Genomic DNA, 50,193 nt, shown 5'->3' with positions numbered 1-50,193 from the left:
CGCCTCGGACGGCGCGTCGGGCGCGACGTGGACGAGCGTCGCGGCCTCGCGGGCAAGGTCGCCCGCGGTCGCGACGACGGCGAGACGCGCCGTCGTGCCGCCCGCGCCCGCGGGAACGGTCGCGAGCGCCTGGACGGTCGCGGCGACGCCCGGGTCGAGGGCGAGGGCGGCCGCGTCGAGCGCGGGCCGCCAGCCGTCGGGCGCGACGGCGTCGAGAAGGACGTGGAGCGGGGTTCCGCCCGTGTTGCGCACCACGAAGGCGGCGACCACGGTCTCCCCGGAGGCCGCGTCGAGCGCGCGCTCGACGGCCTCGATCGCGAGGTCGGGCCGCGGCGCGGGCGCGGGTTGGGAGGGCGACATCGGGGCGACGAGCGCGAGGTCGACCGGCGGCGCGCTGCCGAGCGAGGGGTCGCGCGCGCGGAGCGTCGCGACGTGCCGCGCGCCGGGCGCCGCGCCGTCGGGGAGCGCGAGGCGGACAGCGAAGGCGTCGGACCCGCCGGCGGGGACGCGCAGCGTGGGCGGGTCGATCGAGACCGTCAGGTTGCCCGCGTTGCGGAGGACGTCGAGACGGAGGTCGGCGTCGAGGCGGTGGTGGTTGCGGACGACCACGAGGAATCGCCCCTCGTCGCCCACGCGCTCGGCCGGGTCGGCCTCCGCGCCGAACGAGCCGCCCACCACCTGCGCGGAGGCGGTGGAGGCGAGAAGCGCGAGGACGAGGGCGGCCTCGAGCATCGGTCGGCGCGCCACGTCAAGCCTCCCGCGTCGCAAGCGCGCGGCCGTTCGCGGGGCGCGGGTTGACGGTTCGGGTGTCGCCGCGGGGGGCTACGAAAACGGAAAAGGCCCGCGACCCGCGCGCGGCGGGTCCCCGGGCGCTCCCGTCGAGGAGAGGAAGCGGTCGCGCGCGCGGCGCGGCCGCCCCCGCGTCCGGTACGGCACGGGGACGCGGGGTTTGCGGTCGGAGGGAGTGGGCGCCGGCGCTCCGGAAGGCGGAAGGGCCCTTTCCGGCGAGCGCCGCGGAAACGGAGGGAGGCGGCGCGCGAACGGACGCGGAGGCTTGGTTGTGAGCGGTTGATCGTGGACCGATCGCAGGAAGGACCGCCGGGGGGTCCCGCGTCACGCGTGTCGTGGCACACACGGCCCATGCGTGATCGAAAGCCTCCCGGAGCATTCCGGCACCCGGGACGGACAGTCCCCGGGTGGGGTATAACGTCGTTTGAGCGGTTCTTTGACCGCCGTCACGCGAACCCGACGAGGTCGGCGCCCTCGATGAGGTGGCAGCCGCCGTCGTTGTTCGCCTCGTTCGATTCCGCGATCGTGTTGTGGCCGTCCACCTTGAAGCAGTATTGCGGCGCGGGGACGCTCACCACGACGGTCGCCTGGACGCTTTGCCCCGCAAGGACGGTGCCGATGTTCGGATTGGCGCTGAGCGTCACGCCCACGCCGAAGACGATGAGGACGCGCACGTCGGTCGCATTCGCGTTGCCGAGGTTCGTCACGGTGAGGTTCACCTCGACGCGGTTCGTCGCGGGGGCGAGCGTGGCCTGGTTCAGCGGGTCGGGCTCGTAGGGCTCGCGCTTCGTGAGGATCCAGCGGTAGGCGATGTCGGAGATCGTGAGATCGGGCAGCTTCGGCTCGGCGGTCGCGCCCGCGGCGGGGATCATCGCGACGAGAAGGACGGCGGCGGCGAGGACGGCGCGCATGGCCGGCCCCAGCATCCTGCCGGCATAAACACGTTCAGGTGTCGTGTCGGTCAGGGAACGGCCCGTTGGGCCGCGCCCCGCCCAATTCCGAGGCCAGAAGTCCTGGGCCGACCTCCTTGGGTCGAAGACCATGCGCACCCTCATCCTCGCGCTCGTGAGCCTGCTGACGATGGCCCCCCTCGCGGCGGCGGAGTATTACGAAGGCAAGCCCGACTGTCCGCCCGACCGGTTCTGTACGACCTCCGCCGGTTCCGAGGAGCCGCAGCCGTACGGCGACGAAGAGTGCATCGAATGCAGCAAGCCCGTCGACGACTCCTCCTCGGGCGACAACCTCACCCGCGGCGAGGGCTCGTGCATGGACGGAAGCGCGGAGTACGCCTGCCGCGGCGACGTGCAGTACCTCGACGGCTCGGGCCCGAAGAACGATCAGGAGGTCGACACGACGTCGGCCAAGAAGGACGTCCGCAGCCAGGACCTCGCGGTCCCCGGCGTCGCCCTCGCGGCGGTCGCGGCGGCCATCGGCCTTGTCGCGATCCTCGTCTCGCGCCGCCCCTGAGCCTGAACACGACCCGTCGCCCGCGACACACCGGCGGGTCCGGTCACCCCACGGCCCCGCCGATCCGCGTCTCTCCGGCGGATCGGCGGGCCGTCATCTCATCCCTTGACGCAGCCGATCGGCGCCATGCGCGCGACCTTGCGCCCGATGCCCGCGCCGTGGCAGACGTCGACGACGTCGCTCACGTTCTTGTAGGCGTCCGGTGCCTCCTCGGCCGCGACGCGCGCGCTCGCCGCTTTCACGATGATGCCGCGCGCCTCGAGCCCCCGGATCACGTCCTCCCCGCGCCACGCCTTCGCGGCGGCCGTGCGCGACTTCACGCGGCCCGCGCCGTGGCAGGCGCTTCCGAAGCTTTCCCGCATCGCCTGGTCCGTTCCCGCGAGCACGTAGCTCGACGTGCCCATGTCGCCGGGGACGAGCACCGGCTGCCCGACCGCGCGGTAGAGCGGGGGAACGTCGGGATGGCCCGGCGCGAACGCGCGCGTCGCGCCCTTGCGGTGCACGTACACCTTGCGGCGGCGCCCGTCGACCTCGTGCTCCTCGAGCTTCGCGATGTTGTGCGAGACGTCGTACACGAGGCGCATGCCCATCGCCTCGGGGTCGCGCTGGAAAACCGCGTGGAAGCCCTCGCGCACCCAGTGCGTGATGAGCTGGCGGTTCGTCCACGCGAAGTTCGCGCCCGCGCACATGGCCGCGTAGTAGTCCTCGCCTTCACGCGAGTTCGCGGGCGTCGCCGCGAGCTGGCGATCGACGAGCGCGATGCGGTAGCGCTCGGCGGCGCGCTCCATCCTGTCGAGGTAGTCGGTGCAGATCTGGTGGCCCGCGCCGCGCGAGCCGCAGTGGATCATGACGCACACCTGGCCGGGCTCGGTGAGGCCGTACGCGCGCGCGGTCGCCTCGTCGAAGATCTGGTCGACGCGCTGGATCTCGAGGAAATGGTTCCCGCCGCCGAGGCTTCCCACCTGCGGCGCGCCGCGCTCGACGGCCTTGTCGGAGACCTTGTCGGGGTTCGCGCCGGGCATTGTGCCGCGGTGCTCGATGTGCTCGAGGTCGTCCTTCCAGCCGTAGCCCTGGCCGATCGCCCACGCGGCGCCTTCCATGAAGACGTCGCGCGTGTCGCCTTTCGAGAGGCGCACGCGCGCCTTGGAGCCCACGCCCGATGGCACGAGGCGGAAGAGCGTGTCGACGAGCTCGCGGAGGCGCGGGCGGACCTCGCGCTCCGTGAGGTCGGTGCGGATGAGGCGGACGCCGCAGTTGATGTCGAAGCCGACGCCGCCCGGGGAGAGCACGCCCTCCTCGGCGTCGAACGCCGCGACGCCGCCGATCGGAAAGCCGTAGCCCCAGTGGATGTCGGGCATCGCGAGGCTTTCGCCGACGATGCCGGGAAGCGTCGCGACGTTCGCGACCTGCTCGACGGCGTTGTCGGACGCAAGGTCCGAAATCATGGCTTCGCTCGCGAAGATCTTGCCCGGGACGCGCATGCCGGGCTTCTCGCCCACGGGGATCCGCAGGCGCCAGGGGTCGATCCGCTCGAGCTTGCCGGTCCAGGGCATCGAGGCCGAGACGGGGGCTTCGGGATTAAGGATTTGGGCTCAGGTCCGCGCGCCCCGGTCCGCTTCCGCGACCATCCGTTCGGCGCGGGCCAGGATGATGGGGAGGGCCGGGGACGCCGTAAGCTGCTTGTAGCGCGTCGCCGACGCCGAGGAGACGAGGCCCGCGGCGGTGAGCTGCTTCAGGTTGTAGTACACCATCCGCGGGGACGCGCCCGTCCTCAGGAAGATCTCCCCGATCGAGCAGCCGGGGCGGTCGACGATCACGCGGGCGATCCTCCTCGCCGTGGGCGTGCTGAGCAGGACGAGATGCCGCGTGTCCGGCGGGGCCGTCGCGGAGGGAGCCGTAGGATAGATGAGGCGCCGACGGCCGGACGCCATCGTCGTGACGAGGCCCGCGCGCTCAAGGACCTGAAGATGATGATAGACGGTTCCCGAACCATACGGGAGCCGCGTGATGAGCACGCCGAGCGGGATCCCCGGCGAGCGCTCCACGACCTCGAGGATGGCGCGGCGGGGGAGGCTTCTCGTGAGGGACGTCCGCAGGTCCTCGACGGGCACGGGCTGGGGCGCCGCGAAGAGGGCCGACAGATGATCGAAGAGCGTTCCCACGGTCTTCCTCCTCGGTCCACCATGGACGAAGGACCATGAAAAGCTTAGCGCTCGGCGATCCGGCGGGGTCGAGCGCCCATGGGAAAGGGAGGGTCCCCCGCAAGAAGCGCAGCGAGGGCCCCGGGGACGATCGCGGAACGGAGGTCGAAGCGACCGGCCCGCGCGCGGCATGGGCCTCGCGAAATCATATCCGTATTGGCGGGACCGCGTAAAAATCGACCGCGTCGCAGCACCGGTGGGGCCATATAGGGGCAAACGTCTGCCCGCCACGGCACTTTTTCCATGCCCCCGAAACCCACGGGCATCGACGAGGGGCTCCTGCACGATATCCGGGACGCCATCGTCGAGGAGCTCCTCAAGTCCAGCCGTCCCGTCACGCTCAAGGAGATGGAGCGCGCCGCCCTCACGGCGGTCGAGCGCGGGGGCGGCGGCGTCAGCGCGACGAAGGTCCGCGAGGCCACAAAGTGGGTCCAGTCGCACCTCGAGGACGAGGGCGACCTGAACCCGGTCGCGGGCGGCTTCGAGATGAGCCCGCGCGGCCGCGGCCGCTGGCTCCGCTAGATGTCCACGACGACTTCCACGCGCGGCGGCGACGCGACGATGCGCATGTCGTGGTAGGTCACCGCCTTCACCTCGTGGATGGGGCCATGCCGTTCGGCCGCGTAGGCCTCGCCCTCGGCGACGCCCTCGAGGCTCAACCCGTCGGGCGCGACGTCGCAGCGGAACCGCGAGAAGACGAGGAGGTCCCGCTGATGGTGGAAGAGGAGCGTCTCGAGCCAGGCGTGGAGGAGCCGCTCGGGCGTCGTTTCGGCGAGAACGAAGCGGAAGGCGCCGACGGGCCGCGCCGTCTCCATCTCGGTCATGTAGGCGAAGAGGCCGCGCGCGGCCTCCTCGAAGGCCTCGCCCAGGGTCGCGCCCCAGGCGTGGATCGCGAGGTCCGCGGTATGGTCGACGTGCTCGAATCCGCGGGCCATGCGGGGGGAGCGGAGGTCCCGGAGATAAACCGGGCGGCTTCGCTCCGGCGGCCGCTCCGGGCGGCCTCTTGTCCCTCACCGGGGTGACATGGCGGAGGATATACCGCCACAGGGGTCATGCCGTCCCGGGAGGCCCGAGTTGGTGTCGCGCCGCGGAATCATGACTGTCGCCGTGATCGGTCTTGTGATCATGGCCCCTGGGCTCGCGTTCGCACAGGTCTACAGCGAGCTGGGCGTTCAGACCGAGCAGGTCGTCGAAGGCCACAACGTGTACACGGTGATGCAGGCCGTCGTGAACCGGAACATCACCGGTGTCACCGTCCTCGCGCGCGAGATCGTGATGGCGCAGGGCAAGCTCTGGTTCAACGACCAGTACCTGCTCCGCCCGGACCAGGTCCAGGCGACGCTCAACACGACGAACTCCGGTCTCGTCGAATGCGGCTACAAGATGAACAACACGCAGTACGGCTGCGTCCGCTACCCCTGCGGCGGCGCCGTCGCCGCGGTGCAGGCGGGCCACCCGTCGCCCGGGGCGGCCGCGAAGCGCACGGAGTACATCGAGTCCTACTACGTCACGGACCCGAACGACCACACGTTCATCGTCGACAAGTACCGCAAGGTCGCCGAGCGCAACCCCAACTACCAGGGTCGCGGCGAAGACCTCGAGAAGTTCTTCACCGACCGCAACCTGCCCCCGCCGGAGCAGTACACGAACAAGTGGTTCGTGTGGGTCGCGAACCTGCGCGGAAGCCCCGTCTTCGTCGCGGACGACGGCAACTCGAACTGCAACCCGTTCATCGACAACCCGTCCGCGGGCTACTACGAGCCCACCAACCCCGGAAACAACGGCGGCGCCTCGTACTGCTACGACGGCAACCCCGCCCTCTTCGGCGAGACGCCCGGCGGCGGGTGCGCCTACGACGCCTACAACTCGACCTTCGACAAGTCGACGAAGGTCCAGTACCACAACTACCGCCGGTACAACGCCGAGCTGGTCTTCTACATGGAGGACTTCGTGAGCGGCTTCACGCCCAACTACGCGAAGACCACCGTGAAGGGCGGCAAGCTCCACGGCAACGCGTCCGACGACACCAACGGCTGCGAATCGCAGGCCGGCGGCGCGAAGCCCTGGACGGAATGGTACTGTCCGAGCGGCAACGACAACAAGGAGGGCAACTCGCACCCGTTCAATCCGACGGACAACGGCGGCGGGAAGCTCAAGGACCACGCGCACGACACCGCGTTCGTGGACCTCTACTGGTACGGCTCGTCGCGCCCTGCGCCCGAGCCCGCAGTCCGCAACTACCGGATCTTCGACGTGGAAGGCAGCGGCGCGCCGTTCCACCTCCAGTAGGCCAGCGATTCGAACACGCCCCGGAGGGTCGGGAGCCCCCGATCCCGGCCCTCCGCGGTCATCTTCTCGTGATTTTCCGTCCGATCACGCCGCGCGCCGCGTGGCCGCGTACGCCGCCGTCGCGAGCGTGTAGAGGACGAGGGCCGCAAGCGCGATGGCGGCGCCCGCCGCGACGTCGAGCGCGAGGCTCGCCCAGAGCCCGAGCGCGACGGAGGCGAGGCCGAAGGCGATCGAGAGCGCGAGCGCCGCGCGGAAGCTCTTTGCGAGCCGGAGGCCCGTCGCGGCCGGGACGATGATGAGGGCGCCGACGAGGAGGACCCCGACGACGCGCGCGGCGAGGACGACGGAGGCCGCGGTGAGGATGCTGAAGAGGTACCCCATCGATCGGACGGGGAGGCCCGCGACGCGCGCCGCCTCCTCGTCGAAGGCGAGGTAGAGCAGCTCCTTGTAGAGCGCGAGGATCACGAGGATGACGCCCGCGGCAAGCGCGAGGACGACGAGGACGTCCTCCTCGCTCACGGCGAGGATGCTGCCGAAGAGGTACGTCGAGATGCCGCCCGTGATGCCGCGGCCGTGGCTCACGAGCGCGATGCCGAGCGCGAGGCCGCCCGTGAAGAACAGCCCGATCGCGACGTCGCTTTTCGCGAGGCCCCGTTCGCGCAGGAGCTGGATGCCGACGGCGCCGAGGGCCGCCGCGACGAGCGCCATCTCGAGCGGCGCCCAACCGACGAGGAGGGCGAGCGCGATGCCCGCGAAGCTGATGTGCGCGAGACCGTCCGAGAGGAGCGCCTGGCCGCGCAGGAGCATGAAGACGCCGAGCACCGCGCAGGTCACCGCGACGAACGCGCCCGCAAGGAGCGCGCGCTGCATGAATTCGTACGAGAACGCCTCCGCGAGGCCCGCGACCATCAGGCTTCGCCTCCGGGATGCACGCCCGTCCGGGCGTGACGGATGTCGAAGCCGTAGGCGCCCGAGAGCGCGCCCTCCTCGCGGAAGGCCGCGGGCGTCCCGTCGAAAACGATGCGGCGGTTCACGACGACGACGCGGTGCGCCGTCTCGGCGATGGCCTCCGCGTCGTGGCTCACGAGGACGATCGTGATCTCGTGGTCGTGGTTCAGGTGGTCGAGCAGCTCGTAGAACTCCGCGCGCGCGCCGGGATCGACGCCCGTCGTCGGCTCGTCCATGATGAGGAGGTCGGGATCCGAGGCGAGCGCCTTCGCGAGGAGCACGCGCTGCCGCTCGCCCCCCGAAAGCGTCCCGACGAGGCGGCCGGCGAGCTTCTCGACGCCCACCTCGCGCATCGCGCCGAGCGCCTTCGCGCGGTCGCCCGCGGTGAGCGGCCGGAAGAGCCCGCGCTTCGGAACCCTCCCGAGGAGCGCGATCTCGAGCGCGGTCGCGGGAAACTGCGCATCGACCTGGCTCGCGTTCTGCGGCACGAACGCGATGCGGCTCCAGTCCGTGAAGTCGTGGACGGGCGATCCGAAGAGCTTGGACTCGCCGCGCCGGATCGGCGCAAGTCCCAGGAGCGCGCGCAGGAGCGTGCTCTTGCCCGCGCCGTTGGGACCCACCACGCCCACGAACTCCCCCGCGGCGATCGTGAGGCTCGCGTCCTCGAGCGCGCGTTCGCGACCGTACTCCACGGTGACGCCGCGCGCCTCGATCGTCGGGGGCTTGACCGCCATCAGGCGCACTCCATCGCGTGCCGCAGGGCCGCGAGATTCTGCCGCATGATCGAGAAGTAGTCCTCGCCGCGCGCGGCCTCCTCGTCCGTGAGGCCCTCGATCGGATTGAGCACGCGCGCCTCCCCGCCGATCTCGTTCGCGATCACCTGCGCGACCTTCGGCGAGACGAGCGTCTCGAAGAAGATGACGGTGATGTTCTCGCGGCGCGCGAGGTCGGAGGCGGCCCGGACGGCCTCCGCGGATGGCTCGGCCTCGGGCTCGAGGCCGCTCACGCTGTGCTCGGTGAAGTTGTACCGCGCCGCGACGTAGCCGAAGGCCGCGTGCGTCGTGATGATCGCGCGCTTCTTGCACATGGCGAGGCCCGCCTCGTACGCGTCGGCGAGCGTCGCGAGGTCGGCGGCGAGGGTCGCGGCGCGCGCGCGGTGCGCGGTCGCGTTCGCGGGGTCCGCGGCCTCGATCGCCGCGAGCGCGTTCTTCGCCTCCTCGGCGAAAAGCACGGGGTCGAGCCACACGTGCGGGTCGTCGACCTCCTCGCCCTCCTCGATGGCCTTGCGGAGGTCGATGCCCTCCGTCACCGTCGCGACCGGCACCCCGCGCTTCGCCGTCGCCGTCGCGACCTCGCTCGCGAAGCCTTCGAGGTCGGCGCCGTGGAGAAGGACGAGGCGGGCGGCGCCGAGGCGCGCGACGTCGCTCGGCCGGAGGTCGTACTCGTGCGGCTCGACGCCCGCGGAGACGAGCACGCCCACGGCGAGGTCGTCGCCCGCGATGCGCTCGGCGAGGAACTGGACGGGGTAGAACGAGGCGACGATGTCGTCGCGCGGCGCGGGCGCGGGGCCGACGCAACCGGCGGCGACGAGGACGACGGCGACGAGGGCGAGGCGGGAAGGCATGGAGGCCATGAGCGTCCAGCCTGGCGGCGTTTATGAATCTTCCTTGTTGCTCGCAATGGCCACGGCCGTTCTCCGCAACCGTTGTGAAAGGTCGGGGTCGCCGTTCACAGGAGGCTTGATGTTCCTAGGAATCATGAAAGCCTTGTGAGCGTTTTCAGCGTGAGCCTCCCGGACCCCCTCGTCGCCCAGGTGGACGACCTCATCGCGGGCGGCGGCTACGCCGGCCGCAGCGACGTGGTGCGGGCGGCCCTGCGCCACCTCATCGCGACCCTCGCGGCGCAGGGCGGCGGCGGGCGCGGCCCGCGCACGGCGACGGTGACGGCGGTCTACGAGGAGAACTCCCGCCGCGTCCTCGAGCTGCGCCATGCGCATGCGCGCATCATCCGGAGCGCCATCCACAGCCACGGGGGCGGCAACTGCGTCGAGGTGTTCCTCGTCGAGGGCCCGGCCGCGGCCGTGCGGCAGTTCACGGACGAGCTGCGAGGCCTCCGGGACACGCTCATGGTGCACGTGGCGTACACGGACACGATCGGGGCCCACGATCCCGCCCACTGACGTCGCACCGGACGCACACGGGTCTTCCGCGCCGTGCGCGCCGCCGGGGGCGGCGATTTCACAGCGTGCCTCCAATGCGCTTATCGTTTTGCACTCGAACTGTCGCCGACGGAGGCCTCATGTCGACCGCGCCGATCGCAGGATCCCGCCCCCGGTCGGCCGGCCCCGCCGGTCGGGTCGTCCTCCTCGTCCTGCTCCTGCTGCATCCCGCCCTCGCCGCCGCGGGCGGGACCCCGGTCCGGGAGGCGGGTTCTCCGCTCCCGGCCCTCCTGGGGGAGGACCTCGCCCTCGGCGCGACGACGGTCTCCGGGCTGCTCGGCGCGCCCCGTTCGCCCTTCGCGAACGGCGGATGGAGCGCCTGGTTCGAGGCGCTCGGTCGACCGGCGACGGAGGCCGAACGCGCGGCCCTCGCCCGATTCGCGTTCGACCATCCGGCCGTCGCCGCCGAGGTCGAGCGCCTCGCGGGCGGCGTCGCCCGCGCGCGGACGCTTCGCGACCAGGCCTTTGCCGCCGCGACCGCCGAAGACCTCGACCGCGCGCTTAGCGAGGCCGCGACCGGGGAGGGGGACCCGTTCGCGGCGATCGACCTCGACGCGCTGCTGGAGGCCGCCCGCGTCGCGCACGCCGCCGTCGAGGCGGCGCGGCGTGCCCTTCCGGCGGCGCAGGCGGCCGACCGCGCAAGGCTGGCAAGCCCCCCGCTCGACCCTGGCGCGGACGTGGACCTCGTCCTGCGGAAGCTCGCGGGCGGGGCGACCGCCGTCTCCCGCGCCGACCCTGTCGAGGGCGTCCCTCCCGACCTCGCCCATCCCCTCGGGCGCCTCCTCGAGGCCGCCGGCCGCGACGGCGGGGCGCGTCTCGCCGCCACGCTCGCGGCCGAGTGGCCGCGGCTCCTGCGCGCGGGCGCGAACGCCTCGCTCGCCGCGGATGCTCCGAACTTCCACGCGCTGCTCGAAGCGGCCGTCGCGGCGCGGCCGCCCGCGCTCGAGGTCGACCTCGCCGAAGCCCTCGCGCGCCTGCGCCGCGAGCCGGACGCCCCCTCCGCGGCGACCCGCGCCGACGCGTCCGATCTCGAGAGGCTCCTCGGGTCGGATCTCGCGGCGGCGGTCGGGCGTCTCCTCCGCGCCCTCGCCGCCCATCGCGACGCGGCCACGCCCGACGCATCGGAGCGCTTCGCGGCCCTGCTCGCCGCGGACGGCCCCCTCACCCGCGACGAGGCGATCCTCCTGCGCGAAGGCGTCGCCGGGATCGGGGCCCGCCGCGAACGCGTCCTCGAGGCCTCGGCCGGGGTCGTCGCGGAGGCGCGCGCGCTCGCGCTCGTCGGCGCCGCCCGCGTCCCCGCGACCACCCTCGGCGCGCCCGGCGTCCTGTACAACGATGGCCTGATCGTCATCCTCGGCGCCGACGCGACGCACGTGACGCGCGACGTCCTGCCCTTCGCGCCCGCCCTGCTCCTCGACCTCGGCGGCGACGACGTCTACGAAGCCCCGCTTGCGGGGCTCGATCTCGCGGGCCCGACCCTCAGGACGCCCGTCGACGCCGCCATGCTCCGCTCCTCGGTCGCGATCGACCTCGGCGGGAACGATCGCTACCGCGCCGTCGAGCCGTTCACGCTCGGCGCGGCGCGCGGACGCCCCGGGGCGCCCGCGCTCGGCCTCCTCGTGGACGCGGCCGGAAGCGACGTCTACGACGGCGGCGAGCTCGCGCTCGCCCACGGCGTCGACGCGGTGGGGATGACGATCGACCTCCTCGGCGCGGACCGCTACCAATCCTCGGGTCCCCTCGGTCGCGCGCGCACGACCGACGTGGCCTCGTTCGCGACCGGCCTCCTCGTCGACGTCTCGGGAAACGACACGTACCGCGGAAGCGGATTCTCCGCGCTCCACGACGCGTCGCCCGCGAGCGCGACGTTCGCGGGCCTCGCGGACCTCGGCGGGGACGACCGGTACAACGGGACCTGCCCTGCGCCTCCCGCGGCCTGCTTCGGCCTCCCCCGGCCGGAGACGGCCTCGGGGGCGCGCGGCGTCGCGCTCTTCCTCGACGCCGCGGGCGTCGACGCGTTCCCGCGCGCGAACGACCCCGCGCCTGTCGCCGCCCTCTCGCCGGGACGGGAGCGCGCGGTGGTCGTCCACCTCGGCCCGCGCGTCCAGACCGTGGGCGACGGGGACGGCGACCTCGTCCCCGACGGCGTGGACACGTCGCCCGACCCCGACCCCGCCACGTCCGACCGCGACGACGACCGCGTTCCGGACCTGATCGAGGCCCTCCTCGGCTCGGATCCGAACCGGCCGGGCGACGCCGTCGTCGCGACGCCGCTCACGCCGCGCGACGACGGCCTTCTCGTCCACGTGCCGGGGCGGCTCGCCGTCGGCCTCGCCGGCGCGCCGAGCCGGTTCGATCGCCCCGCCCTCCTGACGATCGACCTGGGTCTCGACGACGCCGACGCGTACGGAAACAACACGGCCGTCGGCGGGGTCTCGATCGATCTCGGGGGCAACGATCGCTACGAGGCGGGAGAGCACGGCGTCCTCGCAGCGGGGCGGGGATTCCTCCTCGACCTTGCGGGCGACGACGCTTACCTCGCGCGCGACATCGCCCACGCGTCGGGCGCAAGCTCGTACGGCGTCCTCCTGGACGCGGCGGGCCGCGACCGCTATGTCGTAAGGAACGCCGCGGTCGCGACCGCGGGCTTCGCGGCGCTCCTCGATCTCGACGGCGACGATGATCACGAGGCCCGCCTGCAGGCGCGCGCCGAGGCCTCCGGCCGGAGCGCCTTCATCGACCTCGGAGGAAACGACCGTTACGTGATCGTGGTGGACACCCTGGCGGAGAACGAGGACCTCCGACAATCCTCGGGACCGGGCGTCGCGCTCTTCGCCGATCTCGGCGGATCCGACGTGTACGCGGTGTCGGCCCCGAACGCGTCCCGGGACGCGTCGCCCGCGCGCAACAATCGCGTCCGGACGGCATCGCAGGCCATCTTCATCGACGTCGCGCGGCCGGGGGAGGACGGCGACGGCGACGGCCCGCTCGCGGGCGACGTCCTCGAAGCGCTCGCCGGGACGGACGCGCAGGACCCTTCGGATCGACCCGTGGGCGGAACCGGTTTCGTGCTCCGGCTGCCCGCCGCGGGGCTCGCGGTCGGCGACGCGACGCCGACCCTCTACGAGGCCGACGTGGACTACGCCATGATCGTCGACCTCGGCGGCAACGACGTCTACCGGAACCGGGCGGGGGGCTCGACCCCGACGCACCCCGTGGCGGTGGCGCTCGACCTCGCGGGCGACGACCTCTACCGCTACGAGGGGGCCTCGCCCGTCGGCGGACGGGCCCCCGCCGGGACGAGCGTCGCCGTCGCGGGAACGCAGGGGGCGGGCGTGCTGGGCGTCGGCCTCCTCCATGACGCCGCCGGACGCGACCGTTTCGAGGCGACGGTGAACGCGAGCCGATGCGCCGCGTGCGTCGGCGCCCGCGCCGTGTACGGCGCCGCCCAAGGGGCCGGGGTGCTCGGCATCGGCGTGCTCGTCGTCGCCGGGGACGGCGCCGCCTCCTTCCTCGTGCGGCTCGAGAACGACACGGTGACCGCTCCCCCGGCGCTCGCGCGCGCCCACGCCCAGGGCGCCGCCCTCGGAGGCGTCGGCCTCCTCGAGCGGCGCGGTTCGGCCCCGGACGACTACGCGATCGCGCTCGGGCCCGGCGTCCGCGCGCCGGACGCCGCGGCAAGCGGCCAGGGGTACGGCGCGGCCGGATGGGGCGTCCTCCTCGACCACGGCGGAGAAAACACGCTCACCGCCGGACGGCTCGCGCAGGGGGCCGGCGAGACCCACATCGCGGGCGCGCCCGCTTCGTACGAGAGCGCGGTCGCGGCGCTCGGGCCCTTCTCGCCCGGCGTCACCGTCGGTCTCCTCGCGCTCGCGGGCGCGGGCGCGGACACGCTCCGCGCCGAGAACGAGTCGCAGGGCTTCGCCCGCAACGGAGCCGTCGGCGTCCTCTTCGACGCGGACGGCGACGACGTCCGGGTCCTCGTCCCGCGGGAATTTTCGCCGGGGCACGGTCAGGCCGCGGCGCTCAAGGGCGGCGTCGCGCTCCTCTACGACGGCAGCGGTCGCGACCTCACGAGATCCGCCGCGCGGGGCGCGCCCGATCGCGTCCAGGCCTACGCGCGCGAAGGCATGGCCATCCTCGTCGACGCAAGCGGCGACGACACCTACGAAGCCGGCACGGAGGCGCAGGCGTTCGTCGCCGTGCCCGCCGCCTCGAACGTCGCGACGAGCGCGACGCTCGTCGATCGCGCGGGGCACGACGCGTACCTCCTTTCGCCCGGCGGGCGCGGCCAGGCGTCGCTCTCCGTCCTTCCCGGGGCTTCCGGTCTCGGTTTCGCCTTCTTCGTCGATGGCGCCGGGCTCGATCGCTACCGGGGCGACAATCCCGCGTGGACGAACGCGGTCGCCGCGTCGGCGCGTCCCTCGTCGGGTCGCGAGGGCTGGTTCTGGAAACAGGAGGCGTCGACCGCGCTCGGGAGGTTCGCGGCGTTCGGTCTCGACGCCGCCGCCACGGGGCAGGCCGCGGACGCGCTCGCCTCCGTCCTCTCGCCCGCCATCTCCGTCCGGCTCGACGTGGGCGGCGCGACCGAGGGTCCCCTCTCCGGCGAGAGCCTCCTCGAAGCGAGGATCGAGGGCGCGCTCGCGGCGATGGCGCCGCAGCTCGTGGACCGCGTCGAGTTCGCGATCGATGGCGTGCGCCTCGCGGACGGCGTCCGTTCGGGCTCGCGGTGGGTCGCGGCGTGGCCCACCGACGCGCGGGACGGGGATGGGCGCAGGCGTTTCGACGACGGCGCCCATGGGGTGACGGCTTCGGCCTATCCGCGCGCGCGGATCGCGGCCGGCCCCGCTTCCCTGCCGGCCGCGCCGGACCTCGAACCCTGGCGCGCCTTCCGATCCGTCGTGGTCGACAACGGACCGCGCGCGGTCGCGCCCGTCGTCCCGCGGGCCCTCTCGAGCGCGAACGGCCCCGTCGAGCTCGCGCTCCTCGTGGAGCGCGACGTCGAGGATCACGGGTGCCTGAGATGCGGGGACGAGCCGCTCGCGAGGCCCGGTCCGGACGAATGGATCGCGATGCCGCGCCCCGCCTTCGTCGACCCCCCCGCGGAAGCCTGCGCGTCGTCGGATTGCTCGACCGTCCCGAGCGGCGTCTCGGCCGCGGGAGCCGTCCATCTGACCTGGGCGCCGCCCGCGACGCGAGGCGAGACGGTCGTCGGCTACGACGTCTTGCGGCGCAACGCCACGGGCGCCTTCGAGATCGTGGGGCACGTCGACGCGCGCGCTCCCGCCCTGCGCTTCCGGGACGGCGCGCCCGGGGCCTCCCCGGCGACGCACCGCATCGACGTCGTCCGGATCACCGAGCACGGGCTCGAGACGACGCCGGGCGCCGCCGTCGCGACGGTCGTGAGCGCGACGCTTCCGGGACCCGCGACCGGCCTCGCCTCCGCCTCGGCCGCGACCCGGGTCCGTCTCGCCTGGAACGCGGGCGCGCTCGCGGAATCGTACGATCTCTACCGGACGCGGCTCGACACGCTCGCGCGCGAGAAGATCGCGAACGTCGAAGCCACGTCGCACGTCGACGCGCCGCCCACGGACGTCGACCTCGTCTACGAGGTGGTCGCGCTCGGCCAGGGGGGAACCGCCTCGCCCGTCGCGGCGCCGACCGTGCCCGCCCGCGCGAGCCCGGGACATCGGGTGAACGTCTCGCTCGTGGGCGCGGGCGCGACGATCCCGATCGCCGAGGAACAGCTTGCGCAGGGTTGGGCGCGCGTGACGTGGAACCTTTCCGGCGTGCCCCCCGGAACCTACGCGCTCTCGACGAACCTCACGGACCTGTCGGGTCGCAGCCATCGCGTTCTCGAGCCCCTCCTTGTCGATCCCGTGGCCCCGCGGACCACGATCGACCTCCCGCCGAGCCTTGGGGCCGCGGCCGTCAACGGGTCGACGCTCAACGTTCCCTTCACGGTCGAGGACGCGGGCTCGGGCGTGACCCGCACGGTCGTGTACGCGCGTCTCGCGCCAGCCGAGGCCCCGGGGCAGGGAGCGTGGTCTCGCCTGGCGCTCGTCGAGTGGGCGGCGAACGGAAGCGCGCCCCTGCGCGCGACGGGCAACGTGACCCTCGCGGGCGCGCGGGACGGTTTCGCGCTGAGCGTGTTCGCGGTGAGCGAAGACGCCGCCGGAAACGTGGAAGGCCTCCCTCCGGGGGTCCGCCCGTGGCCCGCGACGGAGAACGAGCTCCGCGACGGCGTGTCCGCGGCCCTCGTCGCCGGTCGTTGGACGACGCGACCCATCGACCTGCGTGCGCCCTCGATCGTCGCATCGCCCGCGCGTCACGACGTCCGACCGGGAACGCCCGTCCCGTTCCAGGTCCTCGCCTTCGATGACGGGCTCGGGCTCGCGAGCGTCACCCTCGCGGTGGGAGGCGACGAGATCGCGATGTCGCCGCGCGGATCGGGCCGCCACGAAGCGATATGGACGGCCGACGCCGAGGGCGTTCACGTGGCCGTCGCGCGGGCGGTCGACGCCGCCGGCAACGTGCGCGAGGCGACCGCGGGAATCGTTGCGGTGGACGGCTCGCCGCCCGTGATCGAGGAGGCCTGGATCGAGTTCGGGTCGGGTCGCGTCAAGGGTCACGCTGGCGAGCGCGCCCGTCTCCTCGCGCGCGTCGCGGACGACGTCGCAGAACCCGCGGCCATCGCCGTGACCGCCGACGTGTCCTCGGTGTCCAGGGCCCGAGCGGCGGTCCTCGTTTGGGACCCGGTCGAGCGCGTCCATCGATCGGAATACTTCACGGTGGATCGCCTCGCAGAAAACGCGTCCGCGCGCGTCGCGGTCACGGCCGTCGACCGGATGGGTCACGCGGCGAGCGCGGTCGTCGCCGTCTCGGTCGATGGGACCCGCGTCGCCGCGACGACGCCCACGGTCGTCGAGCGCGGCCCCACCTGGCTCGTCGTGGAGTGGATCACCGACGTTCCCGCGCGCGGCGCCGTCGAATACGGCGAGACGATCCGCCTCGGAGATCGGACGCCGATCGGCGTCGAGAGCCGCACGCATCGTGTCCGCGTGACCGGTCTCGAGCCCGAGCGCAGCCTTCACCTCAGGACCCTCTCGATCGGGCCCGGGGGCATCGAGACGCTTTCGGACATCCTCGAGACCGCGACGGGCTCCGGGCTCGACGTTTCGCTCGTCGTCGGCCAGGCGGTCTCGCGAGGGCCCTTCGCCGTCCTCGCGAACGTTTCGCGCCACGACGGATCCGACGCCCGGGCCGTGATCGACGTCGTGGCTCGATCGCCGCGCGGCGTCGAGCGCGTTCTCGCCCGCGGCGCGCCGAACGGCGCGCCCGTCGCCGTCGATCTCGGCGACGCGTGGGACGGCGTGCACGCCGTCTTCGCGCGCGCGAGCGACGGGCGGTATCGCGGCGAGAGCGCGGCCGTCGCCGTGGTGCTCGACCGGGAAGCGCCCGTCGTGCGCGCGTCGCGCGCGCTCGTTCTCGCTCCCGGCGCATGGGCCTTGGTCGAAGTCGAGGAGCGCGGAAGCGGCTTCGACCTCGAGGCGATCGACTGGACGTTCGACGGCGCGCGATGCGCGCCCCTTCGTCTGGGCGACCTGCTCCGCTGTCGCGTTCCCCCCCTCGCGGGCGAGGAGGCCCGCATGGAGCTCCGCGTTCCCGACCGCGCCGGCAACGTGGCGACCCTCGATCGCCGCGCTCCGGTCGAGCGCGCGGGCCTCGCGGTCGTTGCGTCCTCGCTTGCGAACGGAGCGGGCGGCGCGGCCCTCGCCCCCGGCGGGCTTGCGCGGCTCGAGGTGGCGCTCGCGCGGGACGTCTCCGACGGCGTCGTCGCGGATCTTTCCGCGCTCGGCGGCTCCGACCGGACCGCGCTTGCCCGGACGGGGCCGGGACGTTACCTCCTCGAGCATCCCGTACCGGCGTCGCTTCCCGACGCCGAGGTCGCGATCCCGTACCGCGTCGTCGACGGGGAGGACGTCGTCGAGGGCATCGCGCGCGCCCGCGTGGACGGAACGCCGCCCCGCATCGTGCTGGCCGAGGTCCACGAGGCGCGCGCCTCCGCGATCGGCATCCTGCTCGTGACGGACGAGCCGACGCACGCGCTTCTGCGCGCGAGCGGCCGCGAAGCGCGCTCGTCTTCGCCGGCCACGCACCACTGGCTCGACCTCGAAGGTCTCGGGGCGGGACGCGAGCATGTCGTCGCCCTGGAGGTCGCGGACGAAGCCGGTCACGCCGCGAGCGCCACGCTGCGCGCCCGCACGACGCCGGACACCGCGCCCCCGTCGTCCGTCGAGCGTCTCATCGCGACCTACCTGGGCGCCGGGCGGGTCGGGCTGCGCTGGGACGCCGCGACGGACGACGTCGGCGTCGTGGCCTACCGCCTCACCACGTCCTCCGGCCCCGTCCTCGTGAACGGGACCTCGACCGTCGCGACGCTTTCGCCGGGACGTCACGTCGTGCGCGTCGAGGCCGTCGACGCCGCGGGTCTCGCGGGCGCGCCCGCGCTCGTGCCGGTGGAGGTGCCGCGCGAACCGCGGCTTGCGGGCGGACGCGTCGAGCCCCGCCTCGCGGGACCGGGTATCTACGCGTTCAGGATCGACGCGAGCGACGCTGCGGACGCCGACATCGTCGTCCTGGTGGACGGCGCGCCCCACCGGATGGAGCGCGAGGACCCCTCGTGCTCCAGCCCCTGTTCGTACGTCGCGCGGGTTTCCGTCGGACCGGAGACGATCGCTTCGGGTTCCCACCGTTTCTCGTTCCTCGCAACGGGTCCCGACTGGACCGTCGGGTACCCTGCGGACGGCCGCGCGCTTGCGGGACCCGTGGTCGTGCTCGGCCTGTCGAGTCCTTCGACGTCGACCCAGAGCTTCGCCGCCCGCCCCACGCCGCTCGGGACGGAAGCGTTGGTCGCCCTGGCGATCGGATGGATTCTCGCGCGACCGCGACGTCGCGATCGATGAGGGCGAAAAGCGCGGCGGGAAACGGACGCCGAACGCGCCCGATCGGCCGCCCGAAGCGATCGTGCGCCCGGGGCCCCCGGGTGGCTCGCATCGGGATTCAGCCCGCGGCAAGGCTCGGCGCGGGCCCTGCGGTCGAGGTCTGGAATAGACTAAAAAAGCCCCCGGAACCGAGCGCGGCGTCGGGGGCGTGGGAACCCCGGCCTTGCGGCCGGGCTATTCGATCGTGTAGGCGCGGCCCACCGCGGTCACGTCGACGCTCGTCCGGGCCGCGCCGGGGAAGGCGGGGTGGGCGGTGTGTCCGATGAACGTGGACGCCTTGAGGTCGGTCAGGACCGTCCCTTCGGGCATCGCGAAATTGCCCGCCGTCGGGCGCGGGGAAACGAGGCGGACCACGTCGTTCGCGGCGTCGAGCTCGATCCGGCTGCCCGTCATGGTCGACGACGCGTACGTGCCGATGCCGTAGGCCGACATCCCGAAGGCGACGCCCGCGGGCGTCCAGGTGTTGGCGTAGGCGACGGTTCCCTCGATGTTGAACGGGAGGTCGCGGATCTTGCCGTCGATGCGCCAGTGGTACCGATATTCGGCCCCCGTGGCGTCGAGAAGCGGTTGCCGGAGCGTGAGGTCCGTGACCTGGATGTGGAAGGTGACGCTGCTCGCTTCGTTCGTCACCCAGACCTTGCGGATGTCGAGATCCAACGACGGCGTGTCGGCCGGGTCGGTGATTTCGGGGTTTTGCGGGGTTCCCGCGAGGACCGCGGGCGCGCTCACCGTGAGCGCGAGGGCAATAGCAAGAATGGCTCGGATGTTCATGACTCAGCCTCCGGGTAGTGAACCCGGATTCTCGGAGGATTTGCGCGCAATTATAGTTTTCGCGCAGAGGTCGGGCGAAGCGCGTTTTCGCGCGAGCGCTTCGCGACGCTCGCCAACGTAGATGGGAGCAAAAAACAGGCTGGAAGGCGTTCTCCTCCCAGCCTGGGAATCGCGGTACGGACCTACTGGAGATAGACGAGGCCCTGGATGGCCGTCGACGCGTCGTAGACGCCCTTCTCCACGTCGATCGTGCCCACGAAGATGGCGTAGGTGGTCTTCACCGCGGCGCCGGGGTCGTTGTAGATGTCGCAGGTGCCGTTCGTGGTGAGCGAGAGGCTGCCCGCGAGCGAGGTGAGGCCCGTCGTGCAGACGTCCACGATGTCGCTGCCGTCGGAGCGGCAGAATCCGTCGCCGTCGAAGTCGACGCAGGCGATCCAGACGGGCGGGGTGGGCGCGCGGAACTCCTGGGCGCGGAGCGTCACAATGTCGCCCGTGTCGTCGCCCGAGGCGGTCTCCCACGGGAAGCACGCGCCTCCGACGCCCGTGGGCGTGTCCTCGGAGAAGGTCACCTGGGGCGGAAGGAGCGGAATCGTGCGGACGAGCACCTGCGCCACGCAGTCGGGTCGGCCGAAGTCCGCCTTCACGTCGAATTTGATCTTCGCGCCGTACTGCTTGTCGTGGAAATGGGCCGCCGCGAGGCCGGGGCCGGCGTAGGCGTGCTGGTCGCTCTGCGGGTGCGCCTCGGACGCGAGGGTCGCGGGCGCGAAGCCGATGAAGATCGCGAGAGCGAGCAGGGTCGTCACGAGCGTTCTCGAGTTGTGGATCACGGTTTTGCCTCCCTGAGGGGTGGAAGGGCATGGTCGTGCCAGGATATGTCGGCATTGGAGGGCATGTGTGAAAAGCGCCGCATCCGCCCCGCAAGGAGCGTCGCGGCCACGACCGCGGCGAGCCCCACGGCGGGAACCGGGCGGGCCGTCCCGCCCGCGGCCACCTCGATGGGAACATCGTGGAACCGCCCGTCGGCGTCGACGCGCAGCCGACCTTCGCCGGGCGCGGCGAGGATCGCGCGCGCCTCGCCACCGGCGGCGATGCGCTGGAGGACGAGGCGATCGACGAGGGTTCCATCCCGCACGAACTCGATCGCGACCGCGTGGGCGTCGGCCGACCCCGAGTTCCGGACGACGACGACGATGGTGGCCCCGTCGGGCTCCGCCTCGACCACCTCGAGCGAGACGGTGCGGACGTCGACCGCGAGCGCGCCCGACCCGGTCCGCGCCGAGAGCGGAAGGGACGCAGGCCCTTCGACGCCCGCGGGGGCCGCGACCAGGATCCGGCCGCGCGCGACGCCGCCGACCGGAAGGATGGACGCCGGCGCGTCCCACGTCACGTTCCAACCGGGCCTCTCCTCGAAGGCGGGAGGGAGCGCGAGCGGAACGTTGCCGGTGTTGTGCACGTCCACCTCGAGCGCGCTCACGCGTCCCGCGAGGACGATCGGCTGACCCAGCGCCTCGAACGCGAGCGCCGGGCGCCGCGGCACGGAAAGATTGACGCTCGCCGCGATGGCGGCCCCCCCGTCGACGGCGAGGTGGACGCCGATCGCGTGGACGCCCGGGTCGGTCGTGGCGGCGAGGGCGACGTCGAGCCCGATGCGCGCGCTCCCGTCGCGGGGCACCGTCGCGGCGCTCTGCACGAGCGCGGTCGCGCCCGCGGGCAGCCGGCGCGGCACGATCCGCAACGATTCGTTCCCGTTGCCGCGGTTTTCAACCTCGAAGACGATCGACGCGCGATTGTCGGCGTCGACGGCGACGAGGGTCGGCGCGTCGACGATCTCGAGGTCCCGTCGAACGCCCGCGAGCGCGAGAAGGTCGATCGCCTCGCTCGACACGGGGTCGCCGACGAAGGTCGGGATCGTCCGCGCCGTGAACCGGAGCTCCGCGCGGTCGGTCCGCGCCGCGGTCTCGGGAACGGCGACCGTCACGTTGAACGTCACCGACTTCTGCGGGGGGATGCCCGACAGCTCGTCGATTTCGTAGGCGCCGAACCGGATCACGGGAGCCCGCCATCCGGGAGGGCGCGCCGCCGTCACGTTGAACGAGGCGCCGATGGCGTCGCCTCCCCGGTTCGTCAAGGTCACGCGGAAATCGGCCGACGCCCCCGGCGGAATCTCGAGCGTCTGGGACGCGACCTCGAGCGCGATGCGGACATCCGGCCGGATCCGCACGATGCCGGCGATCTTCGCCGTCGCGCTTGCGTCCGATCTCGAGACCGCGACGATCTCGAGGACGCTCTGGGTGGCGTTCTCCGCGGGAGCCCGAATGACGAGCGGGATCTCGCGGACCTCTCCCGCTTCGAGATCGAGGGACAACGACGACGTCCCGGATCCGAGGAGGCTCGTCCAGTCGCTCGAGATCGCCCTTGCGACGACCGTGATCGTGTCGCGCACCGTCGCGAGATTGCGGATCGCGACGGTGGCCCGCCGCTCGTCGCCCGCGTCGAACGTGAAGACGCGGCTGCGCGGCCCGTGCTCCCGATCGAACCACAGGTCGACGCCGAAGGTCGCGCGGACGAGCGTCACGAGGGGAACGCGATCCTCGACGAGGCTGTTCGACGCCGAGGTCGCGGCGACCGACAACGCGAGTCGCGCCCCTTCGCGCGCGTCCTCAGGCGGGGTCACGGTCACGACGATCTCCCGCGACTCGCCTCCCGCGAGGGTGACGACGCTCCTCGAAAGCGCGACGCGCCATCCCTCGGGGGCGGGCGGCGTCGCGAGGCGGACGGTATCCTGCACCGGCGCGCCGCGATGGTCGCGGGCGAGATTCGTGACGACGAGCCGGAAGGTTGCGGGTATCCCGGGCCCCGCGAGGCCGACGAGCGGCTCGGCCGCCTCCGCCGCCGGGGCGAGGTTCACGAGATGACCCCGGTACTGCGCCGGGCCGACGATGGCGGTCCGCCCGAGCGAATCGTCGATGCCCGCGAAGTAGTAACCCTGCTCGACCGGCACCACGGCGACGGGCTTCGTGGCCCGGAGGATGGCGGGACGGTCGTGGCTGGCTTCGATGCCGTGGCGGTCGCCCGCGCCGAGGCCGACCTTCGCCGGCGCGGTCCCGGCCCGCTCGATCGTCACGGTCGTCGCGGGATGGAAGGCGAGCACATCCACGGGCCAGCTCGTCTCGAAGGTCATGCCCCCGTCGCCGCCGAGCGGCGTGCGCAACCGTTCCTGCGCGCCGAGCGGACGCGACGGACCGCCGAAGGCGGCGAGCGTTCCGGATGCCACGGCGTCGGCCGTCCGCGAGCCCGTCGCGTGGACGAGCACGGGGCAGCGGGTCGCGCGCACGACAGCGCGGGCCGGTTCGCCGGGCGCGGCCTCCTCGCTGCGGGTCGAGGGCTGGCCCGTCCCATCGGTGGGCAGGACGAGGTTGCCCGACAGGAAATCGCGTCCCCTGAACCACGTGGGCGCGTCCCGCGCCGTCACGAGAACCTCGCCGAAGCCGACGGTCATGCCGTCTGCGTGGCATCGGGGATCGCGCGCGAGCGAGGCCGGCGCCGTCCCGGGCCCCGCGAAGCCCACGAGGCGGCTCCCGACCGGCGCGCCGTCGACGGACGGAAGCTGCGTCTTGCCTTCGTCGGCGGGCCACGCGAAGACGAGGACCGGCGCATCCGCCTCGAGGTTTGCGATGGCCGCCGAGCCGCCCGCCGGGACGACCTGGACCCGTCCGCCGTGCACGGCGTAGCGCGAGCTTCCTTCGACCACGTTCGCCGTTTCCCGCGGCGCGAGCACGAGGTGTCCCGTCGAGCCGGGCTCGAACGCGAACGTCCGGCCGAGGAGGCCGCCCTCGGCGCTCGGGACGGGGCCCATCACGCCCTTGACCGGATCCGCGCCGTAGGCGATGATGGGTTTGTCCGCGTCGATGCGCACGAGGGCCGCTTCGTTTCCGACGTTCACGCTTCGGACCGATCCGGCCTCGACGTCGAAGGTCCCGAGCCCGACGGGGCGCGCTCCGACGTAGGCCGAGACGGTCGCGCGCGTCCCGTCCTCGAGGCCGAGGAGCCGGACGGTCGATGCGGCCCCGAAGAGCGTCGTGCCGCGGCTGATCCAATGCCGCGCCGCAAGCGGCGCCGCGGCGCGCTCGTCGTGCTCGGCGGGCGTCTTGGCGCCGTTCGCGCGCGTATCGAAGTAGACCATGAAGACCCGCGAAGCGCCCGCGGGCGTCGCGCCCGGAAGGACCCATTCGACGTGGATCTCGGGCGAGAGTCGGGGGTCGTGGTGCCCCGATCGCCCCCGGAATCCGGCGGTCGCTCTCGAAGGGACCTCGCGGTCGCCTTCGACCACGCGCACCGACGAAGCCTCGAGGTCGAACGCCTGGAGCCGCGTCCGACCGCCCGACGACGCCGAGGGCCACCCCGCGGTCACGAGGGCCGCGGCGACGTCGAGATCGATCCCGACGGTCGCGTCGTGGACGGCGCGCGTGTGCGGGTTGGTGATCGTGACGGGAATCCGCAGATGCCAGCCCTCGTGGTGCCCCGTCGGGCCCCACCATGGCGACGGCGCCGCCGCGCCCGCCGGCGAGGCCAGGGCGGGAAGGAGGATGGCGAGCGCCCAGAAGACCGTCAGCGACCGCGTGGCGATCGCCTCCCCCGGAACGCGACAAGGGCGGCGACGGCGGCGAAGAGCGCCTCGGGTCCCGGCACGCTCCGCCGCGCGTTCTCGAGATTCCCCTCGATCGTCGCCTGCACGAGCACGGTCGCGGCGACGGCCGGCGCGTCGAGGGCGTGGGGGCCGCGGGGGTCCAGCACGACCGCGAGATTGCGCGCGCCGTCGCGCGGCGTCCACCGCAGGATGGCATCCTTCGCCCGACCGGGAGCGATCGGATCAAGCGCGATCGTCGCCTGCAGGACGCCGTCGACGTAGAGATCGACGGCGACGACGGACGAGGCGCGATCGCCCATGTTCGTGACGCGCACCGGTATCTCGACGTCGCGCCCCGCGTCGGCGGCGCGCGGCAGGGTCGCCTCGAGCGCGAGTCGCGCGCGTCTGAGATCGAGCGGGATCGTGGCGCTTTCGGCCTTGAGCTCGGCGAGGCTCGAGGGCCGCCCGGGATCGATCAGGGCGACGCGAAGCTCGTGGAGGCCCGGCGCCGCCCCCTCGTCGACCTCGAGGGAGGCGTTGAGCAGGAGGGTCGCGCCGGGGTCGAGTCGGATCTCATTGCGATCGAAGGTCGCGCGGACGCCCTCGGGCGCGCCGAAAAGCGCGGGGCGGCGCACGCTCGCCACGTTCCCGTCGTAGACGATCTCCCACGCGAAAAATCCGCGTTCCCCGTTGCCGGAAACGGACGGGGCCCGGAATTCGACCGCGCCCCAGGCCTGGACGTCGAGCAGGGTTTCCGACCGGGACTCGGCCGTTCCCGCGCTCGCGCGGACGATCGCGGGGACGTGGCCCGCCGGCGTGGCGCGCGGGAGCCCGACGACGACGGTCTCGGTTCGCGTCGCGCCGGGATCGAGCGGTTCGAGCGCCCGCGCGGCGAGCCTCGCGCCGTCGGCGTCGAGGACCTCGAGAAGGGGGCTCGTCCGCGTGTTGCCCGGATTCACGACGACCACGTCGACCCGGACGGTCGCGGGGGGCCCGCGCGCGTACATCGGGACGACGTCGACGCGTGTGACCTCGCGGATCGTGATCGGGAGCGTCCGCTCGAAGACGAGGCCCCCCGCGCCTTCCGCGCGCAGCACCGCGGGACGGGGACCCGCGGCGTGGGGCGGGACGGCGAGACGGACGACGACCTCCCGCGATTCGCCGGGCGCGAGCGCGACACGGTCAGGCTCGACCGAACCGCGCCCGCCGCTCACCGAGAGATCGAGCGTCCACGGATGGGCGCCGACGTTGGACAGGGGAACGACGATGGTGGCCTCGACCCCGGGCTCGACGACCTTCGGCGACGCGAGGCGCGCGATCGCGATCTCGGGCGGGAAGATCGGGAGGGCGAGCGTGGCCTCGTTGTTCGACGAGAACAGCTCGACGTCGGCCGTCGACGCCTGGAGCCGGTAGGTCGTCGAGGCGGCGGGCGCGAACTGGGTGACGTGGACGAATCGGGTCTCGCCCGGCGCGAGCGCATCGAACCGCTCCTCCTTGAGGACGGAAGCCCCGTTCAGCATGCGGACGACGACGTCGCGCGCAGGCGCGATGCCGGCGTTCGTGACGCTGCCCAGGATCCGCACGAGCTCGCCGGGCACCGCTTCAGCGACCGGAGTTCCGTCGGGCTTCGCGGCCAAGAGGCCCGTCGGGTCGGCGACGAGATCCGGCCGGACGAGCCGCGTGACCGCGAGGCGGTGGGCGAGGTTGTCGTTGGCCCGGTCGTAGTCGGCGTGGAGGCGATCGGGGTCGACCGCGATCCGCAGGGAATGGTTGCCGCGCGCCCCGTACTCGGGTCGCCACGAACCGGCGACGAGCGCGGCTTCCTCCGAGCCTCCGAAGGGGGCGAGGGCGGGGACCTCGTCCTCGTGCGACCAGACGGGCGCGCCCGTCCGCTCGTCGACGATCGAAAGCTCAACGCGCGTCGCGCGGCTCGGCACCGCCCCCTGGTTGATCACGACGAGGGAGACCTCGTGGGGAACCGCCTCCTCCACCTCGAACCGCGCCGGGCCGACGGGTCGGCCGTCGATGGCCACGGCGACGCTGAGGTCGGGTCGCGCCGCGGGCTCGAATCGCAACGGCAGCACGATGGACCTGCCTGTGCCCGGGGCGAGCGCGTCGACCGCCTGGACGGTCGCGACAAGGGATTGCGAGAAGAGCCCGCGTGCGGCCGGCGTCTCGACCCGCACGTTGACGCGCCCCGACTCGCCGGGGCCGAGGAGCAGGACGTCGGGTTCGGCCGAGAACCAAGCGCGCTGATCGGGGAGGAGCGTCGAGAGGCGCGGTTCGATCCCGACGCGGATCGCCTTCGGGACGCTCCCCGGATTCGCGACACGGACCGGGAATTGCTTCACCGCGCTGTCGCCGACCTCGAAGGATGCGGGCGCGCGGGCGATCGACGGCCGTCCCATCGTCACGCCGACGTCGTCGAGCCTCCAGCCTTGCCCGTCGGCGTTCGCGATCGCGAAGACGAGGGTCGTGTTCCGCCCCAGGCAGGAGGGCGGAAGCGGCACCTCGACGAACTCCCACGCGGGGGCCCGCCCCGCCGCGCGCGCGCCCGCGGGCCACGGAATGGCCGTCGCGTCGCAACGCAGCAAGAGCGATCCCGCGGGACCGAAGGCCGGCTTGTGCCAGAACGTGAGGGTGGTGTCCGGAAGCGCGTGTCGCAGGTCGAGGCGAGGGCTCGCGAGGGTCCCGGAACCCGTCGCCGCTTGGCCGCGCGCGTGCTCCTCGTTCGTCGCGCCGAAGAGGACGCTCCACGCCCCGCCCGCGCGGTCGTCGTCCACGCGCCGGAAGCCGGAGCCCGACCACGGCTCGAGGCTCGACTCGAACGAGGTGACGAGCGCGACGTCGCTCGTCGCGACGCGGTAGACGCGGTCGAGGGGCGCGCCGAGGGGCGTCTGTCCTTCGAGGGGCTGCAGCCGCAGCGTGTGGTTGCCCGACCGCGTGAGATTCACCCTCGGGATCTCGAACGTCCGCCGGTCGCCGGGCGGGATCTCGCCGACGGGGATCTGGACGGACGCGATCGCGTGGCCGTCGGGGTCGCGCCACGTCGCCGCGAGGACGAGGTCGAGCGTGCGCGTTCCGACGTTGTGCGCGCGGCCGGACGCCCGCACCTCGCCCGGGGCCGCGAGGACCGAGGGGGCGAACGCGAGGTCCTCGATCGCGGCCGCCCGCGACTCGACGATCGGCAGATGAACGGCGCGCTTCGCGCGGCCCGGGACCTCGTCGTCGGCCGCCGCATAGGCGGCGCTCCCCTGCGCGAATCCGGCCTCGAGAAGCTCGAAGCCGATCGTGTGGAAGTTCGCCCCCGCCGCCGGCTTGACGAGGAACCCGAATCGCGCCTCGGAGCCGGGCTCGCCGGCGGGCGCGAGATGGAACGGGCCCGCGGCCGCGAGATAGCCCGGGGCCGCGACGACGCCGCCTTCGCGCACCGTCGCGAGCGCGATCGGTTTCGCGGTCCGATCGGCGAGGCCCACGCCGAGGAACGGTCTCGCCTCGGCCCCGTAGTTGCGCAGGTGGCCGGACACGACGAAGGGCTCCGAGGAGACGGGAACCCGGATGGGGTCGAGGTGGACGCCGACGCTGCGGCCGTAGAGGCGGGCCGAGACCTCGAACTGGTCGATCGACCACGACCCGGGAAGGACGCTCGCGTCGGTGCCGAGCCGGAAGCGCAGCGTCGCGTCGGGGGCGCTCAACACGCGACCCGCGATCTCGGCCCGCGCGATGGACCACGAGCCGCTCGCCGTCGTCGGCGTCGACCATGCGTGGAAGGCGATGCGGACCTGCTTGCCCATGAACGCGGAGAGATCGAAGACGCTGCGCTCGAAACCCGACCCGGCCGTTTGGCCCGAGAAGGCATACGACGTCGGGACGCTCAAGAGGCGGTTGTACGTCGTCGACAGCCCCGCGACCTTGAATTTCTGCAAGAATTCGCGGGTAAATCGAGGGAACGGGTCGCCGGCGTCCGAGATCGGGTGCGAATACGGCGCCCCGTTCCCGGCGTCGACGGCTCGACTTCGCGGTTCCTGGGAGGGTCCGGCGGGCTTCCCGAACACTTGACGATAGGGATCCCATCGGCCGCTCGTCGTGTTGAACGCCGACACCTCCACGACGCCGGCCTGATAGTGGCGGTCGAAGCGCCAATCCGTCCCGGACGTGATCGCGGTCGACGTGTCGTCCTTCACATGCATCGACCGGCGATGCACGAGCTCGAGCGTGGCGCTCGTCCCGCCGACGCCGGCGAGGTCGATCGCGGGCGAGACGAGGCGCGCGTCCGCATTGGGCGCGAAGTTGAAGCGCCATATGGATTGGGGCATTCCTTCGGGACCCGCGCCGGCCACGAGCGCCCAGGGGGCGGGTCGCGACGGGATCGCCTCGACGCGGGTCCACCCGTTCGCCGTCCACCCCGAGACCTCCTCGTCGGCGGGCGAGAACACGCTCGAGACGACCCAGCGGCCGTTTTCGACGCGGGATGCGGCCAGGGTCACGTTCTCGATGGCCCAGCCGAGGTTCGCGACGCTCACCGACTTCGATCGGAAGGTCCAGCGCGCGGTGAAATCACGGTTCTTGTCCACCGCCTCCACGGGGATCGAGACGAGGCTCCACCCGTTCCCGATGTCCGCGGCTTCGAGGTCGGCGTGCGTGCTCAACGGGCGAAGGATGCCTTGCGCGTCGCGCTGGAGCAACGCGAACTCGTACGAACCGCCGATGCCTCTCCAATCCGATCCTTGCGTCCCCGAACGCGCGTCGCGCCAGGACAACGTGACGACCTCGTCCGGGCCGGCCGTCGAGACGTTGAAATTCCGTTCCAGGCTACGGACGCTTTCCACGGAGCCCGTCGTCGCGAAGCCGCTCCACCAGAAGGTCCCTTCGACGGCCCGCAGATCCTCGGTCAGATTGTGCAGTTCCCATCGCGCGGAGGGATCGGACGGGGACGTCGTGAGCGCGGGCCACGCATAGGCGCCGCGTCCGATGCGCTCGATCGGCCCCGGGGGGCCCGCGGGCGGCGCGACCCGGAGGAATTCCACGTTCTCGGAAAGGCCCGGCACGTTCGCGAGGTCGAACGAAAGCGGAATCCAACCGTCCAGGTTCCGCGGATCGTCGAAGCTCGATCCTGTGAGGGCCCGCGCCTCGTCCGAAGGGTCGATGCCGGCCGCAAGCGGGTTCGAGCCCACGAGATGCGAGGCGTAGCCGACGCTCGAATCGTCGGCCGACGTCGGGGGAACGGGGAACCAGGTCGATCCGTCCGTCGAGATCTCGAGGAGCCCCCCGTCGTAGCCGCGTTCGAGGTCGTGGCGCGTGAAGAGGTTCACGACGGCGTCCTGCGCGCGCGAGAGCGGCAGCATTGGCGTCTCGACCCACGCGTCGGTCATCGGCCGCAGGAGCCCGCTCGAGCGGTTCGAGGCTTCGAGCCCGGAAGCGCTGCGGAATCCCTCGCCCCGGTCCCAGACGTCGGGCGCGGGGGTGCGCCATGCGAAGCCCCGGTCGAAATCCTCGAACGCGAGCGCGGCCCTCGCCACGAGCTTCGCGGTCTGCTCGTTGTCGTCGGGCCGCTCGTCGCGAAGCCCGGGCGCAAGCGTCACCTCGACGCGCAGGCGGTAGAGACCCGAGGCGCCGGGCGTGAGGTACTCGTCCGCGGCGGTGAGCGGGGGATCCGTCGCGAGCCGGCGGAGGGGAACGCCCGCGGGGTCCGGGTCGAGCGCGCCCCGCACGATCCACGTCCGGTCGGAGACGACGATCGAACCGCCCTGGACGGCGCGCTCCAGCGTGCGTCGAACGATGAGGTCGTCGAGCGGCACGTTGCCGCGGTTCACCAGGGTGATCGGGAGATGGCGCGCGAGATCCTCGCGACCCTCGGACGGGAAGACCCGCGCCTCGACCGCCGCGTCGACGCGCCGACGCGCCACGAGCTCGCCCGCGGATCCGATCGACCGTTCGTCGTTGAAGAAGTTCTCGTCGCTTGCGCCGGTGCCCGCGACGAACACGCGCGCGCGGATCTCGTAGGCGATCGTCTCGTCGAGGTCGGGGACGTCCCACTCGAGGAGGATCGAGCGCGTCTCGTTCGGCAGCAGCCGCCCGACGGGGAACGTCCGCTCCGTGCCGTTTCCGTTGAGGCGCGAAACGTTCAGCGCGACGGCGAAGTCCTCGGGGTAGAGGCCGACGTTTCGTACGGTCGCGTTGATGGGCGCGCGCGTTCCGGGACCGACCCCGAGCGTCCGCCAGTCGTAGGGGATCGCGAGCGCGAGGCCTTCGAGGCTGCCGTCGGACGCGAAGGCGCGGACCGGGTTCAGCCGGACGTTGTCGATCGTCCAGACCGATTTCGACGAACCGCCGGCGCCCTGGGAGCTCGATGCGTGGAAGGCGATGCGGATCACGGCGTCGGACAGGTTCTTGCCGCCGAGCCGCGAGGGATCGAGGAAGAACGTCGAGGTCTCCCGCTTGGGCGTGGGAGGGTACTCCCGCCAACGGAGCTGGCCGGACGCGTCGACGTTCTTGTAGTAACCGCCCCCGTCGCAGCCCGCGAAGACGTCCATGTCGCAGGCCCCTGGATGGTAGAAGCCGAAATAGGGCGTCCACGAGGTGACCGCGCCCTTCGTGCGGGTCTGGCCGGCGTCGTTCTTCTCGAGGGGGTGCGGGTAGCCTCCGACGGGCTCGAGCCGATGGAAGGGAGACCACGTGCCGTCCGGCAGGAGCCATTGGACCTCCACGAAGCCGACCTTGCCGATCCTGAAGCTGTTCACGAGGCCGGGGGTGTCGAGCGGGGCGCTCGTGAAAGCGTACGCGTGGTCGAACGTCAGGACGGGCGAGGTCGCGGCCTCGAGGCGGATGGGCTGCGAGAGCAGGCGCGACGGATCGTTCGACGCCGTCGTGTCCATGACGGCGATCGCGTCGGAGCGGCCGAGACGGGCGGGCACGGGGCCGGCGAGGCGGCTCCAATCGGGGGCGGAAAGCGCCGCGCGCGCGTCCGCCGCGCTCACCCGGCGCCAGCAGTGCTGCTTCACGAGGATCTCGAGAAAGGTTTCGCGCTCCCAGGCGCAGGCGCTCGGAAAGACGGGGCCGACGTCGGTCGGAGGCGCCCCGCGGATGTACGTCTCGTTGCCGGTGATCCGGACGATGTCGAGCCGATCCGCGGGATCGCCGCCGACGGGGACGCCCGAGAGACGAAGGTCGTCGAGGAAAAGGCCCGTCGCGTTTCCCGCCGTCGCGCCATGCGCCGCGCGGACGGCCACTTCGAGCCCGCGCGCCGACCAGGTGTCGAGATACCCCTCCGTCTCGAGCGGATCGACGTAGACCGCGAGGTCCTGCCACGCGAGGCGCTGCTCCTTGATCTCGGGGGATCCCGCCACGTCCACCTCGTGGCGCCAGACGACGGAACGCGCGGCGTCCGTCGAGGCCCCGAAGCCGACGGGGTTGGGGCGGCTGATCTCGACGACCATCGAGACCATCTCGAGGGGGAAGTACCGCGCCGTGAGCTTCAGGTCCTTGAAGCGGACGCCGTCGCCCTCTGCCGTCGCGTCCGGCGTGGCCCGCGCGATCAGCGTGTTGGGGACGGCCGCCCCCGAATGGCGGCTCACCCACATCCAGTCATCCAGGACCGGCACGGCCGTGGCCCGCTCCGCCGTCCACCGCCACGGTCGCGCGGCGTCGCCCGGGTCGAAGAACGCCGGCGGGGGCGAGGCGTGCACATAATAGCGCGCGGTCGCGTTCGCGACGAGAACGCCTGCGTCGACGAGGCGCGCGACGATCGCGTGCTCCCCGCGCGCGACCGGGCGCGCCGCCAGCACGAACGACCGCGCGGCGCCCGGCGCGAGGTCCACGTCGAGGGCGCCCAGCTCGGCCGTGCCGCCGGAGCCCGCAGGCGTCCCGACGCCGGACGGAAGGTGCTCCCGGACGTCGAGGATCGCCCGCAGGTCGCTGTTGCCCGTGTTCGTCACCCGGACCGTCGCGTGGACCGTCCCGCCGTCGTCCACCATGGACGAGGAGGGCGTCACGCGCACGTCGGCGCGCTGCACGCGCGACACGAGGAACGTGCGGCTGTCCGCGTTGTCGGGCGTCGGATCGCCAGGCGCGGGACCGCCGTCGAGGCCGGGATACCACGCTTCCGCCGTGACCGTCACGCGGGCGCCGGGCGTGTCCGGAGCGAGAAACGTGACCGCGGGGCGCCAGACCTCGCCCGGCCGGAGGAAGGCGCGGGCCGTCGCGACCGTGGGCTTCCCGAGTCCGTCCACGGTGAGCCGCGCGACCGCTTCGCGCGCCGATGCCGCGGCGTGAAGGATCTCGGCGCGGACGGTCGCGTTCTCGCCGGGCGGGATCCGCACGAGCGGATCCTTCTCGTCGAGGCGGAACGACGGGCCCGTGACGTCCACGACCTTGAGGTTGAGACCCCACGCCGGCGTCACGACCTCGAGGTCGTCGAGGCGCCATCCGTACGGCGCGGCCCCCTCGAATTGGGACGGCCAGTCGGGGGGCGGCGTCGCGTCGGCCTTCGGCGAGGCGACGAGGCGGAAGCCGAGCCAGAGGGTGCGCCCCGAGAACGGCGTGAGGTCGAAGCCGACCTGGTGCCAGTCGCGGTGGCCCGTGAAGCCGCGCCCGCCGAGCGCGGAGACGCCGTCCGCGTAGGCGCCGAAGCCGGCCATCGGCTCGAGGAGGATCCGGCGCGCGCCCGGCGCCTCGGGGTCCCGCAGGAACAGGTAGACCTGCCCGCCGTCGACGAGGTTCATCAAGGTGTACGCCTGGCGGAAGAGGAGCAGCACCTGGCGGCTCACGTGGTTCGCCGCGTAGGGAACGGCGCCCGCCTGCGCCGGATAGGCGGAAAGATCGATCGCGGGCGAGACGAGGAGGCTCTCGCCCGAGGCGTAGCGGCCGTGGGTGGCGTTCGTCATGGTGTAGGCCGCCGAACCGTCGAGCCCCACCGCCCCGTCCACGCGCCAGGCCCCCGCGAGGACGCGCCAGTCCCCGAGGCCGCCCACGCGATGGCCGGCGTCGAACGCGTCGCGGAACACGGGCGCGAGGCCTGAGGGAAGCACCTCGGCGCTGACGTTGCGCGCCCGCGCCTCCTCGCGGGCGGTCTCGAAGGCGGCGCGCTCGATCGCGAGCAATTGGTCGCGCGCGTGGTCGAGCGTCGGGGTGGTGGAGAGGTTCGCGAGGGCGTTCTCCGCGTCGCGCACGGGATCCGGGGTCTTGGGGAGGCCGTCGCCCGCCGTGTTCGGCGTTTCGTGGTGAGCGACCACGGAGGGCGCAAGGAGCAGGACGAGGACGAGGAGCGCGCTGCGTCGGACGGACCCGTCGGGCGATCGGGCGAGCCTCCGCATCGCCCCGGCAGTGGGACTCAGTGTTGAAGACGGTATTGGAGGACGTTTGTGAATCCGGGTCGAGGGCGAGGTCGGCCCGTTCATGTCAGGGAAAAAAGGGGGGCGGACCGTTGCGGTCCGCCCGGGGGGAGGCGCTACTGCGTGAAGATGTGGCCCCAGGTCGGGACGCTCATGCCCGAGCCGAAGAAGCCGTTGATCCAGTCGACGCAGCGGCCGGGGTTCGGAGGCGTCCCCGCGGGCGGGGACGTGAAGACCCCGTGCTCGTTGCCGCGGCACTCGAAGAGCGCGACGTTGTCGTACGCGACGATCGGGCCGAAGTCGATGAAGACCCAGGCGCCCTCGATCGCGTCGTAGGAGGCGCCCGTCGCGTCGAAGAACGTGACGCAGCCGTTCGCGCCCGCGCCCATGCCGTCGTTGCAGCCCGGGCCGTCGCCGCCCGTCATGATCGAGCCGGTGTTGCCGTCGCTGCGGCGCGTGCCGTCGCTGCAGCCCGTGCCGCCCGTTGTCGCGTAGGACCCGTCGATGACGTCGGGGCTCGCGCCGGGAGGCGTGGTGTCGGGCGTGACGCCGTTCACGCCGTCGCGGTCCGAGCCGACGCTGAAGACGACGTCGGTCGCGGGCGTCGAGGTGACCGAGACGCACGGGTACTCGTTCGCGCCGCCGTGGTTGTGCCAGGCGGGGACGTGGCCTCCCGAGAAGCCCCATTCGTAGTCGTTGTCGCCCGCGCTCGTGCCGGTCGGGTCCGTCGGAACGGGCGTCTGCGCGAAGTACATGCAGCTGTCGTCGACGATGGTGATGCCGCCGCCGCTCGTGGCCGAGTCGCCGGAGCTGAACTCGATGTGCACGCTGAAGCCGGAAACGGCCGACCACTCGTGCGTCGCCTGACCGACCCCGACGTTGCATCCGATGCCGTGGAACGTGCTCGGCTCATACGGGTTGGCCTGCGTCGGGCCCGGGTGGGCCGCCACGAGGGGTGCCGCGTACATGCTCACCATGGCCGCCGCGAAGGCAGCCACGACCATCTTCCTGTTCATGGTTTTCTTGTCTCCTGTTGTCGCCCCGCGCGAAGCGCAAGGCAACCAGGAAAGGCTTCGGAAGGCGTCGTCTTTTGTGGAGGAGCGTTGTGAATTCACGCGGTTGCGCGAAGCGAGCTTGAACGTGCGCGACGCCACCCGGCGAGGGCGGCGAGCACCGCGACGAGGGCGAGCGCGCCGGGGCCGGGGAGGCTCGCGGGCGAAGCCGCAGGCGCGAGCTCGACCACGGCGCGTCCCTCGCGGTCGAGCGCAGCTTCGCCCGCGAGGCCGGACGCTTCGACGCGCACGACGTACGCGGGTCGCACGTAAAGGCCCGCGGCGTCGACGCGGTCGGTCACGACGGGAAAGGTCACGCTCGCGGCGGCGGAGCGGATCGGCGCGCGCACCGGCGTGCGGTTTCCCGCGTCGAGGACGTGGACGATCGCCTCGTCGATGCCGAGGGCGGCGGGCGCCTCGATGCGGACGGTCGCGAGGGCCGTCGCGACGAGGCGACCGAGGCCCGCGGTCTCGCCGAGCGCGGCCGCGGACGGGTCGACGACGTCGGGCGGCGCGTCGAGGCGGACGTTCCATTCGCCGAGGCCCCTGAACGTGACGTTCGAGATCGCGGGCACGACGGCGTCCCCGTAGACCCCGACCTTCGCGCCGGGTCCGAGCGCGGCATCCGCGAGGCGGAGGGCGCCGTGCTGCGTCCGAACGATCCAGCTCGCCCCGTGCGAGCGCGAGGATGCGACGAGCCCCGCGACGTCGACGCGCGGCACGCCCTTGACCGCCGGCACGGCCTCGAGGGCGGCCTGCGTGAAGTCGACGCACCGCGCCGCGCGGAGCGCGAGCGTCGAGGCGCCCTCGACGAACACGCAGCGTTCCGCGATCTCGACCTCGACGTTTTGCGCCTCGACCTGCGCTTTCGAGACGCGGAGCGCCTCGCGCACGGCGAAGGCGGAGACGTTCGCGAGCGTCGCGGGTTTCGCGCTCCCGGTGATGACGGCCGAGGCGCCCGGCCCGACGAGGCGCAGCCCATCGACGAACACGTGCGAGCCCGCGGTGACGAGGCCGAGCCCGCGCCCGCTCTCGAAGGTCACGTTGCGCAGCGTCGCGTCGGCGACCTGCAGCAGAAGGCCCGACGTGTAGTTGCGGAAGACCGCGTGGTCGGCCTCGAAGGGCGCCGAGGAGACGGCGAAGCCGCGCGTGAAGGCGAAGCTTCCGGAGGTCACGCTCGCGAGGCCTCCCAACCCTTCGACGATGGCCGGCGCGTCGGGGCGTCCCGCGAGGGTCGTCGGGCCGTAGGCGACCACGAAGCTTCCGTCGCCCTCGCCCGTGATCTTCGCGGATCGCCCCGGGAGCGATTCGAGGCGGAGCGCCCCGCCGGGCTCGATGCGGAGCGCCGCGTTCGCGAGCGTGACGCTCGCGCCGCGCACGACGAGCGTCGTTCCCGCGGGAACGACGACGTCGTCGCGGACGATGCGGTCCTCGTCCCACACCTGCGATTCCGAGGCCGCGGCCGAGGGCGGGGCGAGCAGGAAGGCGAGGACGAGGAGCGCGGTCGAAGCGGCGCGGCGCATGGGGTCCGTGAACGTCCCGCGCGGTTATCGCGGTGTTGGAGAAACAGTGTGAAACCCGTCCGTGGCGCGCCCAAGAATTGGAGGAATCATGTAAAATTGCGGCCGGTTCCACGTATGAATCCCGCGAAAGGCTTTTGGCGCGAAATCCGCACTAACGGCCCCGTGAGGCGCAGCGTCGATGCCCCGCCCGCCGCCCGCCGCGCGCTCGCGGCGCTCGCGCGACGCCGGCGCGCGCTCCGACGAAGCCTCCCGGTCGTGGCCGCGGGCCTCGTCATCGCCTCCGCGGCGGCCTGGGCGTGGCCCGCGGCCGCGTGGGAGCTGCGGGCCGCGAGCGTCCCCGACGCGGACGGCGACCGCGTGCCGGACGTCGTCGAGAACGCGGTCCTCGGGCGCGACCCCTTCCGCCCCTCGGCCCCGGAGCGGCTTCCCGACGCCTGGATCGAGCGCTTCGGGCTCGACCCGGGCGACCCCGGCCTCGCCGAGCGGGTCGCGCCCTACCCGCGGCCCCCGGAAAGCCCCGCGGTCTACGGGCCCGGAGGCCTTCCAGTCGCGTGGCGCATGAGCCTGGGCGAGGTGTATGCGCACGGGCGGCCGGCCGGTCACGACGAGACCGAGGACGGGCCGTGGTGGTCCGGCCTCGATCCCACGCGGTGGGACGTCGACGGCCGCGGCGTGCCCTACGCCTGGCTCATCGCCCACGGGTTCGATCCCCTCGACCCGACGGTGATCGACCGGCGCGCGGGCGAGGTCCCGTGGACGGTCGGCGAAGCCTGGACGCGCGGACTCGACCCGCGACGCGCGGACGGGGACGCCGACGGCCTCGACGACCTTCTCGAGATCGCGCTCGGGACGGACCCGCGCGCGTTCTCGACCTCCGGGTCGGGTCTCGCGGACGGGTGGCTCGCGGCGCACGGCTTCGATCTCTTCGACGCCGCGGTCGCCTTCGAGGACACCGATCTCGACGGCCTCACGAACCTCCAGGAATTCGAGGCGTCGCGGCGGCTTTACGGCGACGTCGTCCTCGCGGGCGGGGGACTCGATCCGCGCCGCGCCGCCTCCGGCGGCGCGAGCGTGCCCGACGGGTGGCTCGTCGCCCACGGCTTCGACCCGCTCGCGGAAAACCTCGGCGCGTTCGTCACGGAGCGCGGCGTGGACCCCGTCGACGGATCGGCGGTCGCGCTCACGCTGCTCGACGAGTATGCCGCCGGGCGGCCGCTCGGGTGGAACGAGTCGAGCGTCGGGCCGTGGTGGGGCGGCTCGGATCCCCGCTCGAACGACACCGACGGCGACGGCCTCACGGACCTCGCCGAAATCGTCGGATGGAAGGTGGGCCACGGTTCGGACGCCCGCCGCGTGCGATCGGACCCGACGCGGCGCGACACCGACGCCGACGGGCTCGACGACGCGGTCGAGTTCGCGGGCCGTCTCGGATCGCGCGTCTTCCCCCGCACGGACCCCGCGCGACCCGACACGGACGGCGACGGCCTGCTCGATGGCGAGGAGGTGGGCGCCCGGCCGTGGCGCGGCCTCGTCCTGCCCGCGCTCGATCCGACCGTCCCGGACAGCGACGAGGACGGTCTCGACGACGGCGTCGAAGCGGACTACTGGATGCGTCGCGTGGACGTCTACCGTCTCGGCCGGCTCTACGAATGGGGGCCGGATCCGCGACCCCGCGGCCTCGATCTCTTCGGAAGCGACGGCCTCGCCGCCCTCGGCCCCGCGGGCGACCTGGACGGCGACGGGCGGCCGAACCTCCTCGACCGGGACGCGGACGACGACGGGCTCGCCGACGGATGGGAGGTCGACCCGACGTCGTATCGCGAAAGCCCCTTCGCATCGGATCGCAAGCGGCCCGCGACGGATCCCGCGCGCAACGACACCGACATGGACGGGTTGCCGGACGCGTGGGAGATCCGCTTCGGCATTTACGACGACGCGCTCGGCGGTTGGAACCTGGATCCTTCGCTCTGGAGCAGCTTCCACGACGGCTTGTCCGACGCGGAGCGGGACCTCGACCACGACGTGGCCGTCTGGACCACGATCGTCGAGATGGACGGACGTCGCGTCGCGCGCGCGCAGACGTTCCGCGCGACGAACCTCGCCGAGTACGAGGCGGGCTCCGATCCCAACCGGCGCTCGTCGAGCCCCGACGGGCTTGCCGACGGTTGGAAGATCTTCTGGGGAACGGTGTATCTCGGTCTCCCCGCGGAGGACCTCGGCGTCGTCTACCCGGGCGCGCCCGGACCCCTGACGCTTCCCGCGGACCGCCCGATCCCGCGCATCGGCCGCGACGACGGCGGCTTCGCCGCGCCGTTCCGCTACACGCGCGTGCAACCGGTGCCCCCCGGGACGCTGCTCGCGTGGGAGCGCTTCGACGGCCCGCCGATCGCCCCCGCGCTGCGCCGCGTCGTGGGCGAGGGCGCCTACGGGTATCGCGCGGCCGAAGCCAACGGCACCCATCCCTACCTCGACGACTCGGACGGCGACGGCCTCCCCGATGCGTGGGAGAGCGCATGGCGCCGGCTGTCGGGCGACGGGTTGAGCCCCCTCGCGCCGGACGCGGACCTGGATCCGGACAGCGACGGGCTCCCGACGCTCGCGGAGTATCATCTCGGCACGTCGCCCTTCGCCGCCGACACGGACGGCGGCGGCGCGCCCGACGCGGACGAGGCGAGCGTCCGCTTCGATCCTCTCGACCCCGCCGACGACGATCGGCTGCGACGCTCCTCGACCGACACGGACGGCGACGGTCTCACGGACGTCGAGGAGCTTCTCGGCTTCGCGGCCGGACCCGGGCGCGCCCGCGTCCGGACCGACCCCCGCGACCCCGACACCGACCGCGACGGCCTCCTCGACGGCCGCTCCCTCTCCGAGGTCCTCGGCCGCGCGGTTCGCCCGCGCGAACGCGCCGACGACGCGTCCCTCGTCGCGAACCTCGCCGCCCGTGGCCTCATCGTCCACGCCCTTCCCGACGGATCGGTCGACATCCTCGGCGAGCTCTCCACCGGCGCGGACCCGACGCGCCTCTCGACGGGCGGGGACGGCGTGCCGGACGGCTGGGCCGTGCTTCACGGCTTCTCGCCCGCCGCGCCCACGGGCGCCTGGACCGCCTACGCCGCGGGTCGCCCGGCCTGGTGGGAGGAAGCCCTGCACGGGCCGTGGCGATGGGGCCTCGCGCCCGGCGAGAAGCTCGCGCGCGACCGCGACGAGGACGGGCTCGACGACGGCAACGGCGAGGATCCCTGGCCCGCCAACCAGCGAAACCGCCTCGTGGCGGGCGACCCGCGCGACGTCGGCCTCCCCCCGCTCGAGCGGCTGCGGCGCGCGCAAGCGGTGGGCGACGATCCCGCCGACCGGACCCGTCCGCTGCCGCCCCGGGCCCAGGTCCGGGTCACGCTCGACCTTCTCGGCCCCGCGCTCGCCCTCGACGGGACCGCGCCGTTCGCGGGCGCCGTCGCGACGGTCTCCGGTGAAAGCGTCGCGAACGCGACCGTGATCCTGTCGGCCGGGCGGCGCGAGCACGTGCTCGGCGCGGCCGTGACCGACGCGCGCGGCGCCTTCGAGGGTCGCGCCCGCCTCGCGTCCGAGGTCGACGCCCCCGCGGGAAGCTCCGGCGTCGCCGTCTTCGCCGACGACGCGGGAGCGGGTCGCCACCGCAACGATCTCGCGCAGCTCGCCGCGCACGCCCGCGAAGGCGGGACCGAGGTCTTCGCCTGGGTCTACAACGTCTCCCCCTTCGCGTCGGGCCGCGCCGCCGGCCTCCACGCGCTGCCGGACGGCACGCGGCGCGCGGGATTCCTCGGGGCGGATTCCCCGCGTCAGACCGTGTCCCTCGTCGTTCCCGCCCGGCTCACGGTCGAGGGGGTTTCGACCGCCGACGCGGGGGCGCGCATCCGCCTGACCGCGCGCCTCGAGGACGGCTTCGGCCGGCCCCTCGCGGGCGAGGCCGTCCTCGCGGACGCGGCGCCGGGCGGCGTCCTCGTGACCGGGGCCGACGGCGCCGCGAACGTCTCCCTCGCGCTGCCGTCGGATCCGGGAACGTTCCGCTACGCGTTCTCCTTCGCGGGTCGCGAAGGCGCCCTTCTTGCGACCGCGGCCGAGCACCGCGTCACCGCGCTTGCGCCCGTGCGGCTCATCCTTGAACCGCCCCCGTTCGCGCCCCGACCCGGCGCGAGCTTCGCGATCGCGGGGCGTCTCACGGATGCGGGCGGCTCGAGCCTCGAAGGGGCCACGGTGGCGTGGGAATTCCTCGACTTCCGCGGCCGCGAGACGACGGGGCCCGAGGGTCGGTTCCGCGTCGTCCTCGACCTTCCGGCCGACGCGCCCCTCGGCGCCTCGGATTTCGAGGCTCGATTCGCGGGCGGCGCCCTCGCGCGCCCCGCCGCGTCGCGGCTGGTGCTCCACGTCGCGGGCGATCCGCGGCTCGAGGCGACCCCCGTGGCGGCCCGCGACGACGAGGCCGTGACCGTCCGTGTCCGCCTCGTCGACGCCGAAGGGAAGCCGATGCCGCGCCGGACGATCGCCCTCGAGCGCAACGCGACGGCGGAGACCGACGGCCAGGGAATCGCGCGTTTCTCCTTCCCGGGCGGCGCCTTTCCGCCCGGCGCGCGCGTCCTCGCCTTCGCCTTCGACGACGCGGTCGAAGGAAGCGCCCGCGTCGCGACCACGCTCACCGTCACGCACGCGCCGGTCCTCGCGCTCGACGCGACCTCCGTCGTGCGCGGCCGCCCGACCCTCGTGACCGGGCGGGTCGGGAGCGACGATGCGCCCCTCGCGCGGCAACCCGTGCTTCTCCGCTTCGACGAGGCGACGGCGCGCGTCGTGACCGACGACGAGGGCCGCTTCGGCCGCGCTTTCCATCCGACGCGGATCGGTCCGGTCGAGGTGTCCGTCCTTTACGCGGGCTCGATCGACGGCGTGTTCCTTTCCGTGAACGCTTCGAGGACCCTGGTTGCGCGCGACGCTCCCGCCATCCACGTGCTCGAGGACTCTCTCGTCCGCGGGGACCCCGTGCTGAAGGCCGCCGTCGTCGCGGCCACCGGCGAGCCCCTGCCACGCGTCCCCGTCCGGGTGCGGGGCGCGTGGGGCGACCTCCGGACGATGACGGGCGACGACGGCGCCCTCGCCGTCTCCCTTCCCCTCGCCGTCGCGAGCGTTCCCGGCCCCATCGACGTGGTCCTCGCCGTCGAGGAAGGTCCCCTCGTCGAGGCGGCCCTCCTCGAGACGCGGCTCGCCGTCGTCGAGCGCGGCACCCTCGCGGTCGACGTTCCCCGGTGGGTCGCGCCGGGCGGGACGATCCGCGGCCGCGTCGACCTCGTCGATCCGTCGGGCGCGCCGCTCGCCTTCGCCGCCGCGTCGGTCCGCTTCGATGGCCGCGTCGTCCACCGCGGACCCGGGCCGGCCTTCGCCTTCGACGTGCCCGGCTCCGCGGAGCCCGGAAGCCACGCGCTCGTCGTCGAGGTCGAAGCGCCCTTCGTGTCGGCCCCGGCCTTCGCCGGAAGCATCGACGTCGTGGCCCCCGTGGGCCTCGCGATCGTCTCGACGACGCCGGGGCGGGCCGGCGAGCCGATGCTCGCGCGCATCGTCGCGCGGGCGGATGGCCGGCCCGTCCCGAACGCGACGCTCCTCGTCGAGGGTCTCGGCTCCTCGCCCTGGCGGTTCACCACCGACGCGGGGGGCGAAGCCGTCGTCTCGATCCCCGCCTCGCGGCTCGACGAGGCGCGTTATCGCGTGCGCCACGAGAACGCGTCCGCCGGCGGAGACGTCCTCGTCCTGACGATCGTGCCGAGCGGCGTCGCGCCTCCCGGGCGCGACCTCGCCGCGCCCGCGGCGCTCGCGCTCGCCGTCCTCGCCGCGGCGATCGCGGCGGCCTGGCGGCGATGGCCGCGGGCGACCGCGGCGCCGGTCCTCGCGGCCGCGGCCCGGCGGCTGCGCCGCGACGATCCGGACTACGCGGCGCTCTACGAGGTCTACCTCGAGCTTGCCGCCCTCGCGAAGCTCACGGACGAGGCGGCGGAGACGCTCGGGTTCGCCGAGGTGGCCGCGCGCGCGACGGGCGACCGCGCGGAGGATCGCGCCGACGTCGCGATCCTCACGGGAGCGTTCAACGACGTGGTGTATGCGGAGGCCCACGATCCGGGCGTCGCCCTCGCCGCCGCCGACGCGCTCGACCGTATCCTGGCGCGAGGTCTTCCGGGAGGCATCCGATGAAGGCGTGGCGGATAGCGGCCTTCGCGCTCTCGTCTCTCCTCGGGCTCGCGACCGTCGCGAGCGCGATCGATCTCGCGACGGCGCCGGAGGACGGACCCGAGAAAGCGTTCGCGACGCGGGGATGGGACGTGATCCGGACCGCATCGCCCCTCGCGTGGATCGGCGACGCCGCGCGCGATCCGGACGCCGTGGTCGTGGCCGGTCGCAGGATCGTCCTCGACGCCGAACGCGCGGTCCTCTGGTCATACGCCGAGCGGGGAGGGGACGTCTGGATCCTCTCCTCCGATCCATCGCTCGCGCGAAGGCCCGGCGCAAGCGAGGCGCCGCGGGTCCTCGCGGGGATCGTCCACGGCGTCGAGGACGCGAAGGCGCCCGTCCTCTCCAAAGGGATCACGTTCGGGGCCTCCGGGCTCCTCGCCATCGATCCGGGCGAAACCGGGTTCGACCCGATCGCCCTCGCGACGGGCCGCGCCTACCGCGACACCAACGACAACGCGCGGCTCGACGCCGGCGAGCCCGCCGGGCCCTTCGCGGTCGCCGTGGCGGCTCGTCACGGCGAGGGGCGCGTCGTCTTCGTCGCCGCGAGCCGACCCGGTCGCCTCGAGCCGGAAGCGCTCGAAGCGCTCGTCGATCCCCCGACCGGCGACGCCCGCCTCGTCTATTCCCCGGACCCTTCGGCGCGGCCGATCGCGGCGGCCGGGCTCTTCGCGCTCGCCGTCGCCGATGTTGCGGGCCGCGACCTCGCGATGCTCGCCGCGGGGGCCGCCGTCCTCGTCGCCTGCGCCCTCGCGCTCGTCCCCGCGCGCGATCCGCGGGAGGACGTGAGCCTCCGGCTCGTCGCCGACCTCCTCCGCGAGACGCCTGCGGACATCCCTCTCAGGAACGGAAGAGACCCGCCTGGAGATCGATCTCGATGACTTCACGAGAAGCCCCCTCGCCCAAGCAGATCGAAGCCGCCGTCCTCGAGGCGCGCGCGAACGTCGAAGCGATCCTCTCGCAGGTTCGGCAGGTCATCGTGGGCAAGCACGAGGTTCTCCGTTACGTCGCCGCGGGCATGGTGACGGAAGGCTGCCACATCCTTTTCGAGGACATGCCGGGCCTCGCAAAATCGGTCATGGCGAGCGCGCTCAGCCAGGCCTCCGGGTGCGAGTTCAGGCGGGTGCAGTTCACGCCGGACCTCCTGCCGGGCGACATCACGGGCGGATCGATCTACGACCAGAACGCGGGAACCTTCTCGCTGAGGCAAGGCCCCATCTTCACGAACTTCCTGCTCGCGGACGAGATCAACCGCGCCTCGCCCAAGACGCAATCGGCGCTCCTCGAGGCGATGGCCGAGAAGCAGGTGTCGATCGAGGGGGCTACGCACCGCCTCCCGTCGCCGTTCATGGTCCTCGCGACGCAGAATCCCGTGGAGCAGGAAGGCACGTACCCCCTGCCCGAGGCCCAGCTCGACCGCTTCATGCTGAAGCTCAGCATGGGATACCCCTCGCGCGAGGAGGAGCGCGAGATCCTCGAGCGCCGCGCGCGACGAGGCCAGGACAACTTCCAGGTGACGCCGGTGGCTTCCTCGGAGATCCTGCACCGTCTCGCGAGGGCCATCGAGCACGTGCATGTCAGCGGCCCCGTCTACGACTACATCACGGACATCATCACGCGCACGCGGTCGCACCCCGATGTCCTCGCGGGCTCGTCGCCCCGCGGGAGCCTCGCGGTCTTCAAGCTCGCGCGCTCGTGGGCGGCGCTCTCGGGTCGCACCTACGTCATTCCGGAGGACGTCCGGGCCCTCGCGGTCCCCGCGCTCGCGCACCGCATCATCCTCCGACCGCAGGCGCGCCTGTCGGGTCGCGCGGCGAAGGACGTGATGGCCGACATCCTCCAAGCGACGCCCCTTCCCAAGTTCACGGTGAAACCATGAGGCTCACCCTCAAGGGACGCGCGGCGGCCGGCGCGCTCCTTGCGAGCGCCTTCGCGGCCCTCGCCCTGGGCAGCCCGTCGTTCGCGGTCGCGACCCTCGGGATCGCGGCGGCCTTCGCGTTTGCCGCCGCGACGCTGCGCGCGCCGGCCCTCCTCGGCCTGCGGGAGCTTCCCCGCGACCGGTTCGTCGAGGGGGAGGCCTTCGAGGAGCGGCTCACGATCCGCGGCCGGCGTTCGACGCGCGCGATCCTCGTCCCGCGCGGCGGGGCCGCGCTCGCGGGGCCGATGAGCGAGATCCCCTTCAGGCTCCGCGAGGGCGCGACCACCCTCACGCTCGGCTGGCGCGCCCGCGTCTGGGGCCCGAGCGACCTCGGCCCCCATGCGCTCGCCCATCGCGACGTTTTCGGGCTCTTCGAGCGCCGCGTCGAGATCGCTCCGCGCATCGACGTCCGCGTGCGTCCGGTGCCTGCGTCGCTCGGCCGCCACCGCGCGTCCGCGCGCAATCCCGAGCCCGCGCTCGGCGCGCACAGCGTCGCCCGACCCGGCGACGGCATGGAGTTCTTCGCGCTGCGCGAATACCGCGCCGGCGACAGCGTGCGGCGCATCAACTGGAAAGCGTCCGCGCGCGCGGGGGAGACCATCGTCAATCAGGTGACGCGCGAAAGCTACGCCCGCGTCGTCGTGTTCCTCGACCTTCGCGCGAAGGAGGACCTCGGTCCCGCGGAAACGTCCGCGCGCGCAAGGAGCGGTCGCGCGGCGGCGGGCATCCTCGCGCACCACGAGCGCGCGAAGGATCACCTCACGCTCGTTCTCGTGAAGGAGGAGGCGCGGCGGGCCTCGCTCGCAGCCAACCCGCGCCTCGGCGAGCTTCTGGACGCGCTCGGAGCCTGCGCGAGCGGAGGCGCGGGCCTTCTCGAGGCTGCCGTGCGCTCGCATCTCGGAGCGATCCGAAGGAATTCCCCGGTGTACTTCGTCACGAGCGGCGTCGCCGATCCGAGCCTCGCGCGCGCCCTCGCGGTCGCGCGCGACCTGGGGTCGAATCCGACGCTCGTCGCGCCGGAACCCCCTCTCCGCGCGCTCCAGGCGGGCCCCGAGCTGCTCGCGACGCGGACGCGCGCGCTCGAACGTCTCCGCGCCGAAGGATTCGAGATCGTCGACTGGAAGCTCGGCGAGGACCTGGAGGCGGCGCTCCTTGCGCGCTGACGCCCTCGCGACCGGGGCGCTTCTTGCGGCCTCCGCAGGCCTCCGCGCCGCGGCGGGTCTCGATCCCGCGGGCTCGGTCGCGCTCGCCGCGGGCGTCGTCCTCGCCTTCCTGCCCTCGGGCCGCTCGAAGCTCGTCGGGCTCGTCTCGGCCGTCGTCCTGGCGCTCGCGCTCGCCCCGCGCGGCGCGCTCGAGGCCGCGGAGCTCGCCTGGATATTTCCCGCGCTTGCCGCCCTCGAAGCCGCGACGCGCCCGCCGGGCTCCGGACTCCCCCTCGCGGGCCCGGCCGCCGCGCTCGCGCTCGTCCTCCTCGCCCACGCGGCGCCGCTTCCGCCGGATGCGGGCGTCGCGTCCTTCGCGCTCGCGGCGGCCCTCGCGCTCCTCGGCTTCGCGGGCGCGACGGCCGCCCTTCGCCGTTCCGGGAGCGTTGAAGGATGAGCCGCGCGCGTTGGCTTCTCGCCATGCTCCTGCTGCCGCTCCTCGTCCCCCCCGTCGTCGGGCAGGAGCCGGTCGACGTCGGCGTCGCCGCCGTCGACATCGCGACCCCGGTCGTGGCCGGGAAGCGTGCCGAGATCGCCATCACGGTGCGCAACGAGGGGTCCGCGGGCGTCGTCGCGAGCCTCGAGGTGACCTGGGAGGACGGCACGCGAGCGCTTTCCGGCGACCCTCTCGGCTACCGGATGTTCGTCGCTTCCCGCTCCTCGTCCACGTTCAGGACGACCTTCCTGGCCGATGCCGCTCGCGCGGGCGCGCAGGTGCTCGTCGCGCGCGCGACGGCGTCGGGCGACGGGAACCCCGACAACGACACGCGTCGCGCGGACCTGTTCGTCCACGCCCCCGCGCTCGCGCTCTCGTTCGATCCCGTCGCGGACCCGGTCGTGGCGCCCGGGGCGACGACGTTCCTGCGTTTCAGGCTCTCGAACGTCGGTAACGGGCCGGATGCGCCCGCGCTGTCGCTCGCGGCGTCCGAGGGATGGAGCGTCGCGATGTCGTCGGCCCGACCGACGCTCGCAGCCGGCCAGGCGATCGACGGATTCCTCCGGGTCGAGGCCCCCTCGGCGGCGAACGCGCTCGCGCTTTCCCTCACCGCGGCCTCCTCGATCCATCCGGATGCGACCCGGTCGGCGAGCGCGCCCCCGCTCCGCGTCAACGACTCCGCCTTCGCGCTCGGGCGCGTCCTGGCGATCGCGGAACTCCCGAACCGCGCGCAGGCGTTCGACGGCGAAGCCCTCGCGCTCGCGGCCACGGTGTCCCATCGCGGAGAAACGCGCGCGCTCTACGAGGTGGAGGCAGAGGTCGACCGGCGGCTCGCCACCGTCTCGGTCGCGCTCGAGGATCCCTCGGCCGCATCGAGGCTCCTGCCCGCGAGCCCGCGCCCCGTCCTCGACCTCGCGCCGGGCGAGAGCCGACGCGTCACGATCCGCGTCGCGCCCGACTTCGCGCTTGCGGCCGCCGCGCGCGTCAACCTCTCCGTCCGCGCCGTCGACCGCGCCGTCATCGAGCCGCGCGCGCCGCATGCCACGCTCGCGGCCGTGGCGTCCGTCGACGTCGTGAAGGCGGGCCCCGACCTCGCGATCGGCCGGCTCGGCCTTCCGCCGGAGGTCTACGCCGGGGATCGCGTGACCGCCCTCATCGAGGTCGCGAATCGCGGCCGGGTCGCCGCCCCGGAATCCAGGCTCGAGGTCGCGCTGCGCGACAACGCTCGCGTCATCGCGTCCACCACGCTCGCCGTTCCGCCCCTCGACCCCGGCGCCGCGCGCGATCTCGTCTGGCCGATCGACACGGGCGGGCTTCGAGGGTCCCTCTCGGTGCGGGCGGAGGTCGCTCCCGTCGCGGGCGACGCGAACCGGGAGGGCGAGACCGCAAGCGTTGCGATCCACGTCCGTCATCCGAGCCTGGAGATCCGCGGACCCGCGACGCTCCGCCTCGTCCCGGGCTCGCGGTTCGAGCTTTTCGGCGTCGACGGCGGATTCTCGGTCCTCAATCGGGGGGACCGCCCGGAGAGGGTCGTCGTCCACGCCTCATCCAACCATTCCTGGCTGTCCGGCGCGTGGACGCTCGAGGTGGGCGCCGGGGGCGTTCCCGAAAGGGTGCCGTTGCGGGTGGACGTTCCCGCCTACCCCGGCCCGCTGAGCGGGCCGCTCACCCTCCATGCCGTCGTCGAGAACCGGACCTCGATCCATGCGCGCCACGCGACCGCGATCGCGCTGGACGACACGGAGCCGCCCGAGATCGCGCTCCTCGAACCCGCCGCGACGGGACTCCTCGGCCAGGTCGCGCCCTTCGTCGCGCGCGCCGTCGACGCGACGGGCGTCGCGCGGGTGACGATCACCGTGACGGCGCCCTCGGGCGCGAGGACGCCGGTGCCCGTCGAGCGCGCGGGCCCGGACGTGTGGCGCGGCGCGTTCGCGCCTTCCGAGGCAGGCCTCCATGCGATCGAGGCGCGCGCGGAGGAGGCCACCGAGGATCGGCGTTCCCATACCCACCGGTCCGCCTGGAGGGTCGCGGGCGAGCCCTACGGGGGTCTCGTGCCCGTCAACTTCAACGACAGCGCGATCCTCGCGTCGCGGCTCCTCCGTTTCGCGGAGGTCCGGTCGGGCACGACGCGCTCGGCCGAGATCGACCTGGGCGAAGGTTACAGGCCGTTCGCTTATCCCTTCGAAGTTTCGGCGGCCGGCTGGCGCGACGGACCCAAGACGGTCGCCGTCCGCGCGACCTCCCTCGAGGGCCTCGTCCGGGCGGATCGTTGGAACGTGACCCTCGACACCACGCCTCCGGCGATCGTCGAGGCGTCGGTTCGCGCGGTCGGCGACCGATCGATCGAGCTTGCGGCGCAAACCGAGGGCGCGACCGGCGTCGTCGCCCGATTCGAGCGGGCGGAAGGACCCCTCGAGGTCGCGCTCGACGAGGAGCCGGGGGGTCTGCACCGCGCCGTCGTGCCGCGGCCACCCGGATGGTCGCGCGTCACGTTCGTCGCCCGCGACGCCGTCGGGAACGAGGCGGTCCGCATCGTCGAGGCCGAACGGGCCTCGACGCCGCTCCCCGCCCTCCTCGCTTGGGGGGCGCTCGCCCTCGCCGGCCTGATCCCGCCGAAAACGCGATGCAGGGGGCAGGATTCGAACCTGCGAACCTCTTCAGGACCGGATCTTAAGTCCAGCATCGTTGGCCGGGCTTGATTACCCCTGCGTGGGCGAGGTCAACCCCCGCGCCCCGGATGGCCTTTGCGTTCCCGTCGGCCGTCCCCTCGGGGGGCCTGTCCCTCCATCCGGTGACACACGACCCTTGATGGCCGCCGATGGTCTCCCTCCCTCCGAGGAGGCTCCACTCTCATGGAAAGGAGGACCCGGCTGCTCATCGTCGCTGCGGTGGCTGCCATCGTGATCCTGCCCGGCGTCGTCGTCGCCGGTCAAGTCGTCTCGAACGGTACCAAGTTCAAGACCGAGCAGGTCATCGAAGGCCACAACGTCTTCACCGTCGTCCAGGCGATGACGAACAAGAACATCACCGGCGTCACGGTCCTCGTCCGCGAGAAGGTCGTCTCGGGCGGCAAGCTCTGGTTCAACGACCAGTATCTCATCAGCCCCCAGCAGGCGATGTCCTCGGCGAACGCCAACCTCACCGACTGCGCCTATGAGCCGGACGGTTCCTACGCCTGCAACCGCTATCCGTGCGGCGGGTTCGTCATGGTCGTGCCCGCGGGCACGCCGCGCTTCCGGACGCCGGAAGAGCGCGGCGGCACGCTGACCCCCGTGATCGATGCGGCAGGCCGCCCCAGCCCGTTCAACTCGCCGGAGTGGACCGCCAACTGGCAAGAACAGTACTTCATCACGGACCCGAACGACCACACGTTCGTCGTCGACAAATACCAGATCTCCTATAGCTACAACCAGTACGACAAGATCGAGGACTTCCCGAACGGTCCCGCCCAGGGAACCCAGACGGCGTACACCATCGGGTCGACCGTCGCCTGGTTCGTCAACATCCTCGGTTCTCCCGATTTCACGTCGGATGACGGCGTGAGCAACTGCGGCGCATACATCGACAATCCCCCGGCAGGCTACAATCAGCCCGCGCTGATCGACGGCCAGCTGGTCTGTTACGATGGCAACGTCGAAGGTCCGGACGGGTGCACGTACGACGCCTACGCTCACAACACGAGCTACCCGCGGCCGTCCCCCGAGGACGGCGTCGTCTACCACAACTACCGGCGCTACAACGCCGAAGTCGTCATGTTCATGAACGACCTTCCGGGCCGAACGACAAATGGCGCGACCCACAACCTCAGCTCGACCCGCGCCACGAACGGCTGCGATTCGAACACCTACCAACGCAATGCGGATGGCACCTCGACCTCCGTGAAAAGCGAGTGGACGTGCTTCGACGACAACGACAACGCCGAAGGCTTCAGCCACCCGTTCAACCCGTTCCTTCCGGACCCGAGCGACCCGGATTACGATGCAGAGCACAAGCACGACACCGCGCTCATCGACATCTGGTACTACCCGCGCTACCGGCCGCACAACCCGTCGCCCACGGATCGCGCGGCGCGGAGCTGGGCCATCTACGACACGGAAGGATCCACCGCGCCGTTCGACTACCGGCACGGACCTTGATCCCGTAGCCCCCGTCCACGACGACCGGGCGGGGGC

General features: G+C 73.0%; 28 protein-coding genes and 1 tRNA gene. 11 read left to right on the top strand and 18 right to left on the bottom strand.

Annotation, left to right across the window (positions count from 1 at the left end; all coding sequences use genetic code 11):
* On the bottom strand, nt 1-747 hold a 747-nt coding region (locus VM889_10100; protein HVL48897.1), incomplete at its 3' end, for an NEW3 domain-containing protein.
* Between the two features lie 488 nt (nt 748-1,235).
* Entirely contained in the window at nt 1,236-1,700 is a 465-nt protein-coding gene (locus VM889_10095) for a CARDB domain-containing protein (GenBank protein ID HVL48896.1), read from the bottom strand.
* A gap of 130 nt (nt 1,701-1,830) precedes the next feature.
* On the opposite strand from VM889_10095, the gene VM889_10090 reads away from it, so the two are divergent.
* The gene (locus VM889_10090; GenBank protein HVL48895.1) at nt 1,831-2,256 is read left to right on the top strand and encodes a hypothetical protein; all 426 of its coding nucleotides are present in this window, start codon (nt 1,831-1,833) and stop codon (nt 2,254-2,256) included.
* A gap of 98 nt (nt 2,257-2,354) precedes the next feature.
* Here VM889_10090 and VM889_10085 read toward each other — a convergent pair whose 3' ends face one another.
* Both VM889_10085 and VM889_10080 read right to left on the bottom strand, forming a co-directional pair.
* Nucleotides 2,355-3,809 carry an RtcB family protein gene (locus tag VM889_10085; GenBank protein HVL48894.1) on the bottom strand — a complete coding sequence of 485 codons (1,455 nt, stop codon included), beginning with the start codon at nt 3,807-3,809 and terminating at the stop codon, nt 2,355-2,357.
* A gap of 39 nt (nt 3,810-3,848) precedes the next feature.
* Entirely contained in the window at nt 3,849-4,418 is a 570-nt protein-coding gene (locus tag VM889_10080; protein ID HVL48893.1) for a helix-turn-helix domain-containing protein, read from the bottom strand.
* A gap of 282 nt (nt 4,419-4,700) precedes the next feature.
* Between VM889_10080 and VM889_10075 the strand changes: the two genes are divergently transcribed.
* Nucleotides 4,701-4,979 carry a hypothetical protein gene (locus tag VM889_10075; GenBank protein HVL48892.1) on the top strand — a complete coding sequence of 93 codons (279 nt, stop codon included), beginning with the start codon at nt 4,701-4,703 and terminating at the stop codon, nt 4,977-4,979.
* Here the strand turns inward: VM889_10075 and VM889_10070 are convergent.
* Complete coding sequence (locus tag VM889_10070; GenBank protein ID HVL48891.1) at nt 4,976-5,392, bottom strand: archease; 417 nt, start codon at nt 5,390-5,392, stop codon at nt 4,976-4,978. The genes VM889_10075 and VM889_10070 overlap by 4 nt on opposite strands.
* A gap of 142 nt (nt 5,393-5,534) precedes the next feature.
* Between VM889_10070 and VM889_10065 the strand changes: the two genes are divergently transcribed.
* Nucleotides 5,535-6,746, top strand: coding sequence for a hypothetical protein (locus tag VM889_10065; GenBank protein HVL48890.1), 1,212 nt, complete (start codon nt 5,535-5,537; stop codon nt 6,744-6,746).
* An 84-nt stretch (nt 6,747-6,830) separates the two neighbouring features.
* Here VM889_10065 and VM889_10060 read toward each other — a convergent pair whose 3' ends face one another.
* Genes VM889_10060 through VM889_10050 form a run of 3 tightly spaced genes read right to left on the bottom strand, consistent with a single transcriptional unit; the run spans nt 6,831 to nt 9,327 of the window.
* Nucleotides 6,831-7,655 (bottom strand): metal ABC transporter permease, encoded by an 825-nt coding sequence (locus VM889_10060; GenBank protein ID HVL48889.1) that lies wholly within the window; start codon nt 7,653-7,655, stop codon nt 6,831-6,833.
* Nucleotides 7,655-8,428 (bottom strand): metal ABC transporter ATP-binding protein, encoded by a 774-nt coding sequence (locus VM889_10055; GenBank protein ID HVL48888.1) that lies wholly within the window; start codon nt 8,426-8,428, stop codon nt 7,655-7,657. Before VM889_10055 ends, VM889_10060 begins: the two co-directional genes overlap by 1 nt.
* A complete protein-coding gene (locus tag VM889_10050) occupies nt 8,428-9,327 on the bottom strand; it encodes a zinc ABC transporter substrate-binding protein (GenBank protein ID HVL48887.1) in 900 nt (299 codons plus the stop codon). The genes VM889_10055 and VM889_10050 overlap by 1 nt, the downstream gene beginning before the upstream one ends.
* Nucleotides 9,328-9,462: 135 nt before the next feature.
* Between VM889_10050 and VM889_10045 the strand changes: the two genes are divergently transcribed.
* Nucleotides 9,463-9,873, top strand: coding sequence for a CopG family ribbon-helix-helix protein (locus VM889_10045; protein HVL48886.1), 411 nt, complete (start codon nt 9,463-9,465; stop codon nt 9,871-9,873).
* Between the two features lie 119 nt (nt 9,874-9,992).
* Nucleotides 9,993-18,878, top strand: coding sequence for a hypothetical protein (locus VM889_10040; GenBank protein ID HVL48885.1), 8,886 nt, complete (start codon nt 9,993-9,995; stop codon nt 18,876-18,878).
* Nucleotides 18,879-19,091: 213 nt separating this feature from the next.
* Here the strand turns inward: VM889_10040 and VM889_10035 are convergent, their stop codons facing one another.
* From VM889_10035 to VM889_10010, 6 genes are all read right to left on the bottom strand, one after another.
* Complete coding sequence (locus VM889_10035; protein ID HVL48884.1) at nt 19,092-19,688, bottom strand: hypothetical protein; 597 nt, start codon at nt 19,686-19,688, stop codon at nt 19,092-19,094.
* A gap of 182 nt (nt 19,689-19,870) precedes the next feature.
* Entirely contained in the window at nt 19,871-20,515 is a 645-nt protein-coding gene (locus VM889_10030) for a hypothetical protein (GenBank protein ID HVL48883.1), read from the bottom strand.
* Nucleotides 20,512-24,024, bottom strand: a complete 3,513-nt coding sequence (locus VM889_10025; GenBank protein ID HVL48882.1) for an NEW3 domain-containing protein — start codon at nt 24,022-24,024, stop codon at nt 20,512-20,514. Before VM889_10025 ends, VM889_10030 begins: the two co-directional genes overlap by 4 nt.
* 272 nt (nt 24,025-24,296) lie before the next feature.
* A complete protein-coding gene (locus VM889_10020) occupies nt 24,297-33,626 on the bottom strand; it encodes a CARDB domain-containing protein (GenBank protein ID HVL48881.1) in 9,330 nt (3,109 codons plus the stop codon).
* Between the two features lie 134 nt (nt 33,627-33,760).
* Nucleotides 33,761-34,660 carry a hypothetical protein gene (locus VM889_10015; protein HVL48880.1) on the bottom strand — a complete coding sequence of 300 codons (900 nt, stop codon included), beginning with the start codon at nt 34,658-34,660 and terminating at the stop codon, nt 33,761-33,763.
* Nucleotides 34,661-34,755: 95 nt separating this feature from the next.
* Nucleotides 34,756-36,219 carry a hypothetical protein gene (locus VM889_10010; GenBank protein HVL48879.1) on the bottom strand — a complete coding sequence of 488 codons (1,464 nt, stop codon included), beginning with the start codon at nt 36,217-36,219 and terminating at the stop codon, nt 34,756-34,758.
* Nucleotides 36,220-36,381: 162 nt separating this feature from the next.
* Between VM889_10010 and VM889_10005 the strand changes: the two genes are divergently transcribed.
* From VM889_10005 to VM889_09985, 5 genes are read left to right on the top strand one after another with little or no spacing between them, the layout of a single operon-like run.
* Complete coding sequence (locus VM889_10005) at nt 36,382-42,429, top strand: hypothetical protein (GenBank protein ID HVL48878.1); 6,048 nt, start codon at nt 36,382-36,384, stop codon at nt 42,427-42,429.
* The gene (locus tag VM889_10000) at nt 42,426-43,346 is read left to right on the top strand and encodes a hypothetical protein (protein HVL48877.1); all 921 of its coding nucleotides are present in this window, start codon (nt 42,426-42,428) and stop codon (nt 43,344-43,346) included. Before VM889_10005 ends, VM889_10000 begins: the two co-directional genes overlap by 4 nt.
* Entirely contained in the window at nt 43,343-44,344 is a 1,002-nt protein-coding gene (locus VM889_09995; protein HVL48876.1) for a MoxR family ATPase, read from the top strand. The genes VM889_10000 and VM889_09995 overlap by 4 nt, the downstream gene beginning before the upstream one ends.
* The gene (locus VM889_09990) at nt 44,341-45,546 is read left to right on the top strand and encodes a DUF58 domain-containing protein (GenBank protein HVL48875.1); all 1,206 of its coding nucleotides are present in this window, start codon (nt 44,341-44,343) and stop codon (nt 45,544-45,546) included. The genes VM889_09995 and VM889_09990 overlap by 4 nt, the downstream gene beginning before the upstream one ends.
* Entirely contained in the window at nt 45,536-45,982 is a 447-nt protein-coding gene (locus VM889_09985; GenBank protein ID HVL48874.1) for a hypothetical protein, read from the top strand. Before VM889_09990 ends, VM889_09985 begins: the two co-directional genes overlap by 11 nt.
* Nucleotides 45,983-46,217: 235 nt before the next feature.
* Here the strand turns inward: VM889_09985 and VM889_09980 are convergent, their stop codons facing one another.
* The 4 genes from VM889_09980 to VM889_09965 all read right to left on the bottom strand — a co-directional run bounded on the left by VM889_09980 (nt 46,218) and on the right by VM889_09965 (nt 48,730).
* A complete protein-coding gene (locus VM889_09980; protein HVL48873.1) occupies nt 46,218-46,694 on the bottom strand; it encodes a hypothetical protein in 477 nt (158 codons plus the stop codon).
* A 126-nt stretch (nt 46,695-46,820) separates the two neighbouring features.
* Complete coding sequence (locus tag VM889_09975; GenBank protein ID HVL48872.1) at nt 46,821-47,009, bottom strand: hypothetical protein; 189 nt, start codon at nt 47,007-47,009, stop codon at nt 46,821-46,823.
* Between the two features lie 651 nt (nt 47,010-47,660).
* Nucleotides 47,661-48,005 carry a hypothetical protein gene (locus VM889_09970; GenBank protein ID HVL48871.1) on the bottom strand — a complete coding sequence of 115 codons (345 nt, stop codon included), beginning with the start codon at nt 48,003-48,005 and terminating at the stop codon, nt 47,661-47,663.
* Between the two features lie 640 nt (nt 48,006-48,645).
* A tRNA-Leu gene (locus VM889_09965) sits at nt 48,646-48,730 on the bottom strand.
* 143 nt (nt 48,731-48,873) lie between these two features.
* Between VM889_09965 and VM889_09960 the strand changes: the two genes are divergently transcribed.
* Nucleotides 48,874-50,157, top strand: a complete 1,284-nt coding sequence (locus VM889_09960; GenBank protein ID HVL48870.1) for a hypothetical protein — start codon at nt 48,874-48,876, stop codon at nt 50,155-50,157.
* Nucleotides 50,158-50,193: the final 36 nt, after the last annotated feature.

The sequence above is a fragment of the Candidatus Thermoplasmatota archaeon genome, assembly GCA_035540375.1.
In the GTDB taxonomy this organism is placed as follows: domain Archaea; phylum Thermoplasmatota; class SW-10-69-26; order JACQPN01; family JAJPHT01; genus DATLGO01.
This window is presented reverse-complemented; position numbering and strand designations above follow the sequence as displayed.

What these genes read in the sequence shown, in the direction of transcription:
- VM889_10095 (HVL48896.1), bottom strand. Translation starts at nt 1,700, where the DNA reads ATGCGCGCCGTCCTCGCCGCCGCCGTCCTTCTCGTCGCGATGATCCCC.
- VM889_10090 (HVL48895.1), top strand. Translation starts at nt 1,831, where the DNA reads ATGCGCACCCTCATCCTCGCGCTCGTGAGCCTGCTGACGATGGCCCCC.
- VM889_10085 (HVL48894.1), bottom strand. Translation starts at nt 3,809, where the DNA reads ATGCCCTGGACCGGCAAGCTCGAGCGGATCGACCCCTGGCGCCTGCGG.
- VM889_10075 (HVL48892.1), top strand. Translation starts at nt 4,701, where the DNA reads ATGCCCCCGAAACCCACGGGCATCGACGAGGGGCTCCTGCACGATATC.
- VM889_10070 (HVL48891.1), bottom strand. Translation starts at nt 5,392, where the DNA reads ATGGCCCGCGGATTCGAGCACGTCGACCATACCGCGGACCTCGCGATC.
- VM889_10060 (HVL48889.1), bottom strand. Translation starts at nt 7,655, where the DNA reads ATGGTCGCGGGCCTCGCGGAGGCGTTCTCGTACGAATTCATGCAGCGC.
- VM889_10055 (HVL48888.1), bottom strand. Translation starts at nt 8,428, where the DNA reads ATGGCGGTCAAGCCCCCGACGATCGAGGCGCGCGGCGTCACCGTGGAG.
- VM889_10050 (HVL48887.1), bottom strand. Translation starts at nt 9,327, where the DNA reads ATGGCCTCCATGCCTTCCCGCCTCGCCCTCGTCGCCGTCGTCCTCGTC.
- VM889_10040 (HVL48885.1), top strand. Translation starts at nt 9,993, where the DNA reads ATGTCGACCGCGCCGATCGCAGGATCCCGCCCCCGGTCGGCCGGCCCC.
- VM889_10035 (HVL48884.1), bottom strand. Translation starts at nt 19,688, where the DNA reads ATGAACATCCGAGCCATTCTTGCTATTGCCCTCGCGCTCACGGTGAGC.
- VM889_10020 (HVL48881.1), bottom strand. Translation starts at nt 33,626, where the DNA reads ATGCGGAGGCTCGCCCGATCGCCCGACGGGTCCGTCCGACGCAGCGCG.
- VM889_10015 (HVL48880.1), bottom strand. Translation starts at nt 34,660, where the DNA reads ATGAACAGGAAGATGGTCGTGGCTGCCTTCGCGGCGGCCATGGTGAGC.
- VM889_10010 (HVL48879.1), bottom strand. Translation starts at nt 36,219, where the DNA reads ATGCGCCGCGCCGCTTCGACCGCGCTCCTCGTCCTCGCCTTCCTGCTC.
- VM889_10000 (HVL48877.1), top strand. Translation starts at nt 42,426, where the DNA reads ATGAAGGCGTGGCGGATAGCGGCCTTCGCGCTCTCGTCTCTCCTCGGG.
- VM889_09995 (HVL48876.1), top strand. Translation starts at nt 43,343, where the DNA reads ATGACTTCACGAGAAGCCCCCTCGCCCAAGCAGATCGAAGCCGCCGTC.
- VM889_09990 (HVL48875.1), top strand. Translation starts at nt 44,341, where the DNA reads ATGAGGCTCACCCTCAAGGGACGCGCGGCGGCCGGCGCGCTCCTTGCG.
- VM889_09960 (HVL48870.1), top strand. Translation starts at nt 48,874, where the DNA reads ATGGAAAGGAGGACCCGGCTGCTCATCGTCGCTGCGGTGGCTGCCATC.